This is a genomic window from Fluviicoccus keumensis (assembly GCF_004217445.1).
Classification (GTDB): Bacteria; Pseudomonadota; Gammaproteobacteria; order Pseudomonadales; family Moraxellaceae; genus Fluviicoccus; species Fluviicoccus keumensis.
Window position 1 is genome coordinate 266,869 of the sequence record NZ_SHKX01000011.1, and the last position, 57,671, is coordinate 324,539.

Annotated in this window: 46 protein-coding genes and 1 tRNA gene (2 of these 47 only partly in view); 32 read left to right on the forward strand and 15 right to left on the reverse strand. The window is 62.4% G+C overall.

Annotation, left to right across the window (positions count from 1 at the left end; translation table 11 throughout):
* A protein-coding gene (gene htpG, locus EV700_RS06550; RefSeq protein WP_130411988.1) for a molecular chaperone HtpG crosses the window boundary here: on the forward strand, window positions 1–1,476 show its 3' portion. 426 nt of this gene lie to the left of the window's left edge; only the last 1,476 of its 1,902 coding nucleotides appear in the window; its start codon lies beyond the left edge, outside the window; the stop codon is at window positions 1,474–1,476.
* Window positions 1,477–1,535: 59 nt separating this feature from the next.
* Here the strand turns inward: htpG and rsmD are convergent, their stop codons facing one another.
* The 3 genes from rsmD to EV700_RS06565 are packed head-to-tail and all read right to left on the reverse strand — an operon-like array spanning window position 1,536 to window position 4,830.
* Window positions 1,536–2,099, reverse strand: coding sequence for a 16S rRNA (guanine(966)-N(2))-methyltransferase RsmD (rsmD, locus tag EV700_RS06555; protein ID WP_130411990.1), 564 nt, complete (start codon window positions 2,097–2,099; stop codon window positions 1,536–1,538).
* Window positions 2,096–3,496, reverse strand: a complete 1,401-nt coding sequence (locus EV700_RS06560) for a M16 family metallopeptidase (protein WP_130411992.1) — start codon at window positions 3,494–3,496, stop codon at window positions 2,096–2,098. The genes rsmD and EV700_RS06560 overlap by 4 nt, the downstream gene beginning before the upstream one ends.
* Entirely contained in the window at window positions 3,493–4,830 is a 1,338-nt protein-coding gene (locus EV700_RS06565; RefSeq protein WP_130411994.1) for a M16 family metallopeptidase, read from the reverse strand. Before EV700_RS06565 ends, EV700_RS06560 begins: the two co-directional genes overlap by 4 nt.
* A gap of 89 nt (window positions 4,831–4,919) precedes the next feature.
* Between EV700_RS06565 and ftsY the strand changes: the two genes are divergently transcribed.
* Window positions 4,920–6,134 (forward strand): signal recognition particle-docking protein FtsY, encoded by a 1,215-nt coding sequence (gene ftsY, locus EV700_RS06570; protein ID WP_130411996.1) that lies wholly within the window; start codon window positions 4,920–4,922, stop codon window positions 6,132–6,134.
* A 71-nt stretch (window positions 6,135–6,205) separates the two neighbouring features.
* Here the strand turns inward: ftsY and EV700_RS06575 are convergent, their stop codons facing one another.
* Window positions 6,206–6,517: a c-type cytochrome gene (locus EV700_RS06575; protein ID WP_207224597.1), complete on the reverse strand. Its 312-nt coding sequence runs from the start codon at window positions 6,515–6,517 to the stop codon at window positions 6,206–6,208.
* A 235-nt stretch (window positions 6,518–6,752) separates the two neighbouring features.
* On the opposite strand from EV700_RS06575, the gene rpoH reads away from it, so the two are divergent.
* From rpoH to trmB, 5 genes are read left to right on the forward strand one after another with little or no spacing between them, the layout of a single operon-like run.
* Window positions 6,753–7,619, forward strand: a complete 867-nt coding sequence (rpoH, locus tag EV700_RS06580; protein ID WP_130412000.1) for an RNA polymerase sigma factor RpoH — start codon at window positions 6,753–6,755, stop codon at window positions 7,617–7,619.
* 60 nt (window positions 7,620–7,679) lie between these two features.
* Window positions 7,680–8,048: a DUF423 domain-containing protein gene (locus EV700_RS06585; RefSeq protein WP_130412002.1), complete on the forward strand. Its 369-nt coding sequence runs from the start codon at window positions 7,680–7,682 to the stop codon at window positions 8,046–8,048.
* A complete protein-coding gene (thiS, locus tag EV700_RS06590; protein ID WP_130412004.1) occupies window positions 8,049–8,249 on the forward strand; it encodes a sulfur carrier protein ThiS in 201 nt (66 codons plus the stop codon).
* A gap of 5 nt (window positions 8,250–8,254) precedes the next feature.
* Window positions 8,255–9,040, forward strand: coding sequence for a thiazole synthase (locus EV700_RS06595; protein WP_130412006.1), 786 nt, complete (start codon window positions 8,255–8,257; stop codon window positions 9,038–9,040).
* A gap of 22 nt (window positions 9,041–9,062) precedes the next feature.
* Window positions 9,063–9,782 (forward strand): tRNA (guanosine(46)-N7)-methyltransferase TrmB, encoded by a 720-nt coding sequence (gene trmB / locus EV700_RS06600; protein WP_130412008.1) that lies wholly within the window; start codon window positions 9,063–9,065, stop codon window positions 9,780–9,782.
* 6 nt (window positions 9,783–9,788) lie between these two features.
* Here the strand turns inward: trmB and EV700_RS06605 are convergent, their stop codons facing one another.
* Window positions 9,789–11,144, reverse strand: a complete 1,356-nt coding sequence (locus EV700_RS06605) for an MBL fold metallo-hydrolase RNA specificity domain-containing protein (protein ID WP_130412010.1) — start codon at window positions 11,142–11,144, stop codon at window positions 9,789–9,791.
* A gap of 189 nt (window positions 11,145–11,333) precedes the next feature.
* Here EV700_RS06605 and EV700_RS06610 point away from each other — a divergent pair, with 189 nt between their 5' ends.
* Window positions 11,334–12,407, forward strand: coding sequence for a hypothetical protein (locus EV700_RS06610; protein WP_130412012.1), 1,074 nt, complete (start codon window positions 11,334–11,336; stop codon window positions 12,405–12,407).
* 66 nt (window positions 12,408–12,473) lie between these two features.
* On the opposite strand, the gene EV700_RS06615 is transcribed toward EV700_RS06610, so the two are convergent.
* Window positions 12,474–12,686, reverse strand: a complete 213-nt coding sequence (locus EV700_RS06615; protein ID WP_130412015.1) for a hypothetical protein — start codon at window positions 12,684–12,686, stop codon at window positions 12,474–12,476.
* Window positions 12,670–13,266, reverse strand: a complete 597-nt coding sequence (locus EV700_RS06620) for a hypothetical protein (protein WP_130412017.1) — start codon at window positions 13,264–13,266, stop codon at window positions 12,670–12,672. Before EV700_RS06620 ends, EV700_RS06615 begins: the two co-directional genes overlap by 17 nt.
* 247 nt (window positions 13,267–13,513) lie before the next feature.
* Between EV700_RS06620 and EV700_RS06625 the strand changes: the two genes are divergently transcribed.
* From EV700_RS06625 to EV700_RS06700, 16 genes are all read left to right on the forward strand, one after another.
* Window positions 13,514–15,139, forward strand: a complete 1,626-nt coding sequence (locus EV700_RS06625; RefSeq protein WP_165391357.1) for a ShlB/FhaC/HecB family hemolysin secretion/activation protein — start codon at window positions 13,514–13,516, stop codon at window positions 15,137–15,139.
* 11 nt (window positions 15,140–15,150) lie between these two features.
* The gene (locus tag EV700_RS06630; protein WP_207224598.1) at window positions 15,151–16,995 is read left to right on the forward strand and encodes a DUF2341 domain-containing protein; all 1,845 of its coding nucleotides are present in this window, start codon (window positions 15,151–15,153) and stop codon (window positions 16,993–16,995) included.
* Between the two features lie 16 nt (window positions 16,996–17,011).
* On the forward strand, window positions 17,012–17,413 hold the full coding sequence (locus tag EV700_RS06635) for an ExbD/TolR family protein (protein WP_130412021.1): 402 nt from the start codon (window positions 17,012–17,014) through the stop codon (window positions 17,411–17,413).
* Window positions 17,410–18,111, forward strand: a complete 702-nt coding sequence (locus tag EV700_RS06640) for a cell envelope integrity TolA C-terminal domain-containing protein (protein WP_130412022.1) — start codon at window positions 17,410–17,412, stop codon at window positions 18,109–18,111. Before EV700_RS06635 ends, EV700_RS06640 begins: the two co-directional genes overlap by 4 nt.
* A gap of 79 nt (window positions 18,112–18,190) precedes the next feature.
* Window positions 18,191–20,233, forward strand: a complete 2,043-nt coding sequence (locus EV700_RS06645; protein WP_130412023.1) for a putative porin — start codon at window positions 18,191–18,193, stop codon at window positions 20,231–20,233.
* Window positions 20,234–20,244: 11 nt separating this feature from the next.
* Window positions 20,245–20,940 (forward strand): hypothetical protein, encoded by a 696-nt coding sequence (locus EV700_RS06650; RefSeq protein ID WP_130412024.1) that lies wholly within the window; start codon window positions 20,245–20,247, stop codon window positions 20,938–20,940.
* Between the two features lie 6 nt (window positions 20,941–20,946).
* Window positions 20,947–21,378 (forward strand): YbjN domain-containing protein, encoded by a 432-nt coding sequence (locus tag EV700_RS06655; RefSeq protein ID WP_130412025.1) that lies wholly within the window; start codon window positions 20,947–20,949, stop codon window positions 21,376–21,378.
* A gap of 75 nt (window positions 21,379–21,453) precedes the next feature.
* A complete protein-coding gene (locus tag EV700_RS06660) occupies window positions 21,454–33,408 on the forward strand; it encodes a filamentous haemagglutinin family protein (protein WP_130412026.1) in 11,955 nt (3,984 codons plus the stop codon).
* A gap of 223 nt (window positions 33,409–33,631) precedes the next feature.
* Complete coding sequence (locus EV700_RS16810) at window positions 33,632–34,033, forward strand: CsgE family curli-type amyloid fiber assembly protein (RefSeq protein ID WP_165391358.1); 402 nt, start codon at window positions 33,632–33,634, stop codon at window positions 34,031–34,033.
* 50 nt (window positions 34,034–34,083) lie between these two features.
* On the forward strand, window positions 34,084–34,521 hold the full coding sequence (locus tag EV700_RS06670) for a curli assembly protein CsgF (RefSeq protein WP_165391359.1): 438 nt from the start codon (window positions 34,084–34,086) through the stop codon (window positions 34,519–34,521).
* 67 nt (window positions 34,522–34,588) lie between these two features.
* Window positions 34,589–35,464, forward strand: coding sequence for a hypothetical protein (locus EV700_RS06675; RefSeq protein ID WP_130412032.1), 876 nt, complete (start codon window positions 34,589–34,591; stop codon window positions 35,462–35,464).
* Between the two features lie 134 nt (window positions 35,465–35,598).
* Window positions 35,599–36,666: a CsgG/HfaB family protein gene (locus EV700_RS06680; RefSeq protein WP_130412034.1), complete on the forward strand. Its 1,068-nt coding sequence runs from the start codon at window positions 35,599–35,601 to the stop codon at window positions 36,664–36,666.
* Between the two features lie 21 nt (window positions 36,667–36,687).
* A complete protein-coding gene (locus tag EV700_RS06685) occupies window positions 36,688–37,260 on the forward strand; it encodes a hypothetical protein (protein ID WP_130412036.1) in 573 nt (190 codons plus the stop codon).
* A 138-nt stretch (window positions 37,261–37,398) separates the two neighbouring features.
* Complete coding sequence (locus EV700_RS06690; RefSeq protein WP_130412038.1) at window positions 37,399–38,955, forward strand: substrate-binding domain-containing protein; 1,557 nt, start codon at window positions 37,399–37,401, stop codon at window positions 38,953–38,955.
* 173 nt (window positions 38,956–39,128) lie between these two features.
* The gene (locus EV700_RS06695; RefSeq protein ID WP_130412040.1) at window positions 39,129–41,045 is read left to right on the forward strand and encodes an FG-GAP repeat protein; all 1,917 of its coding nucleotides are present in this window, start codon (window positions 39,129–39,131) and stop codon (window positions 41,043–41,045) included.
* 221 nt (window positions 41,046–41,266) lie between these two features.
* The gene (locus EV700_RS06700; protein WP_130412042.1) at window positions 41,267–42,382 is read left to right on the forward strand and encodes a hypothetical protein; all 1,116 of its coding nucleotides are present in this window, start codon (window positions 41,267–41,269) and stop codon (window positions 42,380–42,382) included.
* Window positions 42,383–42,677: 295 nt separating this feature from the next.
* Here EV700_RS06700 and EV700_RS06705 read toward each other — a convergent pair.
* Window positions 42,678–42,754: transfer RNA gene (locus EV700_RS06705), tRNA-Arg, on the reverse strand.
* Between the two features lie 141 nt (window positions 42,755–42,895).
* Between EV700_RS06705 and EV700_RS06710 the strand changes: the two genes are divergently transcribed.
* Window positions 42,896–43,312, forward strand: coding sequence for a c-type cytochrome (locus EV700_RS06710; RefSeq protein WP_165391360.1), 417 nt, complete (start codon window positions 42,896–42,898; stop codon window positions 43,310–43,312).
* Window positions 43,313–43,370: 58 nt separating this feature from the next.
* Here EV700_RS06710 and EV700_RS06715 read toward each other — a convergent pair whose 3' ends face one another.
* The 4 genes from EV700_RS06715 to crcB form a co-directional block, all read right to left on the reverse strand.
* Window positions 43,371–43,571, reverse strand: coding sequence for a DUF2788 domain-containing protein (locus tag EV700_RS06715; RefSeq protein ID WP_130412046.1), 201 nt, complete (start codon window positions 43,569–43,571; stop codon window positions 43,371–43,373).
* A gap of 12 nt (window positions 43,572–43,583) precedes the next feature.
* A complete protein-coding gene (gene rep / locus EV700_RS06720; RefSeq protein ID WP_130412048.1) occupies window positions 43,584–45,611 on the reverse strand; it encodes a DNA helicase Rep in 2,028 nt (675 codons plus the stop codon).
* 169 nt (window positions 45,612–45,780) lie between these two features.
* Entirely contained in the window at window positions 45,781–46,626 is an 846-nt protein-coding gene (locus EV700_RS06725) for an SDR family NAD(P)-dependent oxidoreductase (protein WP_130412050.1), read from the reverse strand.
* 164 nt (window positions 46,627–46,790) lie between these two features.
* A complete protein-coding gene (gene crcB / locus EV700_RS06730; RefSeq protein ID WP_130412052.1) occupies window positions 46,791–47,168 on the reverse strand; it encodes a fluoride efflux transporter CrcB in 378 nt (125 codons plus the stop codon).
* 83 nt (window positions 47,169–47,251) lie between these two features.
* On the opposite strand from crcB, the gene gcvT reads away from it, so the two are divergent.
* The 5 genes from gcvT (at window position 47,252) to EV700_RS06755 (ending at window position 53,035) form a co-directional block, all read left to right on the forward strand.
* A complete protein-coding gene (gene gcvT, locus EV700_RS06735; protein ID WP_130412054.1) occupies window positions 47,252–48,340 on the forward strand; it encodes a glycine cleavage system aminomethyltransferase GcvT in 1,089 nt (362 codons plus the stop codon).
* A 54-nt stretch (window positions 48,341–48,394) separates the two neighbouring features.
* Window positions 48,395–48,784 (forward strand): glycine cleavage system protein GcvH, encoded by a 390-nt coding sequence (gcvH, locus tag EV700_RS06740; RefSeq protein ID WP_130412056.1) that lies wholly within the window; start codon window positions 48,395–48,397, stop codon window positions 48,782–48,784.
* Window positions 48,785–48,945: 161 nt separating this feature from the next.
* A complete protein-coding gene (gene gcvPA, locus EV700_RS06745; protein WP_130412058.1) occupies window positions 48,946–50,313 on the forward strand; it encodes an aminomethyl-transferring glycine dehydrogenase subunit GcvPA in 1,368 nt (455 codons plus the stop codon).
* A 4-nt stretch (window positions 50,314–50,317) separates the two neighbouring features.
* A complete protein-coding gene (gene gcvPB, locus EV700_RS06750; protein WP_130412060.1) occupies window positions 50,318–51,778 on the forward strand; it encodes an aminomethyl-transferring glycine dehydrogenase subunit GcvPB in 1,461 nt (486 codons plus the stop codon).
* A 69-nt stretch (window positions 51,779–51,847) separates the two neighbouring features.
* Window positions 51,848–53,035, forward strand: a complete 1,188-nt coding sequence (locus EV700_RS06755; protein ID WP_130412062.1) for a class I SAM-dependent rRNA methyltransferase — start codon at window positions 51,848–51,850, stop codon at window positions 53,033–53,035.
* Between the two features lie 39 nt (window positions 53,036–53,074).
* Here the strand turns inward: EV700_RS06755 and ilvA are convergent, their stop codons facing one another.
* Window positions 53,075–54,598, reverse strand: coding sequence for a threonine ammonia-lyase, biosynthetic (gene ilvA, locus EV700_RS06760; protein ID WP_130412064.1), 1,524 nt, complete (start codon window positions 54,596–54,598; stop codon window positions 53,075–53,077).
* A 102-nt stretch (window positions 54,599–54,700) separates the two neighbouring features.
* On the opposite strand from ilvA, the gene rpiA reads away from it, so the two are divergent.
* Window positions 54,701–55,363, forward strand: a complete 663-nt coding sequence (rpiA, locus tag EV700_RS06765; RefSeq protein ID WP_130412066.1) for a ribose-5-phosphate isomerase RpiA — start codon at window positions 54,701–54,703, stop codon at window positions 55,361–55,363.
* 4 nt (window positions 55,364–55,367) lie between these two features.
* Here rpiA and trxC read toward each other — a convergent pair whose 3' ends face one another.
* A complete protein-coding gene (gene trxC, locus EV700_RS06770; protein WP_278044902.1) occupies window positions 55,368–55,790 on the reverse strand; it encodes a thioredoxin TrxC in 423 nt (140 codons plus the stop codon).
* A gap of 82 nt (window positions 55,791–55,872) precedes the next feature.
* The gene (gene radA / locus EV700_RS06775) at window positions 55,873–57,228 is read right to left on the reverse strand and encodes a DNA repair protein RadA (protein ID WP_130412070.1); all 1,356 of its coding nucleotides are present in this window, start codon (window positions 57,226–57,228) and stop codon (window positions 55,873–55,875) included.
* 74 nt (window positions 57,229–57,302) lie between these two features.
* Between radA and EV700_RS06780 the strand changes: the two genes are divergently transcribed.
* Window positions 57,303–57,671, forward strand: partial view of a HEAT repeat domain-containing protein gene (locus EV700_RS06780; protein ID WP_130412072.1) — the 5' portion only. The gene runs 351 nt beyond the window's last position; 369 of the gene's 720 nt are visible here — the first part of the coding sequence; the start codon lies at window positions 57,303–57,305; its stop codon lies beyond the right edge, outside the window.

A 57,671-nucleotide genomic window follows, 5' to 3' on the forward strand; every position in this document is an offset into this window, starting at 1 on the left:
GTACTGACCCGTCGCGCCGGGTTGAGCGCGGCGGAAGGCGTGAAGTGGGAATCCGGTGGTGAAGGCGAGTTCAGCGTCGAGTCCGTGGAAAAGACGGATCGTGGCACCACCATCATCCTGCACCTGCGCCCCACGCAGACCGAGTTTTCGGACAGTTTCCGCCTGAAGAACATCATCCACAAGTATGCCGAACACATCGCCATTCCCGTCTGCATGCACAGCGAAAACTGGAAGGAAGACGGCGAGCGCGAAGTGGGCGATTACGAAGTGGTCAACAAGGCCTCGGCACTGTGGACCCGTCCACGCAACGAGATCAGCGATGACGATTACAAGGCCTTCTACCAGCACATCTCCCATGACTTCGACGAACCGCTGTCGTGGAGCCACAACAAGGTGGAAGGCAACCTGGAATACACTTCGTTGCTCTACATCCCCAAGCGCGCGCCGCAGGACCTCTACCATCGCGACGGCGTGCGCGGCCTGAAGCTGTATGTGCAACGCGTCTTCATCATGGATGACGCCGAACAGTTCCTGCCGATGTACCTGCGTTTCGCCAAGGGCATAGTCGACTCCAACGACCTGCCGCTGAACGTGTCGCGCGAGCTGCTGCAATCCGGCAAGGTGGTCGACAGCATGAAGTCGGCGCTGACCCGTCGCCTGCTGGACATGCTGACGCAAATGGCCGAGAACAAGCCGGAGGATTACGCGGTTTGCTGGGCGCAGTTTGGTCAGGTGCTGAAGGAAGGCGTGGCCGAAGATCACGCCAATCAGGACAAGGTGCTGAAGCTGCTGCGCTTTGCTTCGACCCACACCACCGATTCCATTCAGTCGGTGTCGCTGGCGGATTACGTGGGCCGCATGAAGGAAGGGCAGGACAAGATTTACTACATCACCGCTGACAGCTGGACGGCCGCCAGCCAGAGCCCGCATCTGGAAGTGTTCCGCAAGAAGGGCGTGGAAGTGCTGCTGCTGAGCGATCGTCTGGATGAATGGCTGATGAGCCACCTGACCCAGTTCGAGGGCAAGTCCTTCCAGCACGTCGCCAAGGGTGATCTGGACCTGGGCAAGCTGTCCAGCGAGGAAGACAAGCAGGCCGAGGAAAAGCTGCAGCAGGAAAGCCAGTCGCTGGTGGAACGCCTGAAGAAAGTGCTGGGCGACAAGGTGGAAGCGGTGAAGGCCACCCAGCGCCTGACCGATTCTCCGGCCTGCCTGGTGCGCAGTCAGTATGATCTGGGTGTGGCGCTGCGGCAGATGCTGGAAGCCAGCGGCCAGAAGCTGCCGGAATCGAAACCGACACTGGAAATCAATCCGCAGCATCCCTTGCTGGCGCGCATGGCCGGTACGGCGGATGACGGGCGTTTTGAGAACCTGGCGCTGATCGTGCTGGATCAGGCGACGCTGGCGGAAGGCAGTGCGCTGGCCGATCCGGCGGGCTATGTGAAGCGGATCAACGGCTTGCTGGGCGAGCTGGCGTAAGCCCGATTCGCATGCAGTAAAAAAGGGACGTCATGTCCCTTTTTTATGGCCTTGCCGACTCAAACCCGACGGGCAAGATACCCCTTCACCGACCCCGCCTTAGTTTCCTTGAAATACTCCCAACCCGCCGGAATACTCAATTCTTCCCAAGGCTTGTCCGCTTCCACATAGACCAGGCAATCCATCGCCAGCAATTGGCGCTCGGCCAATAACGCCATCACCGGCTGCCACAGGTTCAGCGCATAAGGCGGGTCGAGAAAAACCAGATCAAAGGGTTCGGTGATGCGGCTCAGCAAGGTCAGGCTGTCGCCGGTCCATACGTCGCCATTAGTTGCGCCCAGTTCCTTCAGGGTGGCCTGCAACTGCTTGGCCTGAACACCGCTTTTTTCCAGGAAAAGGCAGCCGGCCGCGCCGCGCGAAAGGGCTTCCAATCCCAGTGCACCGCTCCCTGCAAAAGCATCAAGGCAGCGCTTGCCCTGAATGTCGAACTGCAGCCAATTGAAGACGGTTTCTCGCACGCGGTCCGGGGTGGGGCGCAGGTCGTCCACGGCCAGGAAGCGGACATTACGCCGCTTCCACTGGCCGCCGATGATGCGCAGCGTGCTGGTTGAAGGCTTGCTCATTTCTTGACGTCGACGCCCTGACCGACGGTGACATACAGCATTTTGTCAGGATTGACGTGCGCCTTCAGCGCCTTGCGCACCTGATCGGCGGTGACGCCGCGGATACGGTCGGGGAAGGTTTCCAGATAATCCAGCGGCTCGTTGTAGAAGCCCATCGAGGCGATGTAGGCCAGGATGTCGCTGTTGCTGGCGGTGCTTTGCGGGAAGCTGCCGAGGATGTTGTCCTTGGCTTCCTGCACTTGCGCCTCTGTTGGTCCTTGCTTGATGAAGTTGCGCAGCAGGTCGCGAATCAGGTCGAGCGCCTGCCCGGTCTGGTCGCCGCGCGTGGAGAGGTTGATGATGAACGGTCCCTGCGAGCGCATCGGCACGAAGCTGCTGTAGACGCCGTAGGTCATGCCGCGCTTCTCGCGCAATTCCTGCATCAGCACGGTATTGAAACCGCCGCCGCCCAGGATTTCGTTGCCCACGGCCAGGGCGGTCTGATCGGGATCGCCGCGCTTGATGCCGGGCTGGCCAATCATGATATGAGTTTGCTGCGAGGGAAATTGCAGGTGCAGGTGCCGTGCGCGGGTGAGGCCGGGCGCATCCGGCAGGGCCGGCGCGGGTTTGCCTTCCGCCAGTTGCGAGCTGATCCGTTCGGCGATCTGTTGCGCCCGCTTTTCATCAATATCGCCGACCAGCGCAATGACGGCGTTAGCGGCCACGAAATATTGCTGGTGGAAATTACGCAAATCCTCAATCTTGATGGTCTTCAGCGTGTCCGCCGAGCCTGTGGGGGGCAGGGCGTAGGGATGCCAGGCATACAGATTCTTGTAGAACAGCACGCTGGCTTGCGAGGCCGGGGATTGCTGCTTCTGTTGCTGGCCGACCTGGGCGCTGTCAAAAATACGGTTGAAGGCGGCGTCCGGGAAAACCGGGTGCGCCACGACATCGGTGAAAACCTCCAGCGCCGGTTCCAGATACTTGCCGTCGCTGAGAACGCGCAGGTCGGCAATCGACATGTCGCGATAGGAGGAGGCGTCGAAGGACGCGCCCAGATTCTCGAAAGCGGTAGCGATGGCGGACGTGTCGCGGGTGGGGGTGCCCTCGTCCATCATGCGGCTGACCAGGCTGGCGATGCCGGATTTCTCGCCGTCACGGGCCGAGCCGGCATCGAAGACAAGGCGGATGTCGAGCATGGGCAGGTCATGGGTTTCCACAAACATGACCTTGCTGCCCTGAACCGTCTGCCAGCTTTTGACCTTGATGCTGCGGTTGGGAACCGGAGCATTCTTCACTTGCGGAATACTGGTCAGTTTGTCGAGCGAGGTCAGCGGTCCGGCGGTCACGACCGCGCCCTCGGGGGCCGCCACGGCAATGGCGGGAATCAGCGCCAGTAATTTGAGCATGGTTTTCATCGGGCTTCCCCCACGGTCAGGTCGGCCGGTTTCAGCAGCAGCGAGGTCATGTTGGCCGACGTCAGCCAGCGCTTGGCGGCGTCGCGGATATCGTCCGGCGTCACCGCCTTGAGGTTGTCGGCCAGGTTGTCCATGGTTTTCCAGCCCAGGCCGATGCTTTCCAGCATGCCGATCAGGTTGGCCTGTTCCTGGATGTCGTCCTGGCGGAACACATTTTCGGCCAGGATGCCGGTATAGACCCGTTCCAGTTCCTCGTTGGAAATGCTCTCGGTTTTCAGGGCTTCCAGTTCGTCGAGGATCTTCTGGCGGGCCTGCTCCAGCGTGACGCCTTCGGAAGGAATGGCGGTCAGGGTGAACAGGGTGTCGCCGCGCGCCATCATGTTATAGCTGCTGCTGATGGCGGTCAGCGAGCGCTGGGTGCGCACCAGCCGGCTCTCCAGACGTGCGCTGAGGCCGCCGTCAAGGATGCTGAGCAGCATGCGCAGGGCATAGGCATCCTTGGGGGCGGCGGCCGTGGTCAGGCTGGGGACATTGAAGCCCATGTACAGCGCCGGCACCTTGGCGGGCAGCGATAACTGCATTTCGCGCTGGCCGGGTTGGGGAATTTCACGGGGGGCCGGAATGACGGGTGTGTTCTGTGCGGGAATGGCGCCGAAATACTGCTCGGCCTGCGCCTTGATCTGCTGCGGATCGACATCGCCGACCACGACCAGCGTGGCGTTGTTCGGCGCATACCACAGCCGGTACCAGGCGGTCAGATCTTCCACCTTCATGCTTTGCAGATCCTGCATCCAGCCGATGGTGGGCGTGCGATGCGGGGTGGTGAACAGGGCCATGGCCTGAAATCGTTCCAGCGCCTGGGACTGGGGATTGTCCTCGGTGCGCTGGCGGCGTTCCTCCATGACCACCCGGATTTCCTGGGCGAAGGCGTCCGGATTCATCTTCAGGTTGACCATACGGTCGGCTTCCAGCTCCAGCGCCAGCGGCACGCGATTACTGCTGTAAACCTGATAGTAGGCGGTGTAATCGTCGGTGGTGAAGGCGTTGTCGGAGCCGCCGAACCAGGCGACCAGCCTCGAGAACTCACCAGACGGCACTTTTTCCGTGCCCTTGAACATCATGTGTTCCAGCGCATGCGACATGCCGGTTTTTCCGGGCGGTTCGTAACTGGAGCCGATCCTGTACCAGACCTGGGTTACAGCCACCGGCGCGCGATGGTCTTCGCGCACCACGACCTTCAGTCCGTTGGCCAGGGTGAACTCCTGGGTGGGGGATGCATGAGCTGTCAGGGACAGCGCCGCCAGCAGCGGGTAGAGCCACGGTTTGCAACGCATAGCGAGAGCTTTTTATAGGGAGAATGCCAGAGGAGTGGTAGCATAGCGCAACTTTTTCGGGTGCTTTGTTAATCTTTGTGGATGACCCTATGTCTGAACATGACAACCCGGCTGACGCCAAAACCGGCTCCAAGAGCTGGTTCTCCTGGAAAAAACCGGACAACGGCGCGACCCCCGCCGCCGCTGATGAAACACCGATCAGTGTTCCTGATGATGAAACCGCGGACTGGGCTTGGGAAGGCAGCACGGATGTAACCCTGCCCAGCTTGCCGGCCGTGGATGTCCCCATTATTGAAAACCCGCGCAGCGCGCCGGTTGCCGATGCCGTGACCGCGCCCTCAGCGTCGTTAGAAGAAGAACATCCCCATACGCCCGGTTCCGGCAGCAGTTTCTTCTCGCGGATGAAGTCCGGGCTTTCGCGTACGCGCGACACCTTCACCAACGGCATGGTCACCCTGCTGATCGGCGGCAAGGAAATTGATGACGAGCTGCTGGAAGAAATTGAAACGCAAATGCTGGTGGCGGACATGGGCGTGGAGGCGACCCGCACCATTATCGGCAAGCTGACCGAACGCGTTTCCCGCAAGGAATTGACGCATTCCAACGGTCTCTACAAGGCCTTGCAGGAAGAGCTCGTCGAGCTGCTGGCGCCGCGCGTGAAGCCGCTGCACATTGATCCCGCCAAGCGCCCCTACGTGATCCTGATGGTCGGTGTGAACGGCGTCGGCAAGACCACCACCATCGGCAAGCTGGCGAAGCGCCTGCAAAAGGAAGGCAAGAAGGTGATGCTGGCGGCGGGCGATACGTTCCGCGCGGCGGCGGTCGAGCAATTGCAGGTTTGGGGTGAACGGAACAACATCGCCGTGGTGGCGCAGGGGACCGGCGCGGACTCCGCTTCGGTCGCTTTTGACGCCCTGCAAAGCGCCAGGGCCAAGGATGTCGATGTACTGATCATCGACACCGCCGGACGCCTGCACACCAAGTCGAACCTGATGGAAGAGCTGAAAAAGGTGAAGCGCGTCATCCAGAAGCTGGATGGTGCGGCTCCGCACGAAGCCATGCTGGTGGTGGATGCGGGCACCGGCCAGAACGCCATTGCCCAGGTGCAGGAGTTTGACCAGGCGGTGGGGCTGACCGGCCTGACCATCACCAAGCTGGATGGCACCGCCAAGGGCGGCGTGCTGTTCAATATCGCCAGCCGCACCCATGTGCCCATCCGCTACATCGGGGTGGGGGAAAAGATCGACGACCTGCGGCCTTTCGTGGCCAAGGAGTTCGTGGCGGCGTTGTTCCAGACGGAATAAGCCGCACCGATCCGCCAATAAGAAAGGGAGGCCAATGCCTCCCTTTCTTATTGCGTCGGGCTAGCCGACGATTACTTGGCCTTGCTGACCATGTAATCCACGGCGGCCTTGATTTCACCTTCTGTACAGTTGGCGCAGGTGCCCTTGGCGGGCATCATGCGGATACCGGCCAGCGCGTGACTGTACAGGGTGGGTTTGCCTTGGGCGATACGTGGAGCCCAGGCAGCCTTGTCGCCGAACTTGGGGGCGTTCATCAGGCCGGCGGTGTGACAAGTGGTGCAGACAGCCTTGAAGACCGCTTCACCATTACGGTCAGCAGCAGCGGCAAAGCCGGAAGCCATCATCACGCCAAGGGCGGTCAGCGCAAGCAGGGACTTTTTCATGGTCAACTCTCCGAGGTGGGTTAATGGCCTGATGATAACAGATAATCATGTTGGATTTATATCACATTGTGATTGATTTGCGTCAATTTCAAAACGGCTCCCGGGATTATCTTTCCAGTGTAAAGAAGCCTTACACAACCGCCATAAAACCCTTGCAATTGGGGCTGGAGCGCCTAAGCTAACGGCGGTATTATTAAAGTATCAACGTTCACTTTTACCCGTAGGAGAAGCACGCATGAGCACCAGTCGCGGTCTTGTACCGGTGACGCTCGCCGCACCCGGAGCCAATCTGGGCGCGTACATTGCCAATGTCAATCAGGTCGCCATCCTCACCGTCGAGGAAGAGCGCGAACTGGCTGAGCGCTATTTCTATGAAGAAGACCTGGATGCCGCCCGCCAGTTGGTGTTGGCGCACCTGCGTTTCGTGGTGCATATCGCCCGCAGTTACGCCGGTTACGGCCTGCAGCAGGCAGACCTGATCCAGGAAGGCAACGTCGGCCTGATGAAGGCGGTCAAGCGTTTCGATCCGCGCATGGGCGTGCGTCTGGTGTCGTTCGCCGTGCACTGGATCAAGGCGGAAATCCACGAATACGTGATCAAGAACTGGCGCATCGTCAAGGTCGCCACCACCAAGGCCCAACGCAAGCTGTTCTTCAACCTGCGCGGCATGAAGAAAGGCAGCCGCAGCCTGACCCAGGCCGAAGCCGAGTCGATCGCCAGCGATCTGAACGTGACGGCGGAGCAGGTGCTGGAAATGGAAGGCCGCCTGTCGGCTTACGATGCTTCCTTTGAAGCCAGTGTCTCGGATGATGAGGATGAGCGCGCCGCGCACGCCCCGGCCCTGTATCTGGAAGACAACCGCTACGATCCGGCGCGCATGCTGGAAGAGTCGAACTGGGAAGAGGACAGCACCGAACGCCTGGTGGCCGCGATGGGCCGTCTGGATGACCGTTCGCGCGACATCCTGACCCGACGCTGGCTGGCCGATGACAAGGCCACGCTGCACGAACTGGCGGCGGAATACAACGTCTCCGCCGAGCGGATCCGCCAGCTGGAAAAGAATGCGATGGAAAAGATCAAGACGGCGATGCTGACAGCCTGATCCCGGCAACGCATAATACCGGCCGCGCTTTTGCGCGGCCTTTTTATTGGAGCGATCACCATGTGGGTGGCGTTGGGAAGTCTGAACCTGGCCCTGGCGGTCGCGCTGGGGGCCTTTGGCGCGCATGGTCTGAAAGCCCGCCTGACGGCTGAGCAGCTGGCTTGGTGGCATACGGGCTGTGACTATCATTTCATTCACGCGCTGGGACTGCTGGCCGTGGGCCTGCTGGCGGCGGCGCGGCCTGATCTGTCGCTGAGTCGCGGTATTGGTTTTTGCCTGCTGACGGGCATCGTGATTTTTTCCGGTTCGCTGTACGCGATGGCGCTGGGCGCGCCGCGCTGGTTCGGGGCGATTACGCCCATCGGCGGGCTGGCGTTTATTGCCGGTTGGGTCTGGCTGGCCGTTGCCGCCTGGCAAAAGGGGATTTGAATGCAGATTCTGGTGAACGGCGCGCCGCAAGAATTGATCGAGGGTTCCACGGTGCTGGAACTGTTGCAGCAGCTGGAACTGACCGGTAAGCGGCTGGCGGTGGAAGTGAACGCGAACATCGTCCCCCGCAGCCGTCATGCCGAAACCCGGTTGCAGCCGGGCGACAAGGTTGAAATTGTCCACGCCATTGGCGGAGGTTGAACGTAATGAATGATGAGATGCTGTTGCTGGCCGGTAAGACCTATGAATCCCGGCTACTGGTGGGTACGGGCAAGTACCGCGACCTGGAAGAGACCCGACTGGCCATTGAGGCCAGCGGCGCGGAAATCGTGACGGTGGCGGTACGCCGCACCAACATCGGCCAGACGCCCGGCGAGCCCAACCTGCTGGATGTGATCAGCCCGGACAAGTACACCATCCTGCCGAATACCGCCGGTTGCTATACCGCTGACGACGCGGTGCGCACCTGCCGTCTGGCCCGCGAATTGCTGGACGGACATTCGCTGGTCAAGCTGGAAGTGCTGGGTGATGAAAAGACCCTGTACCCGAACGTGGTGGAAACGCTGAAGGCGGCGGAAGTGCTGGTCAAGGATGGTTTCCAGGTGATGGTCTATACCTCGGATGATCCCATCATTGCCAAGCAGCTGGAAGAAATGGGTTGCGTGGCGGTAATGCCACTGGGCAGCCTGATCGGCTCCGGCCTGGGCATCATCAATCCGTATAACCTGCGCATCATCATGGAACAGGCGACGGTACCGATCATTGTCGATGCCGGGGTCGGCACCGCTTCCGATGCCGCCATCGCCATGGAACTGGGCTGCGCCGGGGTGCTGATGAACACTGCCATTGCCAAGGCGAAAAATCCGGTGCTGATGGCCTCCGCGATGAAGAAGGCTGTCGAAGCCGGTCGCGAGGCCTGGCTGGCCGGACGCATGCCCCGCAAGCTTTACGCCTCGGCTTCCAGTCCGCTGGACGGCCTGTTTTTCAAGTAACCCGATCAGAAGTCCCGCTGCCATGACTGAACCCGTTGCCAATCCCGCCGCCGATGTTCCCGAGGAACACAAGCGGCGCATCCTGACTTTCATGAAGCGCTCGTCGGCATTCACCACCTCGCAAAAGCAGGGGCTGGAACAGTTCGGCGGCCGCTACCTGCTGAACATGGAAGGCCAAACCTTCAATCAGGAGGCCGTGTTTGGTCGCGTGGCACCGCTGACGGTGGAAATCGGTTTCGGTATGGGCTATTCGCTGGTGCAGATGGCGCAGGCCGCGCCGGAGCGCGATTTCATCGGCATCGAGATTCATCCCAACGGCATTGCGCAAATCTGTTTTGAAGCGGGTAGCGTGGATCTGCCCAACCTGCGGGTGATGGATGCCGACGCCCTGCTGGCGCTGGAGCATTTCTTCCCCGATGCCTGTATTGACACGGTGCAACTGTATTTTGCCGACCCCTGGCCGAAGAAGAAGCACCACAAGCGTCGTTTTGTGCAGACGCACATCATGCAGTTGATTCGCCGCAAGCTGAAGACGGGCGGGGTGTTCCACGCCGCGACCGACTGGCAGCCCTATGCGGACTGGATGCTGGAGATTCTGGAAGTCGCTGAGGGGTTCGAGAACATGGCCGGGCCCGGACAGTTTGCCGAACGCCCGGATTTCCGTCCGTTGACCAAGTTCGAGAACCGTGGCCAGAAGCTGGGCCACGGTGTGTGGGACGTGCTTTACCGCAAGGTGGCCTGACCGCGCTCAGACGGTGATGGTCTGCATGTATTCCGCGACCTTCACCGTCATCGGCGTTTGTTCCTCGATGTATTTGCGCTGGTGGTCGGCGGCATCCGGCTCGCCATGCACCAGATAGATGCGGGTCTGCGGCGTCAGCGCCGAGGCCTTCAGCCATTCCGTGATTTCCGCATAATCCGCGTGACCCGACAGGCCGTCGAGCAATTCGACATGCGCCGCGCAGGGCACATAAGCCCCGTGAATCTTGATCGCTTCGGCCCCTTCCAGCATATTCGCCCCCCGCGTTCCCCCCGCCTGAAATCCGGTAAACATGATGGTGTTTTTCGGGAAGGGCAGCAGCCGCTTCATGTGATGCAGGATGCGTCCGCCGGTGGCCATGCCGCTGCCCGCGATGATGATATGGCTGCCGTCTTCCTCGCTCAACTGCTTGGACTGATCGACGGTGCGGGTAAAGGTAGTGGCCTGGCAGAGGCTGCGGCATTCCTCCGCGCTCAACCGGTGCAGCTCGTTGTATTCGCAATAGATTTCCGACGCATCAATCGCCATCGGGCTGTCGAGGAAAATCGGCACGCGCTTGATGCGTTGTTCATCCATCAGCCGCGTGAGCATGTGCAGGAGTATTTGCGTGCGGCCGACCGCGAAGCTGGGCACCGCCAGTACACCGCCGCGCCGGGCAGTCTCATTGACAATGGTTTCCAGTTGCTGCCACGGATCGTTGCTGGTGTGCTGCCGGTTGCCATAAGTGGACTCCAGTACCAGCAGATCCAGCGCGGGCAGCGGCGCGGGCGGGAACATGAACAGGTCGTTGGGCCGACCGACATCGCCCGAGAAACCGACGGTTTTGCCTTCCCCGGCGATGATGGTGCTGCCCGCACCCAGCAGGTGGCCGACGGGATGCAGATGGATGGTCAGATCGCCGACCTTGAACGGATGGTCGAAGGACACGCCTTTCAGCAGACGGCAACTGGCGACGGCGGTGTCGATGTCGTAAAGCGGTTCCGGCTTTTCGTGCTTGCCGATCTTGTGGCGCTCGTAAAATTTGGCGTCTTCTTCCTGCAAATGCCCGGCATCGCGCAGCAGGATTTCGCTGAGCGCCTTGGTGGCGTGATGGCAGTACACCGGGCCGCGAAAGCCTTCCTTGTACAGCACCGGCAGGTAGCCGGTGTGGTCGATGTGCGCGTGGGTGAGGATGACGGCATCCAGCGACGAGGCCTTGAAAGGCAGGGGCTCGCGGTTGCGCTGGCGCAGCCATTTGTAGCCCTGGTAGAGGCCGCAGTCGATCAGGATTTTGGTGTCGCCGGAGGTCAGCAGGTATTTGGAGCCGGTAACGGTCTGGGTGGCGCCGAGGAACTGGATTTTCATGGGGACGTCCGCTTGGAGGATGGCTACGGCGGCTTTGGCAGTAACCTTATGATTTGTATGTACTATGCGGGGGCGGCGGTGTCAATGGGAGGCGTGTGGCGCAGGTGGCGGCTGCCCGATGTGGCTGTTGAGGGTACCGGGTACTGAGGTAGGATGAGGAGTATCTGATGATCAAGGATTTATAACTTCATGAGCAATCACTATATCGTGGCGTGGGACGCCCGGCATCACGGTATGCCGAAGGACTTTGCTGTGGCCGGTGAGCAAGCGGCGCGGCTTTTGACACAGGAAGAGGGGCCGTCAGCAGGTCTGCAAAGTTTTGCGGAAGAGGTGGCCGCCTACCTGCAAAATTGTGGCGAAGAGGGGTGGCAGCAGTTCTTGTGGGATTTACCGGGCCGTGCCAAGGGGAATGGACGCGCCGCGATGCGCATTGAAATGCCATATGAGGATTGGCAGCATATTCTGGTAAAAATGGTGGAGGTCGCTGCAAAGCATCAGGTGGTGCTATACAACGAGAATCTGGTGATGGTGTTCTTGCCCAGCGGCCAGGTGTTGCCGGCGGCGCGTAATAAGATCTGGCAAGGCCTGCAAGCAGCTTGGAGTGCGGGTAGTGAGTTTCCGCAGACCAAGGGCCAATTCAAGAAATGGTTTGATCCGCAGTTTGATACGGTTCTTGCTCGACATGGCAATTTCGTTAAAGATAAAAATCCATGGGAGAACCGGCTTGTTGCATTTATAAGAGATGGTGATTTTTGTAAGCAATATATTAGTTATATCTGTGATAACTATGATGGTGTACTAAATGTTGAAGTTTCTTTAAGAGTATCTTGTAAGGCGGTACAAGAGATATGTCAGCATTTTAAGTTTTTTGGAGAGGATACTGTATTTTCGGCTGACCTTTTCTTTCGTGTTCTTAAGTGGCCGACTGAACGTCGTGATATTAGCTCCTTTCAAGATGCGGATCGATGGCTAAATGCTATGGAGGAAGCCTTGTTCCCTGCTATGGATTTAGCATGCACGATTCAGGGATTAGACTTATTGTTGAATGGCGAAGCAGACACACGCTATCGAGATCATTTTCATAATTATGTGTTTAAGCCACAGTGCCTAATTGTGGCGCGTTTGGCTGGTAATCCTCGATTTGAGGAGCTTGTTGAAGAGCTAAGTGTAGAAACCGGTTGGCATGCAAATGCATCGGTGAGAAAAACAGAATGGCCAAGGCTTGTACAGTATTTGCGAGAGGAAGTTAAGCCAATCGTGTGATGGGATTGCGGAGAAGATTAAGCTGATGGTTTGATGGCATTGATCTGTTCGCCATCGAATACAAAATCAGCCTTCCCCCTCCACAAACGCCCGTAACCGTGGAAACAGCATCACCGCTGCCAGCGAACTGCCCGACAGTTCCGCCAGTAACAACAGGCAGCGCCGGGCATCGTCGGGATAATCCCGGCGATGCTCCCGGTAGAGCGCCACATACACGGAGTCCGGCGACAAATCCCCGTTCACCGCCATCCCGGGCAGCGGCTCAATACTGCGAGCCACCGCCAGCCTCCTCACCCGGTTCGCCATCCTTCAGAAAGGCGGAGTCGTCACCCGGTTGCATCAACTGATCGTTACTTAGCGTGTGCGCCGTGGTTGTAGCGGCCGCCGATGCTACCGGCGCGGCCGAGACGACGCCGGGTACAACCGGCGACGTGGTGCGGATGACCCCGCCCCGAGAACCTGTTTCGGCTGACATCGCCGACGGCTCGCTGTCATGGCCAAACAGGTTGGAGATCCAGCCGGTAATGCCCCCGGACGATCCACCTGACCCGTTTTCACCGTTGGGCATGGGTAGGGCGCCGGTACTCTCCGTAACCTGGCCCGAGCCCTTAACGGCAGCCGTGGCCGACGCTTCATGATCCGGTTGACTGTATACATCCGCCCCCGGTCCAACCGGCTCCAGCCGGTGATAAGCGCCCTGCGGGTCGGCATCCGCGCCGGAACCCAGTTTCAGCAGCAGCGCGATCAGGCCGAACAGGGCCGCAATTACCATCCATGGCCAGCGCGAGGGCTTGCCCCTCGTCATTTCCGCACCGCGCAGGGTGGTGGCGCCATTGACGCCCGCGCTCCGCAATTTCATCACTTTCTCCATCCGGGCCGTGCCCGTTTCAGTCAATTCAGGGGGGCGGCAGCGGCGGAATCGAGACATCGTTCTGTAACAGTCGCCCCCGATACTGCCGCCTGTCGATCGGGACGGGCGGGAAGATACGCCGGTCGTGTCGTGATCGATCCGGCGACTGTAGCCGGTCTGTATTTAGGCAATGTGACAGTCAGTTTTCGCCGGGATGATGAAGCTGGGGACTGTCGGGCGAAGCGGAATTCCTGAGTTGATATCTTCGAATAGGGTAGCCGTCTGCTGGGCGGTCACAGCCATCGCACTAGCCGCGGGCTTCGCCAATGCGGCGGATGAAACGGGTTCGGCCGCCTCGGCTGCGCCGACGGTGCGACCGCTGCGGACGCTGGATCTGTGGGAAATCGTGGTGGACGGCAATACCGTGCTGGATGACTCCGACATTCAGGAAGTCCTGCTGCCGTTTCTGGGCCCGAACCGTGTTCCGGAAGATGTGGACCATGCCCGCGAGGCGTTGGAAAAGCTTTACGCCGATCAGGGCTTCAAGACCGTTTCCGTGACCATTCCCCGGCAGGCGGTGAAGGACGGTACGGTGATGCTGACCGTGACCGAAGGCCGCATCCGCCGCTTGAAAGTGGTCGGTAGCAAATACCATTCGCCCGAGCGCATTCGCCGCATGGCCGGGTCGATCGCCGAAGGCCGGGTACCGGACTTCAACGCCTTGCAGGACGATCTGGTGGCGCTTAACTCCGCCACGGACTTGTCGGTGACGCCGTCACTGCAGAACGGCCCGACGCCCGGCTCCATGGATGCCGATCTGGTGGTGGCGGACAAGTTGCCGCTGCACGGCATGCTGGAGCTGAATAACCGTTACAGCCAGAACACCAGCCACCGCCGGGTGTCGGCCAGCGCCTCCTATGACAACCTGTGGCAGCGCGGCGACAGCGCCGCGCTGTTTTTCCAGACCGCGCCCGACCGCGCCAGCGACGGCAAGGTTTTTCTGGCCAACTATGTTTTCCGCTTTGACCGCAAGCCCTACACGCTGCAACTGAATGCGCTGCGCACCGACAGTGATGTGGCGACGGTGGGCGGCATTGGTGTGGTGGGCAAGGGGTGCAGCGTCGGCTTGCGCGGGAACTGGCAACTGATCGCCACGCCGCAACGCATCGAGAACCTGAGCCTGGGGTTCGACGCCAAGAATTTCCAGAACCGGGTACAGGTGGGCGGGTCTTCCAGCGCCTCGCCGCTGCGCTATTACCCGGTGTCGCTGAACTATGCGCGGTTTGCCCGCTATGACACCCACACGCTGCAATTCGACGCCACCCTCAATTTCGCCTTCGCCAACCTGGGCAGCAGTTCCGAGCAACTGAACCTGACGCGCTACCACAGCACCGGGCAGATGCTCTACCTGCGGTCGTCGCTGGCATACAACCGCTTCCTGCCCAAGGGATTTGAACTGGCGGCGCGCACCACCGTGCAACTCAGCGAGCAGCCGTTGATCTCCAACGAGCAGCTGAGCGCGGGCGGCATGGACTCGGTGCGCGGTTACCTGGAGTCGGAAGCCCAGGGGGATTACGGCGCGACCGGCGGATTGGAACTGCGCGGGCCGTCGCTGCCGGATCTGATGCCGGAGGGCTGGGTGACCCGCCATGTTCAGGAGTTCCGTCCGTTCATCTTTGCCGACGGCGCCAGCCTGCATCTGCATCAGGCGCTGGCGGACAACGACCCGCACGTGGATTTGCTGAGTATGGGGGCGGGGATGTCGATGAGCGCCGGAGGACGTTACGGCGGGCTGCTGGACTGGAGCCGCCTGATGACGGCCGGACCCAACAGTCCCAAGGGGGATAACCGGGTGCTATTCCGTCTGTGGACCAATTTCTAATGAGTGAAGTCATGAGCAGCAAGATGATGTCGGAAACGAAGCCGGGCCGCCTGTCGCGGCTGACCGCCCGCGCCGGGGCATGCCTGCTGGCGGCGGGGACCCTGTTGATGTCGCCGGACGCCAGCGCCTGGTGGAACCACGATTGGGCATATCGCAGCCAGATTACGCTGGACGCCAAGGCCGCCGGCCTGAGCGGCGAGCAGGGCAGCGTGCCGGTGCTGGTCCGCCTGCATGATGGCGTCTTGAAGTTCAGCGATGCCGCCGCCGATGGCGCGGATATCCGCTTTGTGGCCGAGGACGACAAGACGCCGCTGAAGTACCACATCGAAAAGTTCGATCCGGTCTTCAATCTGGGCTTTGTCTGGGTGCAGTTGCCGAAGCTGGCCGTGGACAAGCCGACCACCGTCTGGATGTATTACGGCAATGAAAAGGCCGTGGCGGAATCGGCGTCCAAGGACACGTATGACGCCAACCAGTCGCTGGTCTATCACTTTGGCGAGAAGGGCGCTCCGGCCGCGGATGCGACGGTCAACCGCAATACAGCCATGACGGCCGTCTCCACCAATGAAAGCGGCCTGATCGGCAACGCTGCCCGCTTTGACGGCAGCAATGCGGTCAACCTGCCGTCCACCCTGAGCATTCCCGGCGGTAACGGCATGACCTGGTCGGCGTGGGTGAAACCGGCGGCGGCGGAAACCTCCACCATCTTTGCCTGGCGCGGCCAGACGGCGCTGACCATCGGCCTGAACAACGGCTCGCCGTATGTGGCGATTGACGGTTCGCCCACGCCGTTGTCAGCCCAGATTGCCGATAACAACTGGCACCACGTGGCGGTGATCGCCAACCCGGTGCAGACCCAGCTGTATGTGGACGGGCAGCTGCGCGGCACGCTGGCGCACGGTTTGGCCAGCGGCATCAGCGGCGTGGCGACGTTGGGCGGCGATGGCGCGGTGCAGCGTTTCCACGGTGAAATTGACGAACTGCAAATCTCGAAGACGGCGCGCGACGCGGGCTGGGTGCAAACCCAGGCGATGAACCAGGGCACGGCCGACAAGCTGCTGAAGTTTACCCCGGCCGAACAGCAGTCCGGCTTCAGCACCGGCTATTTCGGCGTGATCATGGCGTCGGTGACGCTGGACGGCTGGGTTGTGATCGGCGTGCTGCTGGTGATGATGCTGATCAGCTGGACGATCATGGCGCGCAAGGGCTTGCAGGTAGGTCGCGTCACCCGCGCCAATACCGCCTTCCTGGAAACCTTCAAGTCGGTGAAGGGCGATTTCGCCCAGTTGCACCAGGCCACCATCCCCAATGGCAACAGCACGCTGAAGCTGGAAGAGGACACCCTCGACCTGCTGCAGGATGCGCCGCTGATGCACATTTTCCACACCGGCATTGACGAACTGCATGACCGTTTGCAGATCGATCCGCGCACCGGCAAGCCTTTAACCGTGTTGTCCGACCAGTCGATCGAAGCCATCCGCGCCACGCTGAACTCGTCGCTGCTGCGCGAATCGCAAGCGCTGAACAAGAGCATGGTGTTGCTGACCATCGCCATTTCCGGCGGCCCCTTCATCGGTCTGCTGGGTACGGTGGTGGGCGTCATGATCACCTTCGCGGCGGTGGCGGCGGCGGGGGAAGTCAATGTCAACGCGATCGCTCCCGGTATCTCGGCGGCGCTGGCGGCGACGGTGGCCGGTCTGTTCGTCGCGATCCCGGCGCTCTTTGGCTACAACTACCTGCTGACCCGCACCAAGGAAGCCTCGCTGGAAATGCAGGTCTTCATCGAGGCCTTCATCACCCGCATGGCGGAAAACTACAACGATCCGGCGGCGCTGAGCGCCATGTCGGACAAGTAAGGGGGGGAGCGCCGCCATGCAGATGAATGAAGACAAGGCCTACGACGATATCAACATCACGCCCATGCTGGACCTGTCCTATGTGCTGCTGGTGATCTTCATCATCATGACCACCGCCGCCGTGCAGGGGATGAAGGTCAATCTGCCCAAGGCCAGTGACCAGCCCAGCCTGTCGAAACCGAAGACGGTGGCCATCACCATCACCAATGACGGCAAGGTGTTCATGGATGCCGTACCGGTGACGATGGCGGAGCTGGAAGACCGGATGCGCGCCAAGAAGGCCGAAAACCCGGAAGTGCCGGTGGTGGTTCGCGGCGACAGCGAGACCCAGTACCACAACGTGGTGGATGTGCTGGCGCTCCTGGGCAAGCTGGACATCACCCAGCTGGGGCTGGTGACGCAACGGTTGGTGCAATGAACACGGCCGTGGCGGGCGCGGCTTCGCGGCGGCGCAAACCGAAAAATCCCTGGGTCGGGCGCATCGTTCAGGCCGTGATTGCGCTGCTGATCATCGGACTGGTGGTTCTGGCGGTGAAGGCGGTGATGTCCGGCCACAAGACGAAAAAGCCGGTGCCGGACGTGGTGCAGCTGAAATTGCTGACGCCGCCCCCACCGCCGCCTCCTCCGCCCCCGCCGCCGAAGATGGAGCCGAAGCCGGAGACGGCGAAAGTGGAGCAACAAGCCCCGACGCCCACACCGCAAGCGCCCGCACCGAAGCTGGATTCACCGCCCGCGCTGGCGGCGGACAGCAGCGGTCCGGGCGATCTGGCGGGCAAGACCGGGGGAACGCCCTATGAAGGCCCGGCGACCGGCATCGGTAATGGCAACGGCGGCAACGGTGAGGTTGCCCAGTACACCGCCGTGATTGTGCGGGACCTGCGGCGGGCCTTGCTGGCGGATGACCGCCTGCGCAGCACCATGCACAAGAAAGTGCGGGTGAGCGTCCAGGTGGCGGCGGATGGTCGCATTGAGCGGGTGACGGTGGTGGATGGCGAAAAACCGGACGTGGACCGCCTGCTGGAGCGCCGCATGACAGCGGTGGGACGGATTTCCAGCGCACCGCCGGACGGCAAGGCCGGGGTCTACGAAATCAATATTGAACCGGTTCGTTACTGACGGACCGGCCACGAAACATCTTACTTAACGTGACGCGGCCGTTCTCCTGGCGGAGACGGCCTGATCGGAGACTTTGCGAATGAGCACACTCAGGCGTTCCGCCCCCCAGGCCGCCTCTCCTGTCCTGAAGCCGACCTGCCTGGCGCTGGCGCTGGCGGCGGTCTGGCTGTCTCCGGCCCAAGCCGCCGAGGTTAAGGCTGCCGCCGCGGCAACGCCGGGGGCCGCCATTTCCCCGGACGCTTCCCGCAACCTGCTGCGCTACCTGATCAATAGCGGCGCCTTGTCGCTGGACGATGTGCGCAAGACGGTGGAACAGATGGCGGCGGACAAGAAGTCGTCGGACGATTTGCTGAAGTTTCTGGTCAGCAGCAAGGCGCTGAGCGTGGACGACGCCCGCAAGCTGGTGCAGCAGTTGCAGGCCGGTCAGGCCGCGCCGGAAGCGGCTCCGGCTGCGCCGGTGAAGCCGGTTGCCGTTGCACCGGTAGTCGCGCCGGTTGCCCCGGCTCCGGTGGTGACTCCGACGGCTGCTCCCGTTGTGGCGGCTGTTCCCGCCCCGTCGTCGCTACAGGTTCCGGCCGCGCCGGTCGCCGTGACGGCTGTTCCGTCAGCCCCGGCGGCTGCGGTTGCCGAACCGGCGGGCCGGGTGCGCGCGGTCTACCTGCCGGACAGCGAGCGCCAGAAGATTCGTGATGAGCTGAAAACGGAAGTGCTGGAGGCGGCCAAGAAGGAAGGTTGGGTGCAGGTGGAGGCCGCCCCGGAATGGACCCGCCGCCTGAAGTTTTCCGGCGACCTGATGGTGCGCCAGCAGAACGATATCTACGGCGACAACAAGATCAACAGCGTCATCAACGGCGTGGTGGTGCAGCAGGCGACACCGGTCATCAATTACGGCGCCATCAACGCCGGTTCGCCGGTCAATATCGCCGCGCCCGCCACGGGGCAGCCGCTGGTGATTCCGGCGCTGAATTCCGATCAGGACCGCGCCCAGTCGCGGCTGCGTGCGCGCCTGGCGTTGCAGGCGCAGGTGAATGAACGCGTGGACGCCTTGTTCCGCATCACCACCGGCAACACCACCAATCCGGTCTCGACCACCACCACTTTCGGCCCCGACCTGAACAAGCCGGGACTGGCGCTGGACCGTGCTTATCTGCGTTACCAGCCCGCAACCGGAACCACGATGTCGGTGGGGCGCATGGCCAGTCCGTGGCTGGCTCCGACTGAGCTGATGTGGGACAAGGATCTGGGCTTTGACGGCATTGCCGCACAATACCGGCGCGGCTGGGGCGAACACGGCCGCCTGTTCGCCACCGGCGGGGTGTTTGCGCTGTCCGGCGCGGATACGAACTTTCCGGCCAACAGCCTGACCAAGATCGGCAGCAACGATCGCCGCCTGTTCGGCCTGCAACTGGGCGGCGACTGGCAGGACCGGGGAACGGCCTACCGCGCCAGTGTCGGCTATTACGATTTCCAGCACCTGCAGGGGGAATTGTCATCGCCATGCTATGCCCCCAATGCCTCCGTGGCCTGCGATACCGACCATACCCGCGCCACGTCGATGCAGAAGGGAAATACGGTATTCGCGATCCGTCAATTGACGCTGGCGAACGCCACCGATCCGCAATACCAGTATTTCGGGCTGGCGTCGGCCTTTCGCGTCGCCAACCTCAACCTGACGGTGGATCAGTCGCTGAGCGGGCCGCTGCATTTCCAGTTTGATCTGGAAGCGCTGCAGAACCTGGCGTTTGACCGCTCGAAGGTGATCGCCAAGACGCCGAACAACAACTACGGCAATTGCAGCACCGCCGGATGCGTCCCGGCCTATGACGGCGGCGACATGGGCTATCAGTTCCAGGTGCGGGTGGGTCACGGCAAGGTGGCCGAGCGCGGCCAGTGGAACGCGCAGTTCGGCTATCGCTATATCGAAACCGATGCGGCCCCCGATGCCTTCACCGATTCGGATTTCCATCTGGGCGGCACCAACGCCAAGGGCTTCTTTGTTGGCGGCAGCTATGGCTTCAGCCATAACGCCTGGGTGGGCGCGCGCTGGCTGAGCGCTACCGAAATCACCGGCATGCCGCTGGAAATCAATGTGTTGCAACTGGACGTGAACGCCCGGTTCTAAGGAGACAGGGGATGAAAACCGCTCGCCTCATCCTGTGGGTCGCGCTGGCGACGGCGGGGTTGTCCCGTCCGGCGCTGGCCGCCGATCCGGCTGCCGACCGCCTGCGCGATCAGGTGCGTCAGGCCGTGCTGGAAAAACGCCAGCTGGAAGATGAAAACTTCCAGCTGAAGGCGCAACTGGCCGCTGCCCAGACCGAAGCCGCCAAAGCGCCCAAGGCCGCGCCCGCGCCGAAAACTTCCCCGGAAGTGCTGAAACTGCGTGAAACGACGCGGGAGCAGAATGACCGTTTTGTGGCGCTGCAAGCCGAACTGGAAGGCGTGCGCGCCGAGCTGGCCCAGGCCCGCAGCGAACTGGCCCAGACAGGCGTGGCGCTGAAGGAGTTGCAGGCGGTGCGCCTGCAACAGGCCGGGATGCTGCAAAGCGGAACGGCGCGGGAAAAGATTTGCCTGGACGCCAACGGCAAGCTGGCAGACCTGACCGCCGAGGTCCTGGGTCGCTACCGGCAGCAGGATTTCTGGGAAGCCCTGCGCGAACACGAAACCGTGACCGGCCTGTATCAGGTGACGCTGGAAAACCTGGTTCAGGATTACCGCCACCGCATGCAGGACGCCACCTTGCCACCGGTGCCGGATGCTGCCCCGGCCCCGGCGGAAGCCATCAATCCGGCGTCTGCCATCCGTCATCTCCGTCGACCTTCTCAAGGCTGAATACCCATGAACGAAACCCTGCTGACCGCCCTGACTCCCGCGCTGATCATCGATGCCCTGCAACAGGCGGGCTGCCGCGCCGCCGAGGTCCGTCATCAACAGGACGTGGTCATCGAAAGCGCGCTGCAAGGCCTGGGCTTTACCGTGGCCTTCGGCAACCGCCTGCCGGACGAGAGCGGTGAACGTTATGTGGATTGCGCCTTCCGTTGCGTGTTGCGCATTCAAGGCGATTTCCCCGAAGAAAAAGTGGCGCTGTGGAACCGGGACCGCCGTTTTGCGCGGTTGGCCCGTCATGGCGACGCGCTGGTGCTGTCGCTGGATGTGCTGCCTGCGGGCGGCGTGTCTGCGGCCTGGCTGCGGGCGCAGGTGGAATTGTGGGACCTGCTGTTGCGGGAATACCTGCGTTTCCTGCAAGCGCCGGCCGCCGAAGCGGCCTGACCGTTTCACCCCCGAATAAACCCGCCCGGCGCGGAGGATGTTCCGCCGGGTCTGTTGTTGTCTGGAGTTACCGCCATGATCCGCCGCACCCGTTTCCCGCTTCCGGCTCCGCTGCGTTCGCCGATCCTGACGTTATCCGTGGACGGTGGTTTGCGGCTGGCCATTCTGGGCGCGGTCGGCTGGCTGCCGACGGCCGTGATGGCGGGGCCGGTATTCGGTACGCCGGGCTGGTTTGCGCAGGCGCAGCAGACAGCCGCCGGTCCGGTGGTTCCGGCGGCGTCAGCCGCGCCGGTCATCAATGCGGGTTCCGTGGCGACACCGATGGCCGCCCAGACGCTGGCGGCGCGCTCGATGGCCGATCTGGGCCGGGCAGCGGCCGCGATTGTGGCGGCGCAGAAAGCGCAACTGGCGGCGGCGCAGGTAGCGGCCGCCAACTCCTTGCCCACCGGTCTGTCCACCGGCGGTTTGCAGGTGGCGGCGGGCGTTGCCGGTCATGGTGCGGGTTGCGCTGCGTCGTTCACCTGCCTGTGGCAGAACGCCGATTTGCCGACACAGGCGGTCGGCAGCGACGGCAAGACCACCGTCACCATCAACCAGACCGCCAAGAAGGCGATCCTGAGCTGGGATTCCTTCAACGTCAGCGCCGACACCATCCTGCATTTCGACCAGCATCTGGGCACGCAGGGTGATGGCAACAATGACTGGGTGGCGTTGAACCGGGTGGGAGCCGGGGCGTCGATGAGCCGTATTTACGGCCAGATCCAGGCGGACGGTTCGGTGTATTTGATCAACCCGAACGGCATCCTGTTCGGCGCGGGCAGCAAGGTCAACGTGCATTCGCTGCTGGCGTCATCCTTGCCGCTGTACCTGCCGCTGAACAGCGCCAGCCTGACGCCCGGCGATGATCCGGCATATCTGGCCCAGTCCAACCGGCTGTTCCTGACCAGCGGCCTGAATACCGTCGGGCAGGGCACGGCCAACGGCAATATCCTGGGCATCGGCTCCGGCGGCGTGCAGTCGCTGGCGGCCAACAGCGCCGCCAACCAGCTGATTCTGCCCGGCGAGGTGGAAACCGAAGCCGGGGCGCGCATCGAGGTCAGCAAGCTGGGCTATGCGTTGCTGGCCGCGCCCACCGTCAACAATGCCGGTTATATCCGGGCGGTGGACGGGCAGGTGATTCTGGCCGCCGGTCTGGGCGTGGCATTGAAGAATCCGGCCAGCGGCTCGCAATTATTGACGCCGGTGGTCAGTGGCCGCTTGGTGGATGCCGATCATGGCAACGCCGATGTGACGCCGGTGACGACCCTGACAAATACCGGCCTGCTGGAGGCGGTGCGCGGCGATGCCCGGCTGCTGGCGGCCAACGTAGTGCAGGACGGCGTCGTGGCGGCCACGTCCAGCGTCAGCCGTCCCGGCAGCATCAGCGTCAGCGCCATGGATGAGCAGGCGACGGACTCATCACAGGCGCGCACCGGCTCGGCGGTGCTGACCGGGCGTTCGGTCACGGCGATGCTGCCTGACGGCAACGGCGAAACGACCATTTCCACGGCGGCGGCCACGCAGTCCTTCCAACCGGGCAGCATCGCCGTGAGCGGCGCGGCCGTGACGCTGCAGGCGGAGGCGCTGGTGGAAGCGCCCGGCCAGAAAGTGACCTTGGCGGCGGTGTCGCAGGATGACGCCCTGATCGCGCCGCGCGCCCTGAAAGACGGCGCCGTGGCCGGGCGGGTTTACATTGACCGTGATGCGACGGTGGATGTCGCCGGGATTGCCGATATCCGTCTGGCCATGAACGACAATCTGGTGACGATTGCCCGTCTGGGCCTGAATGAACTGGCCGATTCGCCGCTGCAGCGGGATAGTGTGCTGTATGGGGCGGCCGTGGTGATCGACAGCCGGCTTTCCGGCACCCGCGATGATGGCGTCAACTGGGTGGGTACGCCGGTCGCCAACCTGAGCGGTTATGTGGACCAGATAGCCCGCAACATCAACCAGATGCTGCTGAACGGCGGCACGGTGACGCTGGCGGGCAACGAAGTGCTGGCGCAAAGCGGCTCGCACCTGAATCTGGATGGCGGTTATGTGCATTATCTGGGCGGCCTGGTGCAGACCACGCGCTTGCTCAGCGCCAACGGTACGCTGGTGGATATCGGCGCGGCCGATCCCTTCGGCGCGTATGTCGGCATCGCCGGGTTGATGGCCGACAAGAACAGCCGCTGGAACCTGACCTCGACCTATTATTCCCCCTTGCTGAGCGGCGGCGCGGGCAGCGCCGTCTATGAATCGGATTACCTCAAAGGCGGCAATGCCGGGGTGCTGAATGTGCTGGGGCTGTCGGCGGCGGTGTTGTCCGGAGATGTTTCCGCGCAAGGTTTAAGCGGCCGCTATCAGGTGGGCAACGCCAAACCGGCGGCCGGAGGAACCCTGAACCTGGGTGCGGGCAACAACAGCGCCTTGTTGAACCTGACCCTGCCCAGCCCGACCGCCGCCTTGCCCGCCGGACGCAGCTATGTGGTGGTCAGCGACGCCCGGACGCTGAACGAGCGGGTGGATGGCACGTTCACCGCAACCACGGTGCTCCCGGCTGCTACGGCGGCGGCCGATGACACCGCCAACCTGTCGCGCTGGACCGAAGTCTCGGCCAAACTGGTGAAGGACGGCGGCTTTTCCAACCTCAATGTGCTGGCGGATGACCCCGCGTCCACCGTTCCCGGCGGCGAGATTGTTGTCAAGGCCGACGCGGCGCTCAGCGTGCGCGACGGCGGCGGCATCAGCCTGACCGGCAGCCGCATTCGTGTCGATGGCGACGTGAGCGCCCGTTCCGGCAAGATCAGCCTGACCGGCACCGGCCGCACCTGGCTGGCGGGTACCACCACCGCCGACACGGCGTCTGACGGCCCGTTGGCGGGGGATATCATCATTGGCGGCAGCGCCGTGCTGGATGCTAGTGGTCGCTGGGTCAACGACAGCGGTCGTGACGCCGACAGCATCGACGGGGCAGCGGTCCTGAACGGCGGCGCGATCAGTCTGGTGACCCGGCAAAGCGCCATGACCGCCGGCGGCAGCGTTACCGACACCACCGGCTCCATCCGGCTGGAAAAGGGCAGCTTGCTGAACGTGGCCAGCGGCGGCCGTGTGCTGCCGTCGGGCAAGGTGGCGATGAAGGACAATGTGGCGCTGGGCAAGGGCGGCGACATCAGCCTGCAAACCTATGTGCCGACCCAGCTGCCTTTTGGCGGCGACGGCGCGCCCGGCCTGCCGACTGATGAACCGGTGTCCCGCGGCCGTCTGGTGCTGGACGGCGATCTGCGCGCCTATGGCTTTGCGGGCGGCGGCTCGCTGAATCTGCGGGCTCTGGGCATCCAGATCGGCGGCAGCGCCCCGGCGGACCAGCCGTGGGTGCTGACCCTGCCGGAAAGCTGGTTTGCGGGCACCGGTTTTGGTTCGGTGCAGTTGCAGGCGGAGTACAACGCCGAAGTCGCGCCGCTGGCCAAGGTCAACCTCAGCCAGAACAGCTTCCTGCTGAATGATCTGCTGTCGCCAACGCTGGCGGCGACCGGGACTGATCTGGCCACCGCCGGTTTCCTGCATATCGGGCGTCAGGATGATTACCACCGGCAGGCGGTCAATTTTGCCCTCTATGGCGGTGATTACGCCACCTGGCATACCGCCGCGCTTGGCGGCACGCCGCCGGATTACAGCGCTGACGGCATTACCGGCGCGGTGACGCTGGGCAAGAACGCCGTGATCAGCGCCGATGCCGGGGCCAACATCGTGCTGGGTTCGCATACCCAGGTGACGGTGGACGGAACCATCACCGCCCACGGCGGCAGCATTACCCTGACCGGCGATACCGCCCGGGGCGGCTACGCGCAGAACCCCGGCCTGATCGTCAACGGCAATGCCTGGACCTCGGACAACAAATCGGTGTGGCTGGGCGCGAATACGCTGCTGGATGTGTCGGGAACGGTATTGCAGGACCCCTACGCGGGCAAGGCGGGGTTTACCGTCGCCAGCGCCGGGAAAGTGCTGGATGGCGGAACCATCACCCTGAGCAATGACACCGGTTATGTGATTGCGCTGAACTGCCTGGATAGCGGGGAATGCAGCGGCGACACTGCCGCGCGGGCGGCGCGGCTGAATGTATCGGGTGCGGCGGGCAGCCTGCTGACGGCATCCGTTACCGGGTCACAATGGAAGCCGCGGGCGGTGGCGGGCAATGCGGGCGTGATCCGCCTGGGCGCGTCAAAGGGACTGTATTTCCACGGGGACATGCAGGGGCAGGCCGGGTCGGCCGCCACCGAGGGCGGTGCGCTGGAAATCCGGCCGCTGACCGGTCGTCTGCAAACAGCAGAAGACTTTGCCGGCGCCACGGCGCTTAGCCTCAGCGCCAAAGCGATTGCCATGCCGGAAGGAGCGAAGCTGCCCGGTCAGAGCGACACGCTGATTGAAGAAGACGGCCCCACCGGCGTCCTCCATTTCGCCACTGACAGCCTGAAGAACTCCGGTATCAGCCGCCTGCATCTGGGCGTCGACCCGACGCTGAACACCGCCGCCGCACCGCTGCCGACGCTGGTGACGGAAAATATCGACCTGACGCTGGGCCGCGAGCTGCTGATCAATACCTCGGTCATCCGCGGCCCGGCGACCAGTATTACGGTCGAGGTGAATGAAGAAACCGGCGATCAGACCGGCAAGGTCATTTTCAACACCCCGTCCATCACCATTAATCTGGACGCTCCCTACGTCGGGCTGAGCGGCTTGCAGTATGGCGGTAATTATCCGCAGTATTTCGCCACGGACGATTTCAACAATGTCATTCCGACCGATGTGGACGGTAACCCCCTGCTGACGGCGGCGTTCGCCCGCGACTACACCGCGCGCGATGTTTTCCGTTACAAGGACGAAGACCGGATCATCACCGTCTATGCGCCGACCACGGATGACTCCGGCGACACCTCGGGCAGCGACCTGCTGCCGTTGTTCTACCGTTCCACCCTGAACATCAACGCCGACAACATGGATATCGGCGGGCAGTTCCTGGCCGACGGTTTCGCCAAGGTCAATCTGGGGGCGACGCAGGACATGCGTTTCGTTACGCCGTCCACTTACGATTACTTGCGCGACCCCGCCAATCCCGCTAAGGCCAGCGCCATTCCCGGCTCGCTGATGACCACGGCCGACCTGACGCTGACCGCCGGGCAGTTGTACCCCGCCAGCGGCAACAAGTTTGTGCTGACCGCGCTGGGCCATTCGCTCAGCCATGTCGAGGCCGATGATCCCACCGATCCGGAAACCTCGTACACCCAATACACCGAAACGACCGGCGGCTCCATCACCATCAAAGGCACGGGAGCGAAGACCGTGACGCCGTTGTCCGCGGGCGGCAGCCTGATCTTCAATGCCGCAACCATCAGCCAGCAGGGCGTTATCCGCGCGCCCGCCGGCGAGATTGTGCTGGGGGCCGGCATCAGCGCCACTGACGGCGAAGCGCAGTCCTTGCTGCGCTACAACGCCATCAGTCTGGATGGCAGCACCCTCAGCGTGCAGATGCCGGTGATGGCGACAACCTCGGTGACGCTGGCGAAGGACAGCCTGACCTCGGTATCGCTGGATGGCCTGACCGTGCCCTACGGCGTTACCGCCGACGAGCAGAACCTGCAATATAACGGCAGCGTCTATTCGGGGGCCGGAGCCGCTACGTCCTCGGCGGTGCTGACCTCGTCGCCCGACAAGCAGATCCGCGTGCAGGGCGGCACGGTGAAGCTGGTGTCGGGCGCGGTGGTCAACCTGACCGGCGACGGCGATCTGCTGGCGCAAGAGTGGGTGGCGGGCACCGGCGGCTCGCGGGATGTGCTGTCCGCCTACAACACCAGCTATGCGACCGGCAGCGCCGTGAAAGCGCCGTTGTACAAGGACGGTCGCACGGTATACGCCGTGCTGCCGGGCAAGCAGTCCGCGCTGGCGGCCTATGATCCGCAGCTGACCGGCGACCCGCTGATCGGCAAGGCGGTCTGGCTGTCCGGCGTGCCGGGATTGGCGGCGGGCCTGTATACCTTGCTGCCCGCGCGTTATGCCGTGCTGCCCGGCGCGTTCCGCGTGGTGCAGGACACCGCCGTCACCGATGCGCTGGCGCAGGACAACCGCCTGCTGGCCGACGGTACGGTGCGTGTCGCCGGTTACTTCGCCGACAGCTTCACCAAGCATCGCGACAGTCGCAACAGCGCCTTCCTGGTGCAGTCGGAACAAGCCTGGCGGCAATATTCGCAATATTCGCTCACCAGTCTGAACCAGTATTTCGGCGGATCGGAAGGCAACGCGGCCATTCTGCCGGAAGATGCGGGCAAGCTGATCCTGCAGGCGGGCAGCAGCCTGTCGCTCGGGGCCAGGCTGGCCGCCGGGTCGAAGCACGGCTTGGGCGCGGAACTGGATATCGCCGCGCCCCGGCTGCAGATCGCGGACCACGATGTTGCCGCCCTGGGCGGCTATGTGAAGCTGGATGCCTCGGAACTGAACACGCTGGGTGTCAGCCGTCTGGTGCTGGGCGGCGTCAGCACCCGCACGGCGGAAGGCGATCTGCTGCGGGCGGTAGCGAATGCGGTGGTGATTGATACGGCGAAGGACGGGTTGCGCGCCCCGGAAATCTTGGCGCTGGCGCAAACGCCCGCCGCCACCGACGAGATGCCGGAACCGGCCCCCGGCGTTGTCACGGTCAAGACGGGCAGCCGCCTGATCGCCAGCGGCTCCGGCGGCCGCCAGCGCAACGCCGCCATTCAGGTCGGCCTGCTGCCGGACAGCGATGAAAACGGCAACGACATTGATGGCGCCAGCGGCGACGGCGCCCTGTTGCGTTTGAGCGCGGGCGGAGCGGTGGCGGTATCGCGGGTGAATGTGCCCGGTGTCGATGGCGAAGGTGATGTCGCTACCGGCCTGCTCACCATTGGCGACAATGTCAGCCTGCGCGCTGACGGTTCGGTGACCCTGGATGCAGCCGGGAATACCGTGATTGCGCCTACCGTGGCGGTCAGCGCCAAATCCTTTGACGCCAACAGCGCCCTGGTGGTAATGACCGGCCGTGCGTCTTCCACCCAACCGGCGGCCGGGTTGGTGGTCGGTCCTCAGCTGCTGGCGCAACTGGCGGGGATTGACGACATTGCGCTGCGCAGTCGCGGTGAGCTGCGTCTGGACGGCGATTTCGCACTGGTGACGAGCGGACGGCTGACCTTGAGCGCCGCCACGGTGATCAGCGATGGCGGGCAGGCCAGCCTCAAGGCCGGTCAGCTGACGCTGGCCAATCAACTGGAAGGCGAGCCGGATGACAGTATCTCCGGCCTTGGTCAACTCACGCTCAACGCCGACCGCTTGATCCTCGGCGACGGCAATCTCCGCTTCAGCGGCTTGCGCGCCCTGAACATCAACGCCACCCAGGGCATGCTGGGCGCGGGCGTTGGCGGACTGGACGCCGGTGATGCCCGCCTGACCCTGCAAACACCGTTGATCGCCGCCGCCACGGGCAGCAACATCACCCTGCGCACCAATGACCAACTGGTGGCCGGGGCCCAGGGCGCGGTTACCCCCACCGTGGCGTCGGGGGCGGGCGGCAAGCTGGCGCTGACGGCCTCTTCGATTGATTTCAACACCGCCGCCGTGGCTACGTCCGGCAAGATCAGCCTGACCACCCCCGGCGGCCTGGCCCTGGGCGACCACGCGAAACTGGATACCGGCGGCAGCACCGCCGTGCTGTATGGCAAGGAATCCTCCACGCCCGGCGGGGTGCTGGAACTGACCAGCGACGGCATTCTCGATATTTTCAGCGGGGCCGTGCTGGCCTTTGGCGCCAGCGGTCAGGGGCAGGGCGGGGCGCTGCGCATCCGTGCGGGCGGCGAACGTCTGGGGCTGGCGGGACAATTGCAGGGCCAGGGCGGTGACTTCAGCCTGGACAGCGCCACCGCAGTGGATCTGGACAGCCTGGCCGCCCGTCTGGACGGCGGCCGGGTCAACGGTGAGCTGGACATCATCACGCACAGCGGCGACCTGACCCTGTCCGCCGGAAGCCGGTTGACCGGTCAATCGGTGGTGCTGACCGCGACCGGCGACCGGGGCGACCAGGCACTGAATCCCGGCCATGTCGTCATTGACGGCGTGGTGAATGCTTCCGGTGAGTCCGGCGGCGTCATCAGGTTGAACGGAACCCGCGGTGTCACCGTGCGCGGCAGCCTGCTGGCGGTGGGCAGCGCGGCCGATCAGCGTGGCGGTTCGGTGCAGCTGGCCACCAGCGGGGCAACGAACGGGCAGTTGAATCCGGACTACGGCTACCAGCAGGTGACGGCGGCGGACAGCGGTGTTATCACTCTGGGGCCGACAGCGGTCATTGATGTCAGCGGCGGCCGGGCGGGCGGTTTGTCCGGCGGCAGCGTCGACCTGCGCGCGCCGCTGCTGAATAGCGGCGATGTCCGGGTATCCCTGGATGACGGTTCCGTGATTCGCGGTGCCCGCGCCGTGACGCTGGAGGCTTACGGCGTCTGGAGCACGGCGGACAGCAGCACCGGCGCTGCGCATTTCGACGGCGTGGTGGATGCCGCCGGTCGTTTCGACAGTCAGGGCAAGGTGCTGGCGGCCGGAGCGATCAATAGCGATCACCGCGATTTCTATAGCCATACCCTGTCGGAATTCGTGCGTGATCCGGGGTTCAATTTCGGCGACCGGTTCGCCGCAGTGGACAATTTCCGCAGTCGCGCCGGGGTAGAGCTGGTCAACGACAGCGCCGGCCGCAACGGCGGCGATATCAGCGTTCTCTCGAACTGGAATCTGGGCGCGCGGGATGAGGCCGGTCTGGGCCTGTACCGTTCCGCCGATGGCATCGCACCGGGTCTCACGCTGCGGGCGCTGAACAATATCCGCGTCAACGCCAGCCTCAGCGACGGCTTCGTGCAGACCGCCAACCTGTTGTCGCCGGGAGCCGCCCTGAGCGGTAACGGCGCGGCTCCGACGGGTGTTGAACTGGCCTCCGCCTCGCTGGCGGGGGGCGACTCGGCTTCCTTCACCCTGACGGCCCGCAACGGCAGCATCCGTCTGGACGGGCATGAAACCGTGTCGCCGGTCCAGGATCAGCCGACGGCGGATAATCCTGACGCCCTGGGTCGGCAACTGGTGACGCCCACGATGATCCGCACCGGCGTCGGCTCAATCCGCCTGCAAGCCGGTCAGGATATCGTGCTGGCGGACAGCATCGCGCCGGGCGTGATCTATACCGCTGGTCGTCCGGTCGCCGCCGTGGAAGCCCCGTCACTGGTGGTGACGGCGCAAGGCTTGCCGCTGTTCATCAATGCCGGTCAGACGGTTTCCGAAGCCGCCGGCGACATCCGCCTTAGCGCGGGGGGGAATATCCAGGGCATTCAAAAGGTCACCGATGCGACCGGCAAGCTGACCGGTGCGAAGAATGCCGATCTCAGCCAGTTCTGGTGGCCGTGGCTGCAGAACGCCTGTCTGGTCAGCGCCGCCGGTTGCGCGGGTAAGAACACGGCCGGGGTCAATTTCGGCATGTTCGGCCAAGGCATCCTCAGCACCGGCGGCAATATTGCCCTGACGGCGGGCGGCAACATCCGCGATCTCTCGGTCTCATTACCGGCGACCTGGCTGCCGTCCGCCACCGCCGACGGCAAGAGCGCCGTGACGGTGTATGGCGGCGGCAATCTGAGCGTCGATGCCGGGCGCAGCCTGCTCAGCGGCAGTTATTATGTGGGACGGGGCCGCGCGGATATCCGGGTCGGCAACGCTGTCAGCGCCGATCTTTATGACAGCAACTTCAACCCGACCGCGACCATCCTGGCGTTGCAGGACGCCACCATCAACCTGACGGCGGGCAGCTATGCCGAAATCGGCGGCATCTACAATCCGTCGTGGCTGTTCTCCGGGTTTGATGGCCTGAACTACAGCGACCGTTCGGCGGTCGCCATCCAGTCGGTGGGCAGCGGCGTGGTGCTGAACAGCCTGACCTCGCTACCCGGCGGCTCCTACGGCACCAATGACGACATCGACAGCCCGCTGACCCCGGCCTACGGTTTTGTGATGCCCGCGCATCTGGGCGTGGAAGCCCTGTCCGGTACGCTGGCCATCAAGCGCAATGCCGAGCTCTATCCCTCCGCTGACGGTCAGTTGAGCCTGATGGCGGGGGGAGACATCACGCTGCTTAACCGTGATACCAACAACACCTATATCGGTCTCATCGACGCCGATGCCTCGGTGCTGCCGTCGCCGCTGAATCCGGTCTTTACCCCGAAGACCGTCAGCTTCATCAAGTACGGGGCCAGCTCCGCCACCGACCTGCACGCCGCCAATCCATTGCATGCCGCCGACAGCTTGCCGGTCATCGTCTACAGCCGCGACGGCAGCCTGATCGACGGCAATATCTTCCGCGACTACAACGGCGCGGTGATCCTGTCGTCGCCGAAAGCCGCCGATATCCGGGTGGGCCGTGACATCGTCAATCTGTCCTTCAGCGGCCAGAACCTTTATGACTCCGACATCACCAGCCTGGCGGCGGGACGCGACATCATCAATCCGCCGCTGGTCGCCAACCAGAGCGTGCCGTTCATCGAATTGGGCGGCCCCGGCCTGCTGAGCGTGCAGGCCGGTCGGGACCTGGGGCCGCTCACGTCCGCCAACGAGGCCATGGCGCAAGGCTACCTGCCGCGCAGCAACCCGTCCTATCCCGGTATCCGCACCGTCGGCAACCAGAACAACACCTGGCTGGGCCGGTCCGGCGCGGGCATCTCGCTGTCGTTCGGCGTCGGGCTTGGGGTGGAAACAGACCGCTTTGCCGAAACCTACCTGAACCCCGCCGTGCTGCATGACCCGGCGAATCCGGCTGATACCCTCGGAACACCGGATTACCGGCAGAAGCTGGTCGCCTTTGTGGGGCAATGGCAGCAGGATCAAGCCGCGCGTCAGGGCAACCGGGTAACGGAGCTGATGAATGCCGCCAACCAGTGGAGTGTGTTGTCCCCGGCGGAGCAGGGGCGCTACGCCGCCCAGGCCTGGTCCGCTTTTACCCGGCTGGGCGGCGCGCAGAAGCAAGCGCTGGTGACGTCGGTGTTCCTCGACATCCTCAATCAGGTCGGCGCTGACTACAACAACGGCGACAGCCGCTTCAACGGTCAGTACACCCGTGGATTCGCCGCCATCAACACCTTGTTTCCGGCGGCTTCCGGCTACACCGAAAACAAGCTGAGCGGCCGTTATGGCGCGGAACAGAAGATCCGTACCGGCACGCTGGACATGCGCGGCTCCACCGTCCAGACCCAGCGCGGCGGCGATATCAGCATTGTCGGCCCCGGCGGACGGGTGCTGGTGGGCAGCACGTCCGCGCCGCCGCAAGTCGGCCGCTCGGCCGCCTCGGCGGGCATCGGCCCCAACAACCAGGGCATCCTGACCATGGAGCGCGGCAACATCGGCATCTTCGCCGACGACAGCATCCTGTTGGCGCAAAGCCGTATCTTCACCGAACAGGGCGGCGACCTGCTGATCTGGAGTTCCAACGGCGACATCAATGCGGGCAAGGGGGCCAAGACCAGTTCCGAACTGCCACCGCCGGAATATCTGTGCGATGACGATCACTTCTGTCTGGTGGACGCCAAATCGCAGGTGAGCGGCGCGGGTATCGCCGTGTTGCAGACCAAGCCGAACTCGCCCAAGGGCTCCGCCACGCTGGTTGCTCCGACCGGCACGGTGGACTTTGGCGAGGCCGGGGCGCGCATTTCCGGCAACCTGAACGTGGCGGCGGCGAAGGTGGCCAACGCCAGCAACGTGCAGACCGGGGGCAAGTCGGTGGGTCTGCCCGCGACGGGTGCTGACACCGCGGCGCTGGGCTCGGGTGCGGCTACGGCGGCGGCGGCCAGCCAGGCGGCGGATGCGGCTTCGGATGCCCGTCGCAAGCAGCAGCAGAAGGAAAACCCGGCCTCGGACTTCCTGTTCGAGATCGTGCGCCAGCCGGGACCGGCCTGCGATGCCAACGATCCCAAATGCCGTAGTTGAGTATCGGCTGATCACATACCAAGCCCCCGTTCGGGGGCTTTTTTTGAAGGAGCAGGCCGGCCGGCAGCGCCAGACGGCAACATCGCCAGCGCAACCGGCCGGTTCATTTCCTGAGCACAGACTCTTCATCAATCTGCCACGAATATGCAATGTGGTCCCGGCATCATCAGCGCCATCCGGAAGCTCGGGCTTCCACCCGGTACCCCACGGAGCAGAGACAAAGGTGAGGCGGATACGTTGGCTGGCGTTGCTGCCGGTGTTGCTGGCCGGGCAGGCGGGCGCGGGGGATGACCTGGGGCTGGGCGGCCTGTTGCTGAATGAAACCCGCACCTTCGCCGGTCAGGCTTTTTATAACGCCTTTACCGAAACCTGGCGGGCGCTGGATCCGGCCGGACAGTACTCGCTGGTGATCAGCGAGCGGCCGTCGGCGCGCACCGGCAGCCAGATTACGGTGCGCTACGGAACGGAAGAAGTGTACCGGCAGTTCATCCACTTCAGCGCCGAGCGCGCCGCCAGAGCGGGGCGGGCGGCGCCGGGGCCGGTGTTTGACCACATCGCCAGCGGCGAGGTCGATGAGCTGTTCGTCAACCCCGACCTGGCTCCGGACGAGATCCGGCTGAAATAAGCAGACGCTGATTGAACAACATGGGCAAGAAGACAGTGATGAGGCAGGCAATGACAAAGCGAGGCGTAAGGGCGGTTGCCGCCGTGGGCGTATGGATGGCGGCTTCGGCGGCGCTGGCGGGTCCGCTGGTCTACACCCCGGTCAATCCTTCCTTTGGCGGCAGCCCGCTGAACGGTTCGGTGTTGCTGAACGAAGCGCAGTCGCAGAACCAGACCAAAGCCCCGACCGACCCCGATGCCGCGCTGAAGGCGTTCAACACCCGTTTGCAGAATGCGCTGTTGTCACGCCTGACCACGGCCATGCTGCGCAACGTCACCAATGCCAATGGCGATCTGCAGCCGGGCACCGTCGACACCACCAATTTCACCGTGACCGTTGAACAGATCGAGCCGGGCGTGTTGCAACTCACCACTGTCTCGAAGCTGACCGGCGCGTCGCAAAGCTTCACCTTCAACGAATCCGACATTACGGACAGTGCAACTCCGTGATGAGGTAGCAGGTCGCCTCCGAAAAAGCAGACCCAAACCAACCACCACGTAACACCAGGAGTACACCATGTTCAAGAAACACCTGCTGGCAGCCGCCGTGCTGTCGCTGATGAGCGGCGCCGCCTTTGCCGAGAACGAAGCCATCATCGAGCAACTGGATGACGCCTCTACCGCCAGCACCGCCACCATCGAACAAGTTTTCACGGACCCGACCCAGGCGCACTTCGCCCAGGCCATCCAGAACCTGACGGATACCGCCACCATCAGCATCTACCAGGGCGCAACCGATACCGCCGGCGCCATTGACCCGACCGGCCCGGCCAGCACGGCTGCCCAGGCTACGGCTATCGACCCGACCATCAATGCCTATGCCGACCCGCTGGCCTACGCGCCGCTGACCGCCGCCGCCACCAGCTTCGCGCTGGTCAAGCAGGACGGCGCTGCCAATGCGATCGGCATGATCGTGCAAGTGACCGGTGATGAAGTGGCCGACCTGGAAGACAAGACCATCGACATCGGCGGCGTCACGGCCGGTATCAGCGGCGGCGCCATCAATGACGGCGTGGTGGACGTGGAGCCGGGCGTGGTTTCCGGCACTACCGACGCCAACAATGGCAACATCGCCGCCATCGGCCAAAGCGCGGAAGTGGTTGATCGCGGCGCTACCGTCCTTGGCGCCGGTGCGCAGGGCGATGCTTCTGACGGCGAACTGGCCCTGATCATCCAGATGGGCAGCGGCAACATCGCCCAGATCCTGCAGACCGGCGATGCCCAAGCGGCATTGGTTGTCCAGGATGACACCAACAACGATGCCTACATCGCCCAGTTCGGCGGCGCCAACAATGCCGCCACCATTACCCAACTGGCGTCCGGCGACATCGGCACCATCCTGCAAACCGGCGACAGCAACGTTGCCCGCATTTACCAGCATCCGACCTTCTGATGCCGGCCTGATACACCCATGGACCAAAACGGACGAGGGATTAGGCCGTTCTCAATGGACCTGAGGCTGCACCTTTCCCTCTTGCCCCGGACCGGGCAAGGGGGATTTCCTGTTTCCAATTTCCGGTAATCGTCATGCGAATCCCTTCTGGCTCCCGCCTTCTGACCCTTGCGCTGGCCATCGGCCTGCTATCCGGTTGCAATGTGGTCAACACCCGTCCCGTCGGCACCTTCGGCGCGGCGGAACTGGCGCCGCAGACCAACCTGACCCGTGATCTGCTCAGCCTGCCCCTGCCGCGCGGCAAGATCGTCACGGCGGTTTACGGCTTCAAGGACCAGACCGGTCAGTACAAGGCCAGTCCGGAAAGCAACTTCTCGACGGCGGTGACCCAGGGCGGCGCGTCCATGCTGGTCAAGGCGCTGCGCGATTCGAAGTGGTTCATCCCGGTGGAGCGGGAAAACCTGCAGGACGTCATTACGGAACGCAAGATTGTCCGCGCGCTGGACAGTGATACCGGGGAAGGGCGCGGCGGCGTCAAGCTGCCTTCACTGACCGGCGCGAAATTGCTGATTGAAGGCGCGGTCATCGGCTACGACTCCAATACCAAGACCGGCGGTCTGGGCGTGAAATACCTGGGCATCAGCGGGGCCAACCAGTACCGGGCCGACCAGGTGACCGTCAACCTGCGCGCCGTGGACATCAATTCCGGACAGATACTGCACAGTGTTTCCACCACGAAGACGGTGTATTCGGTGCAGCTGACCTCCGGCATTTACAAGTTCGTGTCCTACAAATCGCTGCTGGAGGCCGAGGTCGGCATGACCATGAACGAACCGGCCCAGGTCGCGGTGCAGGAAGCGATTGAAGCGGCGGTGGTGAACCTGATCGCCGAAGGCATTGATAACCGCAGCTGGATGCTTGCCAACGAGACGGACCGGAACCTGCCGATCCTGCAACGCTACCGTCAGGACCGCCTGCATCACAGCGAGCCTGAAAACCCGCTGGCGGTGGCCCGGAACAGCACCGATAACCCTTCGGCCCGTTTGGCCCCGGCGACGGTCTCGGACGGAGACAGCGCCTTTGACGGGCAGCCTTTGGCGGGTTCGCGTCCGATAACCGTGCCCCGTGCGCCAACGTCCAAAAATAAGAAGAGCCAGCCAGCCGCCACCCCGCTGACGCCGGCGTTCGGCTTTGATGAGTAGTCCTGATCCGGGAGTTCGGCCATGTCCAACGCACAGCGCGCCCTGACCCTGGGTCTGGTGCTTTTAGTCGGAACGGCTTCGGCGGCGGACCCGGCGGATGTCTCGGCCATTGAGCAGGCCGAGTCGGATTTTGTCACCGCCAACCCCGGTTCGGGGATGGCGGCGCTGGAAAACGAGATATTGCTCAGCCAGTCCGGCATTGGCAATTATGCCTTTGCCGAAGAGCTGGGCTCCACCCAGTCACGGATCAGCATCGAGCAGACCGGCGGCAACAACGCGGTTGGCGCATTCCAGGCCAATGGTCGCAACAATACCGCCGGCATCACCCAGTCCGGTAACGATAACTTTGTCACCGTGACCCAGGCGGGCGACAACAACAATGCCGATATTACCCAGTTGAATGACGCCAACCGGCTGGGATTGAACCAGTCCGGCGGCGACAACAACGCCCTGATTTCCCAAAACGGAAACTCCAGCCTGATCCTGAACCAGAGCGGCGCGCAATCCGCTGTCATCACGGTGGAAGGCGCGACCCTGGGGGTCATCACCCAAAGTTCCCCCAGTCTGAATATGACAGTTACAGGTACGCCTTGAGCGCTCTTTTTTCATAAAAGTTCCACGGCGATGTAGCAAATCATTCAATGAACTGAAACCTGCCCCCCCTAATCTGGCGTTGCTTTTTCGGGCAACCTGCACAATTAACCACCATACCCGATAACAGGGGAGTACATCATGTTCCAACTTAATCGCATCGCCCTCGCCGTGGCCGCCATGGTCGCACTGCCGGCTTTTTCCGCCACGGTTGTGGTTCCTGTCGCTCAAGGCACTCTCTACGGCGGTGGCGCCACGCTGCCCGCCGGTGCGTACATCGGCAACAAGTGGCTGGGTTTCAGCACCCCCAAGCGCCACGCCCTGACCTCGACCACCAAGAAGCTGCTGGACGCTGATCCGGCTGCTCCGGATTCGCTGTTCGGTTACTTTACCCAGACCGGCGTGAACGGCGACGTGACCAAGCTGTGGAAAGTCTCCTACTGCGCAACGGGTTCCGGCACCGGCCGTAACGTCATTCGCGGCACCGTCGATGCTTCCGGCGCTTGCCCGGACTACAGCGTAACCTCCGGCCTCAGCTTCGGCGCCGACAAGGCTTCCGCTGACTTCGCCGCCACCGACGCACCGTTCAGCGCTTCGGAATACGCGTCCTTCCTGACCGGCCCGCGCGCCGCCGGCAAGACCGCCATTGTGCAGCTGCCCGCCGTCGCCGGCGCCATCGGCATCATCTACAACAACGCCGACCTGGGCAACGTTGCCCTGAACCTGACCGAATCGCAGATCTGCCAGATCTTCGCCGGCACCATCAACAACTGGAACCAGCTGAACTCCAGCCTGCCCTCCAAGGCCATTATCCCGGTGGTTCGTTCCGACAGCTCCGGCACCAGCTTCAGCTTCACCAACCACCTGTCGGCTACCTGCCCGTCCGCTTTCCCGACAGCGGTTACCGGCTTCAGCACCAACTCCACGTTTGCGGCCGGCGGTGTCAACGCCACCGTTCCGTCCGGCACTATCCAGTCCAGCGGCAACGGCGGTGTGGTGACCTCCGTGCTGGCAACCGACGGCACCATCGGCTATGCCGAAGTGGCTGACGGTGAAGCCCGCGCTGCGCTGGCCGGCGGCAAGCTGCTGCGTCACGCTACGGTTTCCATCAAGCCCGATGTGGCCGCCTGGAGCGAAGTGGTCCAGCAATTCAACGCGGACGGCAGCCCGGTCCTCAAGAACGGCGCTGTGGTTTTCAAGACCATCAAGCACAAGGCCGAGAAGTACAAGAAGTTTGATCCGATCAAGGATCTGCCTGCTTCCGTCGCGGTTACCGCCGCCAGCGACAAGGTGTTGGGCAGCAACGACGCCAACGGCCGTCCGACCATTCTGGATCTGACCCCGGCCGCCGCCAGCGCCGCCGGTTGTGTCCAGCTGGTTGACCCGGCGGTGTACGCCAAGCCCGCCGTTGACGCCAAGAAGAATGACTACAAGCAGTACCCGATTGTCGCCGTCAGCTACCTGATCGGTTACAACACCGGCAATGCTGACATGTTCGACGCCGCCACCAGCTCGGTGGTCACCAACGTCGCCAAGGCTGACGCTGTTCGCGCGCTGTTCAAGGCGCCTTACGGCATCAGCACCAAGGTCAAGACCATCGGCAAGAAGAGCGGTTTCGCCGCCCTGACCCTGGGCCTGGACGCCACCGCCAATGCCGCCAGCGCGACCGCTCTGGTGGATCGCTGCATCGCCAACTAAGTCTGATGGCCTTGTGCCAGGCCTGACGACGAAGTAGACCCCCGCGCAATGCGGGGGTTTTTGTTACAAGAGTCCCGCCTGCTGACCTCAAGCTGCAATATTCCCTTTTCACAATACCGCGCAGTTCTCGCCAACCGGCGAAAGCCCACTCTGACTCTCTGCGGAGCCTAGCCATGACACTGATGCGTATTGCCAAATACTCTTTCGCCGGAAGCCTGACACTGGCTTTGGCCGCTTGCGGCGGCGGAGGGGGGGGCGGTGGTTCCTCCACATCCACCGCGCCAGCCGCCGCCAGCCTGAGCATGTCGATCGGCGTGCAGGGGCTGGATCTTTCCTGGACCCCGGTCAGCGGCGTCACCAGCTATCGTCTTTATCAGGATGCCACCGGTTCGTCGGGTTTCACCCGTATCGGCGGAGACATCGCCGCCGCCTCCGGCAGCTACCGGCTTCCGGTCAGCAGTCATCTGCTGGACTGGCCCAACGCCCGGTTCCGCATCGACGCCTGCAACGGCGATAGCTGCACCGCTTCGCAACCCATCAGCGTGGTGAGCGGCATGTTGGCGTCAATCACCTACGTAAAGGCCTCCAATACCCAGGATGGCAGCCGCTTCGGCGGCTCGGCGGCGCTGAGCGGCGACGGCCGCACGCTGGTCGTTGGCTCTCCGCAGGTGAAGGATGAGGCCGAAGGCCTCTACATCGGCGATCGCTCGGTGGCGGGTTCCGGCGCGGACAATCACGGTGCGGTCTACGTCTATCAGATGGGCAGCAACGGGTTGTGGTCGCAGGTGTTGTACCTGAAAGCCCCGCATATCCGCGATGCGGACGGCAATCCCGAGGGCGGCTTTGGCGCGCGCTTTGGCACCGGAGTCGCGGTTAATAGTGACGGTAGTGTCATTGCTGTTGGCGCGGCAGGTGAGGGTAGTGGTGCAGTCGGCGTCAACGGCGACCAGACTGACAGCACCCTGATCGACAGCGGCGCGGTTTACGTCTATAGCCGGGATACCGGCGGCAACTGGAGCGAACCGACTTATCTGAAGTCTTCCAACAGCCGCGACAACCAGCTGTTTGGCGCGGCGATCAGCCTCAGCAAGGACGGCAACCGTCTGGTGGTGGGCGCACCGGGCGAGGACAGCCCGGCCAAGGGCGTTAACGGCAACGGCGCCCTCACGGGCAGCACTGACAGCGGCGCTGCGTATCTGTTTGAAAAGTCGGGCGGAGCTTGGGCGCAGAAAGCCTATCTGAAAGCCAGCAACAGTCGCGCCAATGCTCGCTTCGGCGATAGCGTTGCCCTGGCGGGGGACGGCCAGACGGTAGCGGTCGGTTCACCGGGCGAAAACAGCAGCGCACGCGGCATCAACGGCAATCAGAACGCGGCCGGGCTGGATGACAGCGGCGCAGTGTACGTATTTGCCTACGATAACGGCGCGGCGCTTTGGACGCAGCAATCCTATATCAAGGCGTCCAACACCCCGCTGGCGACCGATGTCATTGACGGCCCGGAATTCGGGACGGCGGTTTCCCTCAGTGATAACGGGGCATTGCTGGCCGTGGGCGCGCCTTATGTTGATAGCGATAACGCCACGCTGTCCTCGAACGACAACACCCGGAACCTGGGTGCGGTCTACTTGTTCAAGCGCGCGGCAGCGTGGGTGCAAACCGCCATGCTGAAGACCGTCAATACCGGCATGTTCGCCAACGTCGGATCGTCGGTGGCGCTTAGCGGCGACGGGACTTTGCTGGCCATCGGCGCGCCTGGCGATGCCACCCTCAGCCGCGGCATCAATGGCTCTACGGCCAGCGCGGGCGGTATCAACGAGAATGGCGGCGTGTACATGTTCGCCATCGACGGCAATGGTGCGGGTACGCAGCGAAGCTATGTCAAGGCGTCCAATACCATGACTTCATCGGCGGGCTTGTGGCTGGATATTCGTTCCCGCTTTGGTGATGTGGTGGCGTTGAGCACCGATGGCAAGCGTCTGGCGGTTGGAGCGCCGGGGGAATATGGCATGGCCAAGGGTGTGCATAATGGTGCTGATGTCGCGGGGTCGGATGTTTCCCGTCCGGAAGCCGGCGCGGTGTATCTGTATTAAGCCACACGTTTGGCGGGGCAGGCCATAGGCCTGCTGCAGTAAAGAAAAGCCCGTCCATGACGGGTTTTTCTTTTTGGCGGAGTGTGCTGCATTAATATTAATAAAGGCATAAAGGTGTCTGACTCCGTTATCCACTCCAGTACTTGGCCCAAACCAGACGCTGCGTTTACACTACCCACAGGGCCCGATGACAGGGTTGCGTTGAAATATCAGAGAGGATGATGATGAGCGGCGAAGCATTTTACGTGTGGGATCTGGCGGGTGAGCAAGTTGCTCCGAAATATGAGGATTTATTGCCTGCATTCCGCCGCGCGCTGGCGCGCGAAGATGTTCCTCCGATGGATAAGATGCTGGTGCTGGCACGCCTGTTGCCGCAAGTAGTCCGTGATAATCCCGATATTGATACGGACGTGGCGGACTTCTTCGGGCGTGTTGAGTCTTGGGCGCTGTCGAACTACTATGGTGCCTTGCGCTTGGAACTGCCGGCGGATCCGTTCTGGATCGCCAAGCGGATTCTGGTGAAAGTCGCCTCGGAAGTGGGCGTGGTGCTTTTCGACGACTTACAAGGAGTGTTCTTCCTGCCGGATGGGCGTATTTTGCCGGAGGCACAGGGCAAGAAATGGCAAGGTGCGATTCACTATCTGGAAGGGCAGCATGATTTTCCTACGACGGTGCCGCAGTTCAAGAAATTGGCTTTCCCGTTGCTTGAGGCTATATTAATCCGGCGGGGGTATGTGGTGGATGAGGTGTTGCAGAGGGAGAATGGGGGATATAATTTTTCAAGACAGGTAGAATGTGGTGTTCAAATGGTTGGATTCAAGTTTGAGCGATCTTATCAGGGTTTTACAATCCCATTATCTATTCAAATGTCTGTTGATGTTGTTAATGATATTCTAAGTAAATTTAGTTTTTCAAATTATGATTATTTGTATATATTTGAATTGTATGATAGTTTTAAAGAAAAACTGGGTGATGCTCTATATGTTTCTGATGTTGAGTCGCTAAATGAGTTGTTGAGTGCAATCGAAAGTTACGTTTTAAGTATCCATGAGTCCACCAAAAATATTATGGGCTTGAATGATTTAGTGGAAGGAAGGCTTGGAGAAACATTATCAAGAAGAATTCTTGGTGTTTGGACAGCACCTAAAGCTTTGATAACTCTAAGGCTTGCTGGCAATAAAGACTTTGATAGATTTGCAATTGAAATTCCATCCAATGTAAGAGTTTGGGGGCGAATTGGTAAGGCTCAGGGCTTGGCTGAGTGGCCAAAACTTGTAGAGTATTTAAAAACTCATTTTGATGATGATGGTAAACCCATAGAGCAATCAGGTACATAAAACGTCCAAAGAAAGGTGTCTGACCTCTTTCCCCGCCGTGAGAACATCCGCCTGCGGCGGGCCCTCCTTTTGGGTCGCCAAAAGGAGGCAAAAGCGAGTCCTTCGCCAAAACTCGCGCAAGGGCAGTTCACTGTTTAAAAGGTGCGATTAACCGGCTTCGATGAAGGTGGTGTGGCTCGGACAATGGCTGCGGACGGCAAGAGCTTGGAATTGGGGTTGTGCGCTTCGTGTGTGTTGGAGATTCAGGTGTTCAGGATCAGGTTTTTTGCGGAGAATATATTGCTTGAGGGGGAGATGGCGCGCCCGGCGGGATTCGAACCCACGACCCCTGCCTTCGGAGGGCAGTACTCTATCCAGCTGAGCTACGGGCGCTTTGCAGGGGCGCAATCATACCCGCCCCGCCATCGGTCGTCCATGCCTTTTCGTGCAAATGGGTTGTTCAGCTTTGTCCTCACCGCATTTGCGGTTATACTCGCCGCCATCAAGAATCAACCTGCTGCTGTGAGGCGTTCCGTGAAGAAATTTGTTCTGTTTGCTTTGTTGGGTCTGGGCTTCATGTCGTCTGCGATGGCGGCCCAGGATGAAGCCGAAGTCATCAGCCGCATCAAGCTGGTGGGTGAAGTTTGCGTGCAGGGCAAGCCCTGTTCCGTGAAGACCCCGGTCGTGGCCGCCGCCGCTGCTCCGGCCCCGGGCGCGGCTCCCCGCTCCGGCGAGGAAATCTTCAAGGCCGTGTGTAGCGGTTGCCACGGCGCCGGTGTCATGGGCGCTCCCAAGTTCGGTACTGCCGATTGGGCTCCGCGTGTCGCCAAGGGCAAGGCCACCCTGTACCAGCACGCGCTGGGCGGTTTCAACATGATGCCCGCCAAGGGCGGCTGCGCGGTTTGCTCCGAGCAGGAAATCAAGAACGGCGTCGATTACATGGCCAAGTAATCCGCCTGATATAAAAAAACCCGCTGCGGCGGGTTTTTTTTATGCCTGAAAACCGGGCTTATTTGTTGATGACAAACTGCAGCACGATCTTGATCGTATAGCCCAGAAAGCCCACGCCAAGCGCAATGAACAGTGCAAAAGTCCCCATCTTGCCCGCATTGGATTTCTTGGCCAGATCCCAGATCACGAACATCAGGAAGGCGATGAAGGCGGGAACCGCCAGGTTCATGCCCAGTTGGGTCAGCATTTCATCGGTCATGGCGGTCTCCGGTTATTTCAGTAGGGCGCGAAGGTTGGCGAGGTGGGCGGCTCCGATCCGTTGCTTTTCCTGAGGCGTGCGGGTGCTGGTGCGCCCGATCCATTCGATTTCCTCGTGCGGCAATTCATCCAGGAAGCGGCTGGGCATGGTGGAGCGGAAATCGCCCCCGGCCTTGCGGCGTTCGGCCAGCGTCAGCGTCAGCGTCTGCTTGGCGCGGGTGATGCCCACGTACATCAGTCGGCGTTCTTCTTCCACCGTATCGGCGTCGATGCTGTTGCGGTGCGGCAGCAGGTCTTCTTCCAGGCCGATAATGTAGACGTGCGGGTATTCCAGTCCCTTCGAGGCATGCAGCGTCAGCAATTGCACGCGGTCGCTGTCGTCTTCCTCGGCCTGCTGATCCAGCAGGTCAATCAGCACCAGCTTGCGGATTACCGCCTCGATGTTCTTGTCGTCCTCGGATTCGGCCTTGTTCAGCATGCCCTGGATCGAGGTCAGCAAAAAGTTGATGTTCTCCAGCCGGGCTTCCGCGCCTTGCGGCGTCGGGGCCTGTTCGCGGATGTAATCCTCGAAATCAATATCGTTCAGCAGCTTGCGGATTTCCGGCACCGGCTCGGTGGTTTCCAGAATCTCGCGGGTGTGATGTTCCAGCCACTGCGCGAACTCCTGCAAGGTCACTAAGGCCTTCTTCTGGCCCAAGGCTTCGGCCAGTCCGAATTCCTGGCAGGCGGTCAGTAGCGACACGCCGCGCTGTTGCGCATAACTGGCCAATTTCTCCAGCGTGGTCGGGCCGATGCCGCGCTTCGGGGTATTGATGATGCGCAGGAAGGCGCTGTCGTCAGACGGATTGATGATCAGCCGCAGGTAGGACATCACGTCCTTGATTTCGGCGCGGGAGTAGAAGGACTGGCCGCCGGAAATCTTGTAGGGAATCTGCAGTTCGCGCAGCTGCGTTTCAATGGCCTTGGCCTGGAAGTTGCCGCGATAGAGGATGGCGTAATCCTTCCAGGTGCGGCTGTTGATCAGCTTGTGGTGAATCAGGTCGTTGGCGACGCGCTCGGCCTCGTCGCGGTCAGTGGGGCAGGTGATGATGCGGATGCGGTCGCCCAGCCCGTGCTGGCTCCACAGCTTCTTTTCGAAGACGTGCGGGTTGTTGCCGATCACCGAGTTGGCGGCGGTCAGGATGCGCGCCATCGAGCGGTAGTTCTGTTCCAGCTTTACCACCTTCAGGTTCGGATAGTCGTGGGTCAGCTGGATCATGTTTTCCGGCTTGGCGCCGCGCCAGGCGTAGATACTCTGGTCGTCGTCGCCCACGGCGGTGAAGCGGGCGCGGGCGCCGACCAGCAGTTTCACCAGCAGGTACTGGGCGGTGTTGGTGTCCTGGTATTCGTCCACCAGCAGGTAATGCACGCGTTCCTGCCATTTCTCGCGGATGGCCTGGTTTTCCTGCAACAGGCGCGTGGGAATGGCGATCAGGTCGTCAAAGTCGACGGCGTTATAGGCGCGCAGGTGACGCTGATAGGCTTCGTAGATTTGCGCGGCGATCAGTTCTTCATTGGTGGTGGCGACGCTGACCGCCTGCACCGGCTGGATCAGGTCGTTCTTCCAGTCGGAAATCTTCTTGATGATGAACTTCATCGCCTCCTTGCGGTCGGCGGCCGGGCTGTTTTCCTTGTGCAGCAGGTCGGCCAGCAGGCGCTGGGCGTCATCGGAATCCAGGATCGAGAAGTTCTGCTTCAGTCCGGCGGCTTCCAGTTCGTGCCGGATCATGGTCAGGCCAAGCGTGTGGAAGGTGGAAACGCTGATGCCCTGGGCGTTCTTGCCGCTCAGCAGCTTGCCGACCCGTTCCTTCATTTCCCGCGCCGCCTTGTTGGTAAAGGTGACGGCGAAAATGCGGTGCGGCTTGATACCGCATTCTTCAATCAGGTAGGCGATCTTGCGCGTAATCACGGAGGTCTTGCCGGATCCGGCGCCCGCCAGCACCAGCAAGGGGCCGTCAATGTACTTCATCGCTTCAAGTTGGCGTGGATTGAGAGTGCTCATGAGGTTCCGGCAGGGAAGTGAGGGCGTTTCGGGAAGGTTGCGATTGTACGGTGAAGGGGGAGGGGAAACAATTGGCCGAGGCGGTGTCGGCGTCAGGATGCGACGGGTTTAACGGGAAACCCCACCGGGCTGGGAGTTGACCCGGTGGAGGAAATTGCCGCAGGAAGAATCAGCGTTTGCCCAGACGTTCCAGCAGCTTGGTGCCGATGCCCATGACATTGTCGTAATGGTTGGGCAGCAGGCGCTGCATCAGGTCCAGCACCTTGGCGTCCGGGCCGATCAGCAGGCGCTTGGTGTTCTTCTCGATGGCGCGCACGATCTGGCGGGCAGCTTCCTCGGCGGTGGTGCCGGCCATCTTGTCGAAATCGGCGGCCATCTTGCCCAGGCTGACCTGCTTGCCATTCATGTCTTCTTCAATGCGGCCGTTACGCACGATGTTGGTCTTGATGCCGCCCGGATGCACGCAGGTCACATGGATGTGCGGGTGCGACGACTTCAGTTCCTGGCGCATGGCTTCGGTAAAGCCCTTCACCGCGAACTTGCTGGAGTTGTAGGCCGACTGGCTGGGCACGCCGATGATGCCGAAGATGCTGGAAATATTGACGATATGGCCGTCCTTTTGCGCCTTCAGGTGCGGCAGGAAGGCCTCGGTGCCATTGACGACGCCGTAGAAGTTGATGTTCATCACCCACTCGAAATCGCTGCGCTTCATGTGGTCCACGGTTTGCGCCAGCGCTACCCCGGCGTTGTTGATGATGACGTGGGCCTTGCCTAGCACGCGCTCGACATTGTCGGCGAAGGTCTGCACGGCCTTGCGGTCGGAAACGTCGACGGTGGCACTGTAGACCTTGACGCCATGCGCACCGGCGATTTCGACGGTCTTTTGCAGGTTGTCGGCGCTGACATCGCACAGGGCGAGTTGCGAGCCTTGGGCGGCCAGTTGCAGGGCCAGGGCGCGGCCGATGCCGGAGCCCGCGCCGGTAATGACGACGACTTTGCCTTCGAGTGAGCGCATGGTTATTCCTCTTGTCCGGGGATTGTTATGGGGTTTGGACTCTCGTCCAACTTATCGGGAAAGGGGCGGGGTGGCAAGGGTCATTGAAGGACGATCGGGTTGTCATTCGAGGCCACGTCAGGGCGTTATTCCGCCCTGACGGTGATTTCGAAGTAAATTGGGATTTATTTGAGGGCGCTGACCGTCGCCATGCCCAGCACCGTCATCAGCAGCGAGCCGCCGACATGCAGCCCGATCGCCAGCAGCATGGCGCCAAACCGTTCCGCCTGCAGCAAGGTGACCACTTCCGCCGAAAACGTCGAAAACGTAGTCAGCCCGCCCAGGAATCCGGTCACGATCAGCAAGCGCCACAGCGGCGACAAATCGGTCAACAGGGCGAATACCGCCACCGCCACGCCGATCAGATAACCGCCGATCAGGTTGGCCGCCAGCGTCCCCAAGGGGACCGTGGGCGTCAGCGCGTTTAGCCACAGGCCCAATTGCCAGCGGCAGATCGCTCCCAACGCGGCGCCGCCGCCAATGGCAATCAGTTGATAAAACATGGAAAACCCCGTTTGTTCATCGCCTGCCGGTAGTCTGGAATGGCCTGAACATGTAAAATGCAGGCCGCATTTCCGGAGGCGTTATGGGACTCAAGACCGCACTTTATCACGAACATTTGGCCCTGAACGCCCGCATGGTGGATTTTGGCGGCTGGGACATGCCCGTCCAGTACACCTCGGTGCTGACCGAACATCATGCCGTGCGCCGCGAGGCTGGCATGTTCGATGTGTCGCACATGACTTTTGTCGATGTCACCGGCCCCGACGCCAAGGCCTACCTGCAAAAGCTGCTGGCCAACGACGTCGCCCGCCTGATCTTGCCCGGCAAGGCGCTGTATTCCGCCATGCTCAACCCGCAGGGCGGCGTCATCGACGACCTGATTGTCTACGCCCCGACCGAGGCCAACCCGGACCTGTGGCGCGTCATCGTCAACTGTGGCACCCACGACAAGGACCTGGCCTGGATGCAGGCGCAGGCCGCCAGTTTCCGCGTCTCGATCAACGAACGCACTGATCTGGCCATGATCGCCGTGCAGGGCCCCAAGGCCAACGCTATCGTCGGTCAGGTGCTGGGCGAGGAAGCCTCCGCGCTGATCGCCGGTCTGAAAGTCTTTCAGGGCAAGGAATTTCGCAACGACTGGTTTATCGCCCGCACCGGCTATACCGGGGAAGAAGGCGTGGAGATGCTGGTGCCGGAGGCGGAAATCACCGGCTTCTGGCAACAGCTGCTGGCCGCCGGGGTGACCGCTTGCGGTCTGGGCGCGCGCGATACGCTGCGTCTGGAAGCCGGGATGAACCTCTACGGCCACGAGATGGACGACAACGTGTCGCCGCTGGTCGCCAACATGGCGTGGACCATTGCCTGGGATCACGACTTCATTGGCAAGGAACCCATCCTGGCCGAGAAGAACGCCGGGGTTGCGCAGCAACTGGTCGGCCTGATCCTGCAGGACAAGGGCGTGTTGCGCGCCGAACAGAAAGTGATTGTCGAAGGCGTCGGGGAGGGCATCACCACCTCCGGCACCTTCTCGCCGACCCTGGAAAAGTCGATTGCGCTGGCGCGCGTGCCCGCCGGTGACTTTACGCAGGTGCAGGTGGAAATCCGCGGCAAGAAGCTGGCCGCGACCGTCGTCAAACCGCCCTTTGTCCGCAACGGCAAGGCGCTGGTTTAAGTTTTCATTATCGGGGCGCACCGGCCAGTGCGTCCGACTTCAAGCGAGAAAATCATGAGCAATACTCCCAGCGATCTGAAATACGCCAGCAGCCACGAATGGGCCCGCCTGGACGGCGATGTGGTCACCGTCGGCATTACCGATCATGCCCAGGAAGCCTTGGGCGACCTGGTGTACGTGGAGTTGCCGGATGTCGGCGATACTGTTGCCGCGGGTGACGAAGCCGGTGTCGTGGAATCGGTGAAGGCCGCTTCCGACATCTATGCTCCGGTCTCCGGTGAAATCATTGCCGTCAACGAAGCGCTGGGCGATACCCCGGAAATCATCAACACCGACCCGTACAACGAAGGCTGGATCTACAAGATCCGTGTCTCCGACGTTTCCGAACTGGACAATCTGATGTCCGGCGAAGAATACGATGCCCAGGTAGCCACCGAGCATTAACTCGCTTCATCTCCCTCTCCCCTTGTGGGAGAGGGCCGGGGAGAGGGGTGCGGAAAGCTGCTTGAACATTCTGCAAGTTTGAGCCTCCGCAGTACTCCTCTCCCTAACCCTCCCCAACACGGGGGAGGGAACTTGTTCCCCTAGCTTATACGAGCCTGTCCATGCCCTTCATTCCCCATACCGAAGCCGATGTGAGCGCCATGCTCCAGTCCATCGGCGCCAGCCGACTGGATGATCTCTTCGATGAGATTCCGGCCCACTTGCGCTGCCAGCCCCTGAACGCCATCCCCGATGGCCTGAGCGAAATGGATGCGCTGCGACGGATGACGGATCGCAGCAACCAGGACGCCGGGGCGCTGTGCTTCCTGGGTGCGGGCGCGTATGAGCACCACATTCCCGCTGCTGTCTGGGACGTGGTGGGGCGCGGCGAGTTCATGACCGCCTACACGCCGTATCAGGCGGAAGCCTCGCAGGGTACCCTGCAGGTGATCTACGAATTCCAGAGCATGATGGCGCACCTGACCGGCATGGACGTGAGCAACGCCTCCGTTTATGACGGCGCGTCCGGTCTGGCCGAAGCGGCGCTGATGGCCGTTCGCGCCCACCGCAAGTCGAAGAGCCGCCGCATCCTGATGCCGCGCACCGTGTCGCCGCTGTACCGCGAGGCGGTCAAGGCCATCGTCGAGATGCAGGGCATCGAACTGGTCGAGCTGGATTATGACCGCCAGGAAGGCAAGATCGATCCCGCCAGCCTGCAAGCCTATGAAGGCCAGGATTTCACGGCGCTGGTCATTCCCTTCCCCAATTTCTTCGGCGTGCTGGAAGACGTGGACGCGCTGACGCGCTGGGCGGAAGCCAATAATGTGCTGACCATTGCCGTCGTCAACCCGATGGCGCTGTCGATCCTGACACCGCCGGGCGAGTGGGGTGGCAAGGGCGCGGATATCGTCGTGGGCGAAGGCCAGCCTTTCGGCATTCCTTTGTCCTCCGGCGGTCCGTACGTCGGTTTCCTCTGCTGCAAGCAGGAGCATGTGCGCCAGATGCCGGGCCGAATCATCGGTCGCACCGTCGATCTGGAAGGCAAGCCCGGTTTCGTGCTGACGCTGCAAGCGCGCGAACAGCACATCCGTCGCGCCAAGGCGACCTCGAACATCTGCACCAACCAGGGTTTGGCGATGACTGCCGCCACCATCTACCTCAGCCTGATGGGCTCGGAAGGCATCGAGCGCGTGGCGCTGGCCAGCCACAATAACCTGCAGGCGCTGGCGCAGCAGGCGGCTGGCGTTGCCGGAGTGGGCCGTCCCTTCGCCGGTGCGACTTTCCATGAAAGCGTTCTGAGCCTGCCCAAGCCCGCCGCCGGGGTGCTGGCAGCGATGGCCGATCAGGGCGTGCTCGGCGGTCTGGACCTGTCGCCGTATTACCCGGAGCTGGGCAACGCCCTGCTGGTGTGCGCCACCGAAACCAAGAACGCCGCTGACCTGCAGAAGTACGTGCAGGTTCTTGAAACTGCCCTGGCCCGTGCGGAGTAAGACCATGACCCTGATTTTTGAACGTTCCGAACCCGGTCGTCGCGCTACCGCCCAGGCCCCCGTGGTCCGTCAGGACGCCGTGGCGCTGCCCGCCAACCTGCGCCGCAAGCAACCCGCGCTGCTGCCGCAAGCTTCCGAAATGCAGGTGGTGCGTCACTACACCAACCTGTCGCGCAAGAACTTCAGCATCGATACCCAGTTCTATCCGCTGGGTTCCTGCACCATGAAGTACAACCCCCGCGGCGCGCACAAGGCGGCGATGATGCCCGGCTTCCTTGGCCGTCACCCGCTGGCCCCGGCGTCGCACTCGCAAGGCTTTCTCGCCTGCATGTACGACCTGCAGGAAGTGCTGAAGGAAGTGACCGGTATGAAGGGTGTGTCGCTGACGCCCGCCGCCGGCGCCCAGGGTGAGTTCGCCGGGGTGGCGATGATCCGCGCCTACCACCTGTCGCGCAACGATCTCGCCCGTACTGAAATGCTGATTCCCTCGACCGCTCACGGCACCAATCCCGCCACGGCGGTGATGTGCGGCTACACCGTGCGTGAAATCCCGGTGATGGCGAATGGCGACGTCGATCTGGAAGCGTTGAAGGCTGCCGTCGGTCCGCAAACCGCCGGCCTGATGATGACCAATCCCTCGACCTGCGGCGTCTTCGACCAGCAGATCGACCAGATCGCCCTGATTGTCCACGATGCGGGCGGCCTGTTGTACTACGACGGTGCCAACCTCAACGCCATTCTCGGCAAGGTGCGTCCCGGCGACATGGGCTTCGACGTGCTGCACATGAACCTGCACAAGACCTTCGCCACCCCGCACGGCGGCGGCGGTCCGGGTGCGGGTCCGGTCGGTGTCGGCGAGCGCCTGCTGCCGTTCCTGCCGACGCCGATTGTCGGCAAGGAAGATGACGGCCGGTACCGCTGGCTGGATCACAACGACCTGCCGCAAAGCATCGGCCACCTGCATGCCTTCATGGGTAATGCCGGGGTGCTGTTGCGCGCCTACTTCTACGCGCTGGTGCTGGGCCGTGAAGGTTTGCACCGGGTCGGTGAATATTCGACGCTGAACGCCAACTACATGATGAAGCGCCTCGAAGCCGCCGGTTTCCAGCTGGCGTACCCGGAGCGTCGCGGTTCGCACGAGTTCATCATCACCTTCGCCAAGGAAGCCAAGACCCTGGGCGTGTCGGCGATGGATATCGCCAAGCGCCTGCTGGACTACGGCTACCATGCGCCGACCACCTACTTCCCGCTGCTGGTGCCGGAATGCTTCCTGATCGAGCCGACCGAAACCGAGGCCCCCGACGAGCTGGACGGTTTCATCGCCGCGCTGGTGAAGATTCTGGACGAAGCCCGCACCGAGCCGGAACTGGTCAAGGGCGCGCCGCACACCATGCCGGTGCGCCGTCTGGATGATGTCCGCGCCGCGCGCGAACTGGATCTGGTGTATCGTCCGGTCAACGGCTAAGCGTCAACGGTTTTACCCAAGGCAAGGGCGCGGCGGAAGTTGCGCCCTTTGCTTTTATCAGGAGTCACCATGAATACCCTGCGTCTGAAAAAACACGAAGAACGCCGCCTGCGCGAAGGCCATCTCTGGATCTATTCCAACGAAGTCGATACCGCCGTCACGCCGCTGAAAACACTGACACCCGGCGAACAGGTGCTGGTCGAGGACTTCTCCGGCAAGGCGCTGGGCATCGCTACGGCGCAGCCCAATTCACTGATCTGCGCGCGACTGGTCAGCCGCGATGTCAAGCATCCGCTGAACAAGTCGCTGCTGGTGCACCGCATCCAGCAGGCGCTCAGCCTGCGCGAGCGTTTCTATGCCGATCCCTATTACCGGCTGGTTTACGGCGACAGCGACTTCCTGCCGGGTCTGGTGGTCGACCGCTTCGGCGATTACCTGGTGGTGCAGATCAACTCCGCCGGGATGGATCTGGTGAAGGATGAAGTCGTCGCTGCGCTGGAAAAGGTGCTGTCGCCGAAGGGCATCCTGTTCCGCAACGACGGCAAGGCGCGCGTGGCGGAAGGGCTGGAAAGCTATGTCGCCGTGGCGGCGGGTGAAGTGCCGCAGGAGGTTGAACTACTGGAAAACGGCGTGAAATTCCTGGCCCCGGTGCATGAAGGGCAGAAGACCGGCTGGTTCTTCGATCATCGCGAAAACCGCGCCCGCCTGAAGGGGCTGGTGGAAGGCAAGCGCGTGCTGGATGTCTTCTCTTACGCGGGCAGTTGGGGCGTGCAGGCGGCGGTGTTCGGGGCCAGTGAAGTGGTTTGTGTTGATGCGTCAGAGTTCGCGCTGGATTATGTCGAGAAGAATGCCGCGCTGAACGACGTTGCCGAAAAGGTCGGCACCTTCCAGGGCGATGCCTTTCAGGTGCTGACCGAGCTGAAAGAGCAGGGCGAGCACTTTGATGTGATCATCCTCGATCCGCCCGCCTTCATCCAGAAGCGCAAGGATCACGGCGTCGGCCTGCAGGCCTACCGCCGCATCAACGAACTGGCGATGCGCCTGCTGACCCGCGACGGCCTGCTGGTATCGGGTTCGTGCTCCATGCATCTGGGGCCGCATGAGCTGGTGGATGTGATGCGCGCGGCCAGCCGTCATATCGACCGTCTGGCACAGGTGGTGTATCAGGGCGGGCAGGGACCGGATCATCCGGTGAACCCGGCGATTACGGAAACTCAATACCTGAAGTGCGTGATGGCGCGGGTGATGGTGAACTGACCGGCGCAGCTCCGGGCGCAATGCCCGGAGCACTCCGGCTTATCGCAGGAACAGCTGGTAAGCCGGACTGCCGGTTTCTTCCGACCACGGATAACCTACCGCATCCAGCGAGGCCACCAGATCGGCCTTTGTCTTTTTCCCCACCTGCATGCCCACCAGCACCCGCCCGAAGGCGTCGCCATGATTCCGGTAGTGGAACAGCGAGATGTTGTGCCCGCCCAGCCGTGACAGGAAATTGAGCAGCGCGCCGGGACGTTCCGGAAACTCGAAGCGGTAAAGGTGTTCATCCGCAAGCCCGGCATGACCGCCAACCAGATGGCGGATATGCAGTTTCGCCATTTCGTCATCCGACAGATCCAGAACGCGGTAGCCTTTTTTCTCCAGCGTGTCCCGCAGTTCCTGCCGTTCGGCGTCGCCGCCGCGCAGCTGGATGCCGACAAAGACATGGGCGTCATTGTGGTCGGCATAGCGGTAGTTGAACTCGGTGATGTTGCGCTTGCCCAGCGTCTGGCAGAAGGTCCTGAATGCGCCCGGCTTCTCGGGGATGGTCACCGCGAAGATGGCTTCGCGTTTCTCGCCCAGCTCGGTGCGCTCGGAAATGTGACGCAGCCGGTCGAAATTCATGTTCGCGCCGGAGTCGATGGCGATCAGCGTCTGGCCTTCCACGCCATGCTTCTGCACGTATTTTTTTAGGCCGGCCAGCGACAGTGCCCCCGCCGGTTCGGCGATGCTGCGGCTGTATTCGAAGATGTCCTTGATGGCGGCGCAGATTTCGTCAGTGGAGCAGGTAATCACTTCGTCGACGCATTGTCGCGCCACCTTGAAGGTTTCCTCGCCGATCTGCGCCACAGCCACGCCGTCAGCAAACAGTCCGACTTGCGGCAAGACTACCCGTTCCCCGGCCTTCATGGCAGCGTCGAGGCAGGCGGCGTCTTCGGGTTCCACGGCAATGATGCGGATATCCGGGCGCAGGTATTTCACATAGGCGGCGATCCCGGCCATCAGGCCGCCGCCGCCCACCGGAATGAAGATGGCGTCAATCGGACCGGCATGCTGGCGCAGGATTTCCAGGCCGACCGTGCCTTGTCCGGCGATCACGTCCAGATCGTCGTAGGGATGAATGAAGGAATAGCCTTTTTCGGCGGCCAGCTGTCGGGCATAGGTGGCGGCTTCGTCAAAAACGTCGCCGTGCAGCACCACGTGTCCGCCCAGCGCCTTGACGGCGTTGACCTTGATGTCCGGCGTGGTTTGCGGCATGACGATGGTGCCGCGGATGCCCAACCTGCTGGCTGATAACGCCAGGCCTTGGGCATGGTTGCCGGCGGAGGCGCAGATCACGCCTTTCTGCTGTTCCTCGCGGGTCAGTTGCGCCACCTTGTTGTAGGCGCCGCGAATCTTGAACGAGAACACCGGTTGCAGGTCTTCACGCTTCAGCCAGATACGGTTTTTGAAGCGGCGCGACAGTTGCGACATTTCTTCCAGCGGCGTTTCGACAGCCACATCGTAAACACGGGCCAGCAGGGTGCGGCGGACGTAATCCTCCAGTCGCAGCGGTTCGGTCATCGTCTTCTCGGGAAAAGCAAAAACGCCATGTTAGGGAGTTATCCGGAGGCACTCAAGGTATAATTCCGCAACTTTCACAGGGTATTCGGGGTTTCAGCCATCATGACGCAAGATCAACTCAAACGCGCGGTCGCCGAGGCGGCGCTGGCCTATGTCGAGAAGGGCGATGTCCTGGGTATCGGCACCGGCTCCACCGCCAACTTTTTCATCGACGCGCTGGAACCGATCAAGCACCACATTCCCGGCGCGGTCGCCAGTTCCAAAGCTACCGCCGACCGTCTGCGCAAGATCGGCATCGAGGTCATGGAGCTGAATGATGTCGACGACATCGGCGTCTATGTCGATGGCGCGGACGAGATCAACCGGCACATGCACATGATCAAGGGCGGCGGCGGCGCGCTGACCCGCGAGAAGATCGTGGCGGCTGTGGCGAAGAAGTTCATCTGCATCGCCGACGGCAGCAAGTTGGTCGACGTGCTGGGCGCGTTCCCGCTGCCGGTGGAAGTGATCCCGATGGCGCGTTCCTACGTGGCCCGCGAACTGGTGAAGCTGGGCGGCAGCCCGGTCTACCGTCAGGGTTTCGTCACCGACAACGGCAATGTCATCCTGGACACCTACGGTCTCAGCATCGTCAATCCGCCGGAGCTGGAAGGCATCCTCAACCAGATTACCGGCGTCGTCACCAACGGCCTGTTCGCGCGCCGCCCGGCGGATGTGCTGCTGCTTGGCACCGCCGACGGCGTCAAGACCTTCACCGCCGTTTAATGCCTCAGCGCTTCACCCGCAACCAGGACTGCAATTGTCCGGCGTTCATCGCGCCGGACACGCGGTCAATCTCCTGTCCTCCCCGGAACAGCGCCAGCGTCGGAATGCTGCGGATGTTGTAGCGTTGCGCCAGATCGGGCGCGTCTTCGGTACTGACCTTGGCGAACAGCACCTGTCCGTTCATCTCGCGTGCGGCGGTGGCGAAGTGCGGGGCCATCATCTTGCATGGGCCGCACCAACTGGCCCAGAAATCCACCACCACGGGCAGGTCGTTACGACTGATGAAGCGGTCAAACGTGGCGGAATCCAGATCGACCGGCGCGCCGGTCAGCAACGGTTGATGGCATTTGCCGCAGGACGGCGCTTGTTGCAGCCGTTCGGCGGGAACACGGTTGATCGCGGCGCAGTGCGGGCAGACCAGATGCAGGTCAGACATGAGGGGGCTCCCGGTAAATGACGGTGGTTCTCCCTGTTATGGGTATGACCGCCGCCAAATACAAGGGGGAGTATCACAAGGCTTCCAGCGCCTCGTGCAGGCGGCCGACGCCGACCACCTCCATGCCCTCGATCGGGCCGCGCGGCACATTGCCCTTGGGGACGATGGCGCGCTTGAAGCCATGCTTGGCGGCCTCGCGCAGGCGCTCCTGACCGTTCGGCACCGGCCGGATTTCCCCGGACAGTCCGACCTCGCCGAACACCGCCAGATCCGGCGGCAGCGCTTGGCCGCGCAGGCTGGAATACACCGCCATCAGCACCGCCAGGTCGGAGCCGGTTTCCAGCACCTTTACGCCGCCGACGACATTGACGAATACATCCTGCCCGACGGTGGGAATGCCGCCGTGGCGGTGCAGGATCGCCAGCAACATCGACAGCCGGTTCTGGTCCAGGCCGACCGCGACGCGGCGGGGATTGCCAAAAGCGTCATCCACCAGCGCCTGCACTTCCACCAGTAACGGCCGGGTGCCCTCGCGGCTGATCATGACGATGGAGCCGGGAATCGGTTCCTCGTAGCGTGACAGGAAAATGGCGGAGGGATTGGCGACCTCGCGCAGGCCGCGATCGGTCATCGCGAAAACGCCGAGCTCATTGACCGCACCGAAGCGGTTCTTGACCGCGCGGATCATGCGGAAACGGGAATCGGATTCGCCTTCGAAATAGAGCACGCAATCGACCATGTGCTCCAGCACGCGCGGCCCCGCCAGCGCGCCTTCCTTGGTGACATGGCCGACAAGGAAGAGGGCGGTGCCGGTTTGCTTGGCGTAGCGGGTCAGGATGGCGGCCGACTCCCGGATTTGCGACACGCCGCCCGGCGCGGACTGGATGGCTTCGGTATAGAGGGTCTGGATCGAGTCGATCACCGCGACGGCGGGGCGCTCCTGCCGCAGCGTGGCGGCGATGGTTTCCACGCAGGTTTCGGCCATGATCCGCAGCTTGTCGCAAGGCAGTTCAAGCCGCTTGGCGCGCATCGCCACCTGGCCCAGCGATTCTTCGCCGGTAACGTAGAGCGCGCGCTGGCTCTGCGCCAGCCAGGTCAGGGTCTGCAAGAGGATGGTGGACTTGCCGATGCCGGGATCGCCGCCGATCAACACCACCGAGCCTTCCACCAGCCCGCCGCCCAGTACCCGGTCCAGTTCGCTCAGGCCGGTAGGGGTGCGGTTTTCCGAGTTGACGCTGACTTCGTCCAGCACGGTGACTTGCGCAGCCTGACCGGCGTAGCCGCTGCTGGCCTTCATGCGTGGTGTTGTCGTGTCAGGACGGCTTTCCTGCAAGGTGTTCCAGGCTCCGCAATCACCGCATTGCCCGGCCCATTTCGGGAACTGCGCGCCACAGGACTGACAACTGTAAACAGATTTGATTTTGCTCATGGCCTTGAAACAAGCGAGAATCGGAGGATGCCAAGCTTAAGCGCATTCTCGATTAGAGCAAAGAACTGGACGACATGGATTGTCGCAAGGGGGAATATTTGTCGAACATCATGATACGTCACTGCACTCGCGCCACTGTTGTCCTGATCCTGGGTGCTGCAGTGCTGCAGTTTCAGGGGTGCGGGGGCAAACCTCAATCAGAGCCAACAGCCGTGCAAACCCCGGCAGAGCCTGTCCGCACGCCGCCGCCACCGCCTCCTTTGTCGGAGGGCGACCAGCTGGCCAAGCAATTGCGCGAGAGCGATCCCCAGCGGCGTGTTGCCGCCGCCAATCGTTTGGGTGAAATGGCGGAAGCCGGGCAGTTAGCGGATGGCCCGCTACAGCAATTGATCAACACCTATGAAATGGAAGATTCGCCAGACGTCGTGGATGCCGTCACCCTG

Excerpts from the sequence above, each read along its gene's own strand:
- rsmD (WP_130411990.1), bottom strand. The coding sequence starts at position 2,099 with ATGAGCAAGCCTTCAACCAGCACGCTGCGCATCATCGGCGGCCAGTGG.
- EV700_RS06560 (WP_130411992.1), bottom strand. The coding sequence starts at position 3,496 with ATGAAAACCATGCTCAAATTACTGGCGCTGATTCCCGCCATTGCCGTG.
- EV700_RS06565 (WP_130411994.1), bottom strand. The coding sequence starts at position 4,830 with ATGCGTTGCAAACCGTGGCTCTACCCGCTGCTGGCGGCGCTGTCCCTG.
- ftsY (WP_130411996.1), top strand. The coding sequence starts at position 4,920 with ATGTCTGAACATGACAACCCGGCTGACGCCAAAACCGGCTCCAAGAGC.
- EV700_RS06575 (WP_207224597.1), bottom strand. The coding sequence starts at position 6,517 with ATGAAAAAGTCCCTGCTTGCGCTGACCGCCCTTGGCGTGATGATGGCT.
- rpoH (WP_130412000.1), top strand. The coding sequence starts at position 6,753 with ATGAGCACCAGTCGCGGTCTTGTACCGGTGACGCTCGCCGCACCCGGA.
- EV700_RS06585 (WP_130412002.1), top strand. The coding sequence starts at position 7,680 with ATGTGGGTGGCGTTGGGAAGTCTGAACCTGGCCCTGGCGGTCGCGCTG.
- thiS (WP_130412004.1), top strand. The coding sequence starts at position 8,049 with ATGCAGATTCTGGTGAACGGCGCGCCGCAAGAATTGATCGAGGGTTCC.
- EV700_RS06595 (WP_130412006.1), top strand. The coding sequence starts at position 8,255 with ATGAATGATGAGATGCTGTTGCTGGCCGGTAAGACCTATGAATCCCGG.
- trmB (WP_130412008.1), top strand. The coding sequence starts at position 9,063 with ATGACTGAACCCGTTGCCAATCCCGCCGCCGATGTTCCCGAGGAACAC.
- EV700_RS06605 (WP_130412010.1), bottom strand. The coding sequence starts at position 11,144 with ATGAAAATCCAGTTCCTCGGCGCCACCCAGACCGTTACCGGCTCCAAA.
- EV700_RS06610 (WP_130412012.1), top strand. The coding sequence starts at position 11,334 with ATGAGCAATCACTATATCGTGGCGTGGGACGCCCGGCATCACGGTATG.
- EV700_RS06620 (WP_130412017.1), bottom strand. The coding sequence starts at position 13,266 with ATGAAATTGCGGAGCGCGGGCGTCAATGGCGCCACCACCCTGCGCGGT.
- EV700_RS06630 (WP_207224598.1), top strand. The coding sequence starts at position 15,151 with ATGAGCAGCAAGATGATGTCGGAAACGAAGCCGGGCCGCCTGTCGCGG.
- EV700_RS06635 (WP_130412021.1), top strand. The coding sequence starts at position 17,012 with ATGCAGATGAATGAAGACAAGGCCTACGACGATATCAACATCACGCCC.
- EV700_RS06640 (WP_130412022.1), top strand. The coding sequence starts at position 17,410 with ATGAACACGGCCGTGGCGGGCGCGGCTTCGCGGCGGCGCAAACCGAAA.
- EV700_RS06645 (WP_130412023.1), top strand. The coding sequence starts at position 18,191 with ATGAGCACACTCAGGCGTTCCGCCCCCCAGGCCGCCTCTCCTGTCCTG.
- EV700_RS06650 (WP_130412024.1), top strand. The coding sequence starts at position 20,245 with ATGAAAACCGCTCGCCTCATCCTGTGGGTCGCGCTGGCGACGGCGGGG.
- EV700_RS06655 (WP_130412025.1), top strand. The coding sequence starts at position 20,947 with ATGAACGAAACCCTGCTGACCGCCCTGACTCCCGCGCTGATCATCGAT.
- EV700_RS06660 (WP_130412026.1), top strand. The coding sequence starts at position 21,454 with ATGATCCGCCGCACCCGTTTCCCGCTTCCGGCTCCGCTGCGTTCGCCG.
- EV700_RS06670 (WP_165391359.1), top strand. The coding sequence starts at position 34,084 with ATGACAAAGCGAGGCGTAAGGGCGGTTGCCGCCGTGGGCGTATGGATG.
- EV700_RS06675 (WP_130412032.1), top strand. The coding sequence starts at position 34,589 with ATGTTCAAGAAACACCTGCTGGCAGCCGCCGTGCTGTCGCTGATGAGC.
- EV700_RS06680 (WP_130412034.1), top strand. The coding sequence starts at position 35,599 with ATGCGAATCCCTTCTGGCTCCCGCCTTCTGACCCTTGCGCTGGCCATC.
- EV700_RS06685 (WP_130412036.1), top strand. The coding sequence starts at position 36,688 with ATGTCCAACGCACAGCGCGCCCTGACCCTGGGTCTGGTGCTTTTAGTC.
- EV700_RS06690 (WP_130412038.1), top strand. The coding sequence starts at position 37,399 with ATGTTCCAACTTAATCGCATCGCCCTCGCCGTGGCCGCCATGGTCGCA.
- EV700_RS06695 (WP_130412040.1), top strand. The coding sequence starts at position 39,129 with ATGACACTGATGCGTATTGCCAAATACTCTTTCGCCGGAAGCCTGACA.
- EV700_RS06700 (WP_130412042.1), top strand. The coding sequence starts at position 41,267 with ATGATGAGCGGCGAAGCATTTTACGTGTGGGATCTGGCGGGTGAGCAA.
- EV700_RS06715 (WP_130412046.1), bottom strand. The coding sequence starts at position 43,571 with ATGACCGATGAAATGCTGACCCAACTGGGCATGAACCTGGCGGTTCCC.
- rep (WP_130412048.1), bottom strand. The coding sequence starts at position 45,611 with ATGAGCACTCTCAATCCACGCCAACTTGAAGCGATGAAGTACATTGAC.
- EV700_RS06725 (WP_130412050.1), bottom strand. The coding sequence starts at position 46,626 with ATGCGCTCACTCGAAGGCAAAGTCGTCGTCATTACCGGCGCGGGCTCC.
- crcB (WP_130412052.1), bottom strand. The coding sequence starts at position 47,168 with ATGTTTTATCAACTGATTGCCATTGGCGGCGGCGCCGCGTTGGGAGCG.
- gcvT (WP_130412054.1), top strand. The coding sequence starts at position 47,252 with ATGGGACTCAAGACCGCACTTTATCACGAACATTTGGCCCTGAACGCC.
- gcvH (WP_130412056.1), top strand. The coding sequence starts at position 48,395 with ATGAGCAATACTCCCAGCGATCTGAAATACGCCAGCAGCCACGAATGG.
- gcvPA (WP_130412058.1), top strand. The coding sequence starts at position 48,946 with ATGCCCTTCATTCCCCATACCGAAGCCGATGTGAGCGCCATGCTCCAG.
- gcvPB (WP_130412060.1), top strand. The coding sequence starts at position 50,318 with ATGACCCTGATTTTTGAACGTTCCGAACCCGGTCGTCGCGCTACCGCC.
- EV700_RS06755 (WP_130412062.1), top strand. The coding sequence starts at position 51,848 with ATGAATACCCTGCGTCTGAAAAAACACGAAGAACGCCGCCTGCGCGAA.
- ilvA (WP_130412064.1), bottom strand. The coding sequence starts at position 54,598 with ATGACCGAACCGCTGCGACTGGAGGATTACGTCCGCCGCACCCTGCTG.
- rpiA (WP_130412066.1), top strand. The coding sequence starts at position 54,701 with ATGACGCAAGATCAACTCAAACGCGCGGTCGCCGAGGCGGCGCTGGCC.
- radA (WP_130412070.1), bottom strand. The coding sequence starts at position 57,228 with ATGAGCAAAATCAAATCTGTTTACAGTTGTCAGTCCTGTGGCGCGCAG.